Raw genomic sequence first — 45,384 nt, forward strand, 5'->3', positions numbered from 1 at the left:
TACCACCAATTGAATCACCTTCATCGTTCAAGGGTGATAAATTTTTATAATCGAATCCCCTGACAGATTGATCACCACCGGCAAAATACCGATAAGATGCCGGTAATTGATCAAAATCACTGGTGGCGGTGGTGCCTATTTCAGCCCGCATAATCAATCGATCTTGATCTGCAATGGGCAAAATGGTTTTCACCCGGCCGCTGATTTGTACCATGCTCATATCAGAAAACATACTTTCAGTGGCCAATTTAAAGTCCATTTGGGCTTTAAAACCAAAACGCGGATTCAACGGGTCATCAACGTGTTGATAGGTCCAGGCAGTACCGGGCACCAAAAGACGGGTGCTGCCCTTTTTATCGCCAAAAATATAGTCTTCCTGTAACACATCGATAAAGTTGATGTTTTGCCATCTGTCCGATTGTAAGCGGGTTTGGGAAAGACCAATTTTCGTGGTGTCAGCTTCATACACATCATTGTTCTCTTGTCGATAGCCGAGTTCAGATTGGTACCACTTTTCATCTGGGTTGCTTAAGGACGGAAATTTCATGCGGGCGGTGAATTCATTATTGACCTCGGCCAATTGTAACTTGGCACTCAATTGAAAACCGCGATCATTTAAACGGTGATGCTGGTATTCAAAGGTCGAACGGGCGCCGGTATCGGTGGTATAACCCAGGCCGACCGAGTAATCAATGCGGTAACCCGGCGTCAGTTTGACCAACACCGGCACAGTGGCCGTCTGCTTATCTTTCTCACCAAAAGTGACACTGATGTTACCAAAATATTGACTACCAACCAGGCGTTTTCTCACATCAATTAAGGTTTGATTATTGAGGTATTGACCAGTCTCTAAACCGACCAAGCCTTGCAGAAAGCGAGGTCGCATAAAATTCGGGTCTTGCTCAATCACCACCTTATCCAATCGGTAACGTGGGCCGGTGTCAAATGTGAGTTTAATATCCGCTGCCAGCTGTGCAGGATAAACATCGACTTTTTGTTGACTAAAATCGGCATCTAAAAACCCATAATCATTGGCCCATTGCCGCAGTTGTTGTTTTAATTGCTGATACTCCGGATCAACAAAGACACGCCCACTCTCAATGTACTTACTGACCTTAATGTTTTTAATTTTGGGGTGTTCAGAACCCGGGCCGGTCACTGAGAAATCGATGTCGCGAACCACAACCGGTTCACCGGCAGTTACCTTAATCTCAGTTTGCCAACATCCGTTCGCGGCATTAATATGAATGTCATCAACAGTGGCTTGGTAATAACCAAAGGGTTGCAGCGCCAACTGTACTTGTTCAGGAATTTTTTCTTTAACCGCTTGGCGCATGCTTTCAGATGTGTCACAAGAAAGGGTTAAATTATTAAGAAATATCAGAATATTATCGGCTAAGGGTTTATCCACGCCGGATACAATAAAACGATATGCAGGCTCGTCTTCAGCCGCATAGACAGTCAATGTCATAAATAACAGCCAGGCAATGAGGCTGTATTTTGCCAGAACAATCGTGGATTTCATGGCCTTATTATATCAACACCAAGCTGAATATAAGTTATCAACTTAGGCTGTTCTGACGCTGTATTTATGCACGTTGATTTTAGACACCAATCCAATTTTTCCCGGTGTCGGCATACACCAGAAAATGGGGATTGAGCAGAGATTCTTTTTGGTTATAGCGCAAAGGCTCACCATCCAGGGTGACCACCCGGCCACCGGCCTGTTCAACGATACATTGGGCAGCCGCGGTATCCCATTCTGACGTAGGGCCTAAGCGCGGATACAAATCAGCTTTGCCCTCTGCCACCAGGCAAAACTTCAGTGAACTGCCCATCGGCACCAGTTCATGCTGACCCAATCGATCTAAATAGTCCTTTAATTCATCACTGGGATGTGAACGGCTGCCGACCACAGTGGGTTTGAAGCGGCTGTTTTTCATCACCTTAATGGTTTGCTTCTGGCCGTTATCGCGTTTAAAAACACCCACACCTTTTGCCGCCGAATAACACAAAGCCTGAGCCGGCACGTAGACCACCGATAAAATCGGCCCGCCGTCATCAATCAATGCAATGTTGACGGTAAATTCGCCATTTTTTTTGATAAATTCTTTGGTCCCATCCAACGGATCCACCAGCCAATAACGTTGCCATTGTCTGCGCTCATTAAAATCGATATCCGCCGATTCTTCCGATAAAATCGGATAAGACTGCTCCAGATTTTGCAACCCCTCCACAATACAATGATGCGACGCCATATCGGCGCGGGTTAACGGAGAATCATCAGACTTATGTTCTACCGAGAAATCGTCTGATTGATAAATTTCCATAATGGCGTCACCGGCTTTAACCGCCAGTTGTTCCACTGAACTTAATAAACTTTTCATGATAAATAATCCATTGCCATGGCATGGGTTTTCTGATTACCGGCCACCACCTCCGTGGTATCCAATCCAATTTGTTGCCCTTTGAAATCAGTGATCAGGCCACCGGCTTCACGGACAATCACCGTTAACGCGGCGATGTCGAGAATATTGACATCACTTTCAATCACCAAATCAATCTGCCCCCCTGCCAGCAAATGATAATGGTAAAAATCTCCATAGCCGCGTATTTTGCTGAATTTTAGCAAAAGCTGACCCAATTGGGCCCAATTATTTTTGATCAGGGACTGAATATTTCCGGTGGAGACACAAGAGCTGTGTTCAAGCCATTGCGACTGCAGTTGCAAGGGTTCACCATTTAAAAAAGCCCCGCCACCTTTAAAACCATAAGCCTGCTCGTCCATCAGCGGCGCGTGGGACACCCCCAACACCAGTTCACCCCGGTGCATGAGCGCAATTTGGGTGGAGAAAAACGGGTAACCGCGGACAAAGCTTTTGGTGCCGTCAATGGGATCAATCAACCACAAGTAATCACTGTCTTCACTGTCTCGACCATATTCTTCGCCATAAAAATTATGCGCCGGATAGGCCTCTTTAATGATTCTGATAATGGTTTTTTCCGCCTCTTTATCAGCCACGGTTACCGGACTGTTGTCAGCTTTGATTTCCGTGACATTATCTTTGTTCATGTAGTACGAACGAATACCGCCGGCGGCCTGGGCGGCGGCGTAACGGGCCACTTCGGTGGCTTTTTCTAAGTCTGCTTTATCCATTATTGGGCTTTTTGGTCTTTGACACGGCCATAGATGTCTTCATAACGGACGATGTCATCTTCCCCGAAGTAACTGCCGCATTGCACTTCGATTAAGGCGATGTCTGTGTCGGTGGTGTTTTCCAGTCGGTGCAATGTTTCCACCGGAATGTGCACCGATTCATTTTCGTTGAGCATAAATTCATCATCGCCGACCCGGACTTTCGCAGTACCGGTGACCACCGTCCAGTGCTCACTGCGTTTGTAATGTTTTTGTAAGGATAAAACTTGCCCCGGCTTCACCACCAGACGTTTGACTTTGCAATCATCTTCGTCTTCCAATATGGTGTAACTGCCCCAGGGTCGGTGAACCGTGGTGTGGTAAATGGCGGCATCGTGGGCTTTGGCTTTTAAAAACTGCACCACATCTTTAACCCCTTGCGATTTGTTTTTATGCGCAATCAACACCGCATCGGTGGTGTCCACCACCATCAGGTCATCCACACCAACCACCGCCACCAGCCGATCACCGGCGCGAATGTAGTTATTTCTGGCATCCACCGTCACCGCTTTGCCTTCAATGCGGTTACCACTTTCATCACTGTCCAATAAACCGGCCATGGCATTCCATGAACCAATGTCATTCCAATCAAAACGCGAATCAACCACCGCCCGCTTTTTGGCTTTTTCCATAATGGCATAATCAATGGAAATATCCGGTAACTGAGTGAATAAATCGGCATTAAACTCAATTTGCTGTTGATTGCTATCAACCGCGTCAAAACAGTTTTTAGCCGCAGCCAACACATCCGGCGCTGTGTCTTCAAATGCCTGCAGCAAAGCACCCACCTGGAAGCAGAACATGCCTGAATTCCAACTATATTCGCCGGAAGCCAGGTATTTTTTAGCAGTGGCTAAATCAGGCTTTTCAACAAACTCTGCGATTTCCGAAACCCCCTCTGCTGTCAATGATTGACCGGCTTTGATATAACCATAACCGGTTTCAGGCGCGGTCGGATAAATACCAAAAGTGGTTAAGAAACCTTGCGAAGCTTGTTGCGCAGCTGTTTTAACTGTATCAATGAACAATTCCTCATCTTTAATGAGATGATCTGATGGCATCACCACCATTATCGCTTCATTTCCATACAACTGTTGGGTTTGTAGTGCCGCCAATGCAATCGCCGGGGCGGTATTTCGACCGCTGGGTTCTAACAAGAAGTACTGCTTACGCATATCAGCTTGTGGGTTGGCTTGATAAATGTCTTTGCACAAAAAATAATAATCACGAGAAGTCACAGTCAAAACCGTGTTATCTGTGGCCACTTTTAATGCCCGACCAAAGGTTAAGGCAGCCAGACTTTGTCCATCTGACAATTGCATAAAAGGTTTCGGGTAAGCTTGGCGAGATACCGGCCATAATCGAGTACCGGCACCGCCTGATAAAATAACTGGAATAATGTTCATGGAGTCATCCTTTGCATACAAAGTTGTAAAGTTGATTGCCAATGTGGCAGTTTAACATTAAAGGTACCTGAAAATTTTTGGCAATCAAGTACGGAATATTTTGGTCGGGTGGCCGCAGTGGGAAATTCATCACTTGTAACAGGGGTTAATTTTGGCATCTTTTGCAGTAATCCAATGCGCACCGCCTGCTCAAAAATACGTTTTGCAAAACCATACCACGTTGTATGGCCGGCGGCAGTTAAGTGATAAACACCGGTTTCGGGAATATTTAAAGCCAGCATGGTCGCCAAAGCGATGGTATTAGCCCATGTCGGAGTGCCTTGCTGGTCATTCACAATGTTTAACGCATCACGTGTTTGTGCCAGTTTTAGCATGGTTTTTAAAAAATTATGCCGACGGCTGGCATACACCCATGCGGTACGAAAAATCATATATTCACAGCCACTACTCATTAAAGCCTGCTCGCCGTCCGCTTTACTCTGGCCATACACTGATTGTGGATTAATCGGATCTTGTTCACGCCAAGGAAAACGATGTTCGCCAGAAAACACATAGTCGGTTGAATAGTGCAACATAAGTAATTTTTTTTGACAACAAAATTCAGCCATTTGTGCCACTGCTTCAGAATTAATCCGATGCGCAATGGCCACATCAGTTTCGGCTTGATCAACGGCGGTATAAGCAGCGGCATTACAAATGACATCAGGTGCAATGGCCTCTAATTTCTTAGCCACATCATCGGCATCATTTAGATCAAATTTAATGGTACTCATACCATTCACATCACGGCCGTTTGATGTGGTTGGAATTACTTCTCGATTAAATTGCAGCATTCGCCACAATTCAAATCCCACTTGTCCATCGGCACCGGTGAGTAAAATTTTCATGGTTGATAAGTTGGTAATTTATTGAGTGGATAATCTGATAGATGGTTAGCGGCTTGGTCTTTGGCAGATAATTTAGGCTCATCGATCGGCCAATCTATACCAATGTTTTTATCGTTCCAGGCAATCGATGCTTCAGATTCTGCATGGTAATAATCAGTACACATATAGTTGAAAATGGCGTTCTCTGAAGTCACACAAAAACCATGGGCAAAACCCTCCGGAACATAGAATTGGCGGTGATTTTCAGCACTTAAGGTGACACCCACGTACTGACCGAAAGTCGGCGAACCGTGACGAATATCCACCGCTACATCGTACACTTCACCCACCAGAACCGACACCAATTTGCCTTGGGGGTTTGGGTTTTGAAAATGTAAACCCCGTAACACACCGTACGCTGATTTTGAGACATTTGACTGTACAAAATCTCGCTCAATGCCAATATCCCGGTAACGTTGTTGTTGCCAAGATTCCATGAAATACCCACGTTCATCGCCAAATACTTTTGGCTCAATAATCAACACGCCCGGCAACGCTGTTTCAATAATCTTCATTGCTTATATTTGATCAGAGAGATTAGGTATTGACCGTAACCATTTTTCTTAATGGGTTCGGCCAGTTTTAACACCTGTTCAGCATCAATCCAGCCTTGGTTGTAGGCAATTTCTTCAGGGCAAGCAATTTTAATACCTTGGCGTCGTTCAATGGTGGAAATAAAGTTGGTGGCTTCAGCCAGAGAATCATGGGTGCCGGTATCTAACCAGGCAAAACCACGTCCCATTAATTCAACTTGTAGATTCTGTTGTTGTAAATAGACTTTATTTAAGTCAGTAATTTCTAATTCTCCGCGGGGTGATGGTTTTAAAGCTTTAGCGATTTCAACCACTTGATTATCATAAAAATATAACCCCGTAACCGCAAAATTTGATTTTGGATTCTTAGGTTTTTCTTCTAAATCAATGACTTGGCCGGCTTCGTTAAAAGCCGCCACACCATAGCGCTCAGGATCATGTACCCGATAACCAAACACCGTGGCACCGCTTTCACGCTCTCCGGCATTGCGCATTAACTGACGCATTCCGGCACCATGAAAAATATTATCACCCAAGATTAAACAACATGGATTATCACCGATAAAATCCTCACCTATTAAAAATGCCTGTGCCAATCCACCGGGCTCCGGCTGCACCGCATAATGTAAAGTCATACCCCATTGGGAACCATCACCTAATAGCGCTTTAAACAGTGGTTGTTCATGGGGTGTATTAATAATCAGCACCTCTCTTATACCGGCACCCATTAAAGTGCTTAACGGGTAGTAAATCATCGGCTTATCGTAAACCGGCAACAGTTGCTTACTGATAGAATGGGTTAAAGGATACAATCGGGTGCCCGATCCACCGGCCAAAATAATGCCTTTACGATTCATGCTGTCTCCTGTGATTGCTTAACGTCTTCACCCAATCTTTGTCCCTGATAACTACCATCTTTAACACGCTCTACCCAGTTTTGATTATCTAAATACCATTGGATGGTTTTTTCTAAGCCTGACTCAAATGTTTCTTTAGGTTTCCAGTTAAGTTCATTCTGTAACTTACTGGAATCTATGGCATATCTTTTATCATGACCCGGACGATCTTTGACGAAAGTAATTTGTTCTTTATAAGAATTCGAGGTCGGCTTTAGTCGATCCAAACATTCACAAACAGCATGCACAATATCGATATTTTGCCATTCTTCATTACCACCAACATTATACACTTCGCCTAATCTTCCCTGTTCGATAACTGTTTCGATGGCGCGACAATGGTCTTCCACATACAACCAATCCCGAACATTTTTACCATCACCATAAATCGGCAAAGCCTGACCGGTTAATGCTTTATCTATCATTAACGGAATCAGCTTTTCCGGAAATTGATAAGGCCCATAGTTATTGGAGCAATTGGTGGTTAGCACCGGTAAACCGTAAGTATGGTGATAGGCGCGTACTAAGTGATCGGAAGCGGCTTTTGATGCAGAGTATGGAGAATTAGGTGCATACGCAGTGGATTCGGTAAATAAGCCGGTATCACCCAAAGAGCCATAAACCTCATCAGTGGAAACATGCAAAAATCTAAAAATCTGTTGTTGCTTATCCGTTAAACTTTGATAATAAGCCAAAACCGTTTGTAACAAATGAAAAGTACCCATTATATTGGTATCAATGAATGCCTGTGGCCCTTCAATGGAACGATCTACATGGGATTCGGCGGCAAAATGAACCACAACTTCCGGCTTGTGTTGTTTTAGTAATTGAGTCACCAATGATTGATCTTGTATATCACCCTGCACCCAATGATGGCGTGGATCATCAGCCACGGCAGCCAAAGTATCCAAATTCCCTGCATAAGTAAGCTTATCAAGATTAACAATAAATCGGTTATGTTGTAAGACTTGTCGCAACACAAAATTACCGCCGATAAAGCCGGCACCACCGGTGACTAACCATTTTTCCTGCATCGTTTGAAGAATCCGTCAAAACCGGCAATTATAGCAGAACCCGCCCCAACGGTCAGCCCCGTCAAGCCAATCGAAATTAGTTTATAATGCCGCTTTTATCTACTGAATGACCCATGAGCGCTGATCTGTCCATAGTTATTGTAAACTACAACAGCTGGCAGGTTTTGGCAAAGCTGCTTGACAGCCTTGCCAGCCAACAAATCAATCCGGTACTGATAAAATCATTCAAAGTGATTATTGTGGATAACGACTCCACTGTACAAAAACCCGATTTCAGCGCGCTCATCAAATCCTTAAACGCCGCTGCCATCGAGGTTGACTGGATTCAGTCACCAAACAACCGGGGTTTTGCCGCAGGATGCAATTTAGGCGCCAAACAGGTCAAAGACGGACTGTTGCTTTTTTGTAACCCCGACATCGAAATCCCCGCCGACGGGCTTAATCATTTAATCGCTGTATATCAAAACCACAAGGTCGATTTATTGGCCCCCAATCAAGTAAGCTTGCAGGGCAAGCCACAGAACATTTCGGGCCGGTTTCCTAATCTATGGCGCTATCTGCCTTTAATGGGCGGCTTATTCAAAGGCAGCCACCCAACATCTGAAACCAAACCCGTATTTTTTTGTGATTGGATTTCCGGTGCCGTGATTTTAATGCGTCTCAATGATTTTAAGCATTTGGGCGGCTGGGACGAAGCCTTTTTTATGTTTATGGAAGATGTTGATTTATGTTTCCGAGCCAGCCAAAAAGCCCTCAAAGTGGGCGTCACCAACCAAACAACCTGGCTCCATCACCACGGTGTCTCCAGCAAACACCGAACAGCCGATCGGGTGCGCAGCAAAAGTGCTGCTTTGGCCGCCAAACACATTTACATCAATAAACACTTTATCAGCTGGCGCAAACCGCTGGCGCATTTATTTGTTTTTTTGAAATACAGCCCTGAACTGATGCTGGGCTGGCTGTTATCCTGGCCTTTTCCCAAACCGGTTTTCTTAACCCGAAGATATATTTTAAAAACTTATTTAAAGGATTTAAAAAATGGTTTTAATTATTCAGCATAAAGCCTAAAACAGATGACACCGGCTGATGAATTTTTAAGTCGTAAGTGCTATAATTCAGCGCCTTTTACAAAGCACTCAATTTATGAAAATACTTGTCGCCATTAAACGCGTTGTGGATTACAACGTTCGCGTCCAGGTTAAACCGGACGGCTCAGGCGTCGCCACCGACGGCGTCAAAATGAGCATAAACCCATTTGATGAAATTGCGGTTGAAGAAGCCCTGCGTATTAAAGAGCAAGGCAAAGCCGATGAAGTGGTGGTGGTCACCATCGGTGGTGATGAATCGCAACAACAACTCAGAACAGCCATGGCCATGGGTGCCGACCGGGCCATTTTGGTCAACACCGATCAGGCCGTTCAACCGTTGCAGGCAGCTCAGGTATTGCTCAAAGTCATTGAAAAAGAACAGCCCGGTCTGGTTATCACCGGCAAGCAAGCCATTGATGATGACAATAACCAAACCCCGCAAATGTTGGCCACTTTATGGAACCGGCCACAAGCCACGTTTGTGTCAGAAATCGAATTTACCGATAAAGGATTGCAGGCCACCCGTGAAGTGGATGCCGGATTAGAAACCATTGAAGTGGCATTACCCGCGGTGATTTCCACCGACTTGCGACTCAATCAGCCGCGTTTTGTAAAACTACCGGATATTATGAAAGCCAAGAAAAAACCACTGGAAACCCTGGCTATTGATGAGTTGGCACCACAGCGCAGCGGCCATCGCATTAAAGCGACCCAATACGAACCACCCCAACCACGCCAAAAAGGTGTGATGGTTGAATCGGTGGATGAATTAGTGACCATGTTAAAAGACAAGGGGTTATTATCATGAGCAAAGTTTTAATTCTCGCAGAGCACAATGGTGACAGCATTAACCAATCCACCGCCAAAGTATTAACGGCAGCCAAACAATTAAAGACAGACAGCATCGACATGGTGTTATTTGCACCCAATGCCGAAATGGCTCAAGAGCTGGCACAATTTGAAGGTGTTGGCAATGTGCAGGTGGTGACCTGTGATAACCACCACGATCAACTGGCGGCTTCGATTGCCCCCACGATTGCTGAATTAGGAAAGAATTACAGTCACATCTGGGGCCCGTCCACCACCTTTGGTAAAGATGTGATGCCACGGGTGGCGGCCTTAATGGAGGTCAACCAAATCAGTGATATCATGGAAGTGATTGACAACAACACTTACAAGCGTCCTATTTATGCAGGCAATGCCATTTTGACCGTCACCACGGACAGCAATCATCAGGTCGCCACAGTGCGCACCGCCTCTTATGAAGCTGATAAAACCGATGGTGGTTCAGCTGAAATAAAGGAATGCAGCTTAGAAACCGCCGCTGAACACACCTCATTTGTGAAATTAGCCACTGGTGATTCTGATCGACCTGATCTGCAAACCGCCGCTAAAGTGATTTCAGGTGGCCGTGGTGTTGGTTCCAAAGAAAACTTTGACATGGTGTTTGAATTGGCGGATAAAATCGGTGCCGCCACCGGCGCCTCTCGGGCAGCCGTGGACGCCGGTTACGTGCCCAATGATATGCAAGTGGGTCAGACCGGTAAAATCATTGCCCCGGATTTATACATGTGTTTTGGTATCTCAGGCGCCATTCAGCACCTCACCGGTATTAAGGATGCCGGCACCATTGTCGCCATCAACAAGGATGCCGACGCCCCCATTTTTGAAGTGGCCGATATTGGCCTGGTGGGTGATTTATTTAAGGTTATCCCCGAAATGATTGAAAAAGTATAACGGAGTTATCAATGAAATTTTTACAAGAATTAGGTCTGAAAGACATTAACCCCGGCACTTACACCGGCGATGCGTGGTCAAGCGATGAATCGGCCGGTTTAATTGAATCCCATAACCCGGCCACCGGTGAATTATTGGGCAGCGTATATTCTGCCAGCGAATCCGATTATGAACAGATCATTAAAACCGCACAAGCGGCGGCCAAAGAATGGCGCCGGGTTCCTGCCCCCCAACGGGGCGAAGCGGTGCGCCTGGTGGCCGATGCCCTGCGCAAACACAAAGATGCACTGGGCTCTTTGGTGTCCGCTGAAATGGGCAAAATCAAATCAGAAGGTGACGGTGAAGTACAGGAAATGATTGATATGGCAGATTTTGCCGTGGGTCAATCTCGTATGTTATACGGTAACACCATGCATTCTGAGCGTCCCGGTCACCGCATGTATGATCAATGGCATCCCTTAGGTGTGGTGGGTATTATTTCAGCCTTTAACTTCCCGGTGGCGGTGTGGTCCTGGAATGCTTTTATTGCTGCCATTTGCGGTAATATTTCGGTGTGGAAACCCAGCCCGAAAACACCTTTATGTGGTGTTGCGGTGCAAAATATTTGTAACAAAGCCTTAAAAGACCACGGTTATCCGCCCATCTTTATGCTGTTTAACGACGGTGGTAATGAACTGGCGAAAACCTTTGTCGATGACACACGCGTCGATTTATTGTCGTTCACCGGTTCCACCCAGGTGGGCAAACAGGTGGGCGTCCAGGTGGCCAAACGCATGGGTCGTTCACTGCTTGAACTGGGCGGTAACAACGGTTTAATTGTGGACAAATCAGCAGACTTAAAATTAGCGGTGCCGGCCATTGTTTTTGGCGCCGTGGGTACCGCCGGCCAACGTTGCACCACCACCCGACGTTTATTTGTGCATGAAGACATTGCCGATGAATTGATTGACAAAGTGGTGAACGCCTACCAACAGGTTAAAATCGGTAATCCGCTGGACAAAGACACGCTCATGGGGCCACTTATTGACGGTGTGTCAGTGCAAAACTTTCTCAATACCGTTAACCGTGCCAAAGAAGCCGGCGGCGAAGTGTTGACCGGCGGTAAACCCCATGGTGACGGCCCCGGCTTCTTTGTTGAACCCTGTATTATTAAAGCCGAATCTGACTGGGAAGTGGTACAGACCGAAACTTTTGCCCCGATTTTGTATGTGATGACCTATTCAGATTTAGATGAAGTCATTGAGCAACATAACAGTGTGGCCCACGGTCTGTCATCGGCCCTGTTCACCAACGACATTCGCCAGGCCGAGCAGTTTTTGTCCGCCGGCGGCAGTGATTGCGGTATTGCCAATGTTAATATCGGCACCTCCGGTGCTGAAATTGGTGGTGCTTTTGGCGGTGAGAAAGAAACCGGCGGCGGCCGTGAAGCCGGCTCAGATGCCTGGAAAGCCTATATGCGCCGTCAAACCAACACCATTAATTATTCAACGGATTTACCTTTGGCCCAAGGTATTAAGTTCGATATTTAATGACTTTGCTTGATTCCATTATAGCCTCATCAAGCACACCGTTTGGTGAGGCTTTTTTATAATGCTTATCTCCAAACTTTACAGCCGGTTTTTACAACAACTGCCGGCCGAAACCGCCCATGATTTGGCGATACGCTCATTGGGCAGCCCCTTGGCTAAAATAACACCTGTCAAACAGCCGGATTCACCGATTGAACTAATGGGCATCCACTTTCCAGGCCGGGTGGGACTGGCTGCCGGCTTTGATAAAAATGCCGATGCCATCAGCGGATTAAACCGTCTGGGTTTTGGTTTCCTTGAAGTTGGTACCGTAACCCCAAAACCACAAACCGGCAACCCCAAACCCCGGTTGTTTCGCCTTGCCAAAGACCGGGCCATTATCAATCGCATGGGCTTTAATAACAAAGGTGTGGATTATCTGGTTAACCAGGTTCAAAAAAGCCATTATTCAGGTATTTTAGGCATCAATATCGGCAAAAACAAAAACACGGACAACGACAAGGCACTGGATGATTATCTGATCTGTTTTCAGAAAACCCATTTTTTGGCTGATTACATCACCATCAACATTTCCTCACCCAACACCCCGAACTTAAGGGCTTTACAAAGCAAAGACAGTCTGAATCACCTGCTGTCGGGTCTGAAACAGGCCCAGTTTGACGCCCAAAAGAAAAGTGGTCATTACACCCCTCTTGTGGTCAAAATTTCACCGGATGAAAACCCCGAGCAATTAAAAGCCATTGCCGAAGTGTTACTGGAAACCCGCATCGACGGTCTGATCTGTACCAACACCACGATTTCAAGACCGGATCATCTCAACAGCGCTGCCGATTTAATCAATCAAACCGGCGGACTCAGCGGTGCACCACTCAAAACGAAAGCCACCGAAACCCTCAAAAGCATGCGGGAACACTTAGGCACCGATTTCCCAATTATCGCAGTCGGTGGTATTATGAATATGGCAGACGCCCGACAACGTTTTGAATGTGGCGCTGATTTAATACAAATTTACAGCGGTTTTGTTTATCATGGTCCGCAGCTGATTGATGACATAAACCACGGCTTAACACAACCCCATGGATTCACAACACAAGCTTAAACCATTCAATACCTTAAGACTTGACAGTGTCTGCGAACGCTATGTGCCAATTAATTCATTGAGCGACCTGGAAAGTCTGCCCAGAGACCTGAAAGTTTCAGACATGCTGATTCTGGCCGGCGGTAGCAATGTTTTGCTCAGTCCTGTAATTAATCGCCTTGTCGCCCACATACAACCCCGCAACCACATTCAAATCGTGGATAATCTGGTGGTCGCCTGGGCCGGCACCTCCTGGCACGAACTGGTGGTGTGGGCGGTCAGCAAACAACTGGGCGGCATAGAAAACCTGGCCCTGATTCCGGGCACCGTGGGCGCCGCACCGATTCAAAATATCGGCGCTTACGGCGTCGAAATAAAAGACGTGCTGGCGTGGGTCGAAATCTATAACTGGCACACCGGCGGTTATCACCGACTGAGCAACGAAGACTGCCATTTCAGCTACCGCCACAGTCTGTTTAGATACCATGACCAGCCCTGGATTATCAGCCGCGTCGGACTTGACTTACGCCCCAACCGACCGGTTAACCTCAGTTACCCGGCCTTAAACCAGTATCTGAGTGACAACAAAAATCCAAGCTACGCCGATGTTGCCAAAGCGGTTACTGAAATTCGACAATCGAAATTACCCAACCCCACCCAATTACCGAACGCCGGCAGTTTTTTTAAAAACCCCGTCATCGACCGCCATCAAGCCGAAAAACTGGCTGCAAAACACAAAAAAATACCTCTTTACCCGGTCCCAAACAAACCCGACATTAAAAAAACCAGCGCCGCCTGGCTGTTAGAAAAATGCCATTTCAAAGGCAAACGCCACGGCGATGCCGGTTTCTACGACAAACACGCCCTGATTCTGGTCAACCACGGCCGGGCCACCCACCAGGATATATTCACCCTCATTCAATCCGCCAAAAAAGCCGTCAAATCCAAATTCGGCATCACCCTGGAAGAAGAAGTTCGAATTGTTTAGCCCTGGTTTTGAGCAAAAAAAATCCCGGGAGTGACCCGGGATTTTGTTGGTTTATATGGTTAAACCTTATTCGATGATAAATTGACCTTTCATCACACCCCAGTGACCGGGGAAGCTGCAGAAGAAAGAATAATTCACGTCTTTGGATAATTCAGACACATCAAAAGTAACGGATGTGCTTTCACCACCACCGATGATTTCAGTGTGGGCGATAACTTTAGACATGTCAGCAGGCATATAATCGTTGTCCAAACCTGTGGACATACCGGCTGTTGCCACTGACTGCATGTCGTCGGTTTGGGTCAACACCCAGTTGTGACCCATCACGTTGGCAGCCATGGTGCCTGAATGGGTTAAAGTCAATTTGACTTCGGTGCAATCTGCACCCACAGTCAATTCTGACTTGTTAAACTGCATCTGGTCGTTGCTGTCAATTTCCAACTCGCAGGTTTTGGCGTTGACCGCAGAAACCAAACCAAATGACAATAATAAAGTTGTTAATGTAATCAATTTTTTCATAATAGTACCTTTTAAAAAAGTAAAATAAATATGGTTGTTTATGACCTGAAATTCAAGTGATAACAACCGGGAAAACCCTGTAAATCATCTAAATTTTTCAATGCGCACATTATAACGCACTAAAATTAACAGCGCGTTAATGAAACGTCAAATAAACAGATATTTTTATGGCAAAGCAATTGAGTCGCCTGTCATTCCTGCTTATAATGGCCTTTTTATTTTCATTGGTTTATCATGCAGAAAATTATTGTGTTGTGTCTGTTGTTTTCTTTCGGTCCGGCAATGGCCGAAGGTGACCCGGTTCGCGGTGAACAAATTGCTTATACCTGTACCGGCTGTCACGGTATCCCGAAATATAAAAATTCCTATCCCAATTACCATGTGCCGAAAATTGGCGGCCAAAATGCAGCCTATCTGGAAACCGCCCTTAAAGATTACCGTGACGGCGCCCGCCGCCATGGCACCATGCAAGCGCAAGCAGGCAGTCTGAGCGATCAGGACATTAGTGATATCGCCGCTTATTTTTCTCAACTTGGCCAAAATCAGCAGGACAAACCATGAACAATTTTAAAAAACCACAAATCATCTCTGTCGCACTGTGTGTGTTCGCTCTTTTAGTGGGAAGCAATGCGCTGGCCTTTGATGCCGAAGCGGGTAAAAAGAAAGCCGAACAAGTCTGTGCTTCATGTCATGGTTTAGATGGTGTGGGCATCATCCCCACCTACCCAAATCTTGCCGGCCAGTATGTGGATTATCTGACCAAAGCCCTCAAAGACTACCGTTCCGGTCAACGCAGCAATGCCATTATGGCGGGTTTTGCCGCCACCTTAAGTGACGAAGAAATTCAAAACCTGGCGTACTACTACGCCACCTTAAAAGAAAATCGTTTACCTGTCTTAGACCTGAAATAAGACTGTGTCAAAACCCCAATACGCCCTGATAACCGGTGCTTCCGCCGGTTTGGGTTTGGCCTTTGCCGAACAACTGGCGGCTAAAAAAACAGCATTAATTCTGGTGGCCAGGCGTGCACAGCGCTTGCAAAAAATAACCCAAGAACTGACCGATCAACACGGTATAAAAGCCCATTACCTGGTCGCAGATTTGGCCCATCCCGATGCACCGGATAAAATTTTTGAGCAATGCCAAAACAATCAATGGCCGGTGCATACCCTGATTAACAATGCCGGTTATGGTGTGCCCGGCGATTTTGATCATGTGGATTGGGCCACCCATCAGGCACAGTTGAATGTGATGCTCAACAATCTGGTGAAACTCAGTTATTTATTTTATCCGGCCATGAAAAAAGCCGGTTGCGGCGGCATTTTACAGGTGGCGTCACTGGCCGGTCTGGCGCCGCCGACCGCCGGACACACTCTGTACGGGCCGATGAAAGCTTTTGTGATTAAGTTTGCCCATTCTTTGCATTTAGAAGCCAAAGACTTTGGCGTCCATGTGACTGCCGTCTGTCCGGGCTTTACCTACACCGAGTTTCATGATGTCAATGGCACCCGCAAGCGCATGAACAGCCTGTCTAAATCCCTGTGGATGAATGCCGATGATGTGGTGCGCCAAAGCCTACAAGCACTGGCAGACAATAAACCGGTCAAAATAAATGGCTGGCGCAACCGCTTGATTGCCTTAATGACCCGCTTATTTCCGGACAAACTGATTCGTGCCTTGTTCCAAAGCAATATTCAAAAATACCGTCAACGCAGCTCAGATTAGAACATAAAAAAAGCAGCATGTGATATCACAGACTGCTTTTTTTGCGTACACAAATTGCTTAGCGGGTGGCTGACACCAAATTACTCAAGGAATTAACCGCCACCATAACGGTGGCATAGTCAGCCTGTTTGTCGCTTTTAATGTTGGTCATGAGTTGCTTCATGTTATTGACCATTTTTTGCTGATCATGCAGCCACTGATCCATCACCGTTTGTGCTGATTTTTTGGTGCCATAGCGACGTATCAGCGCGGCAGTCAATTGCGCATGGTGTTCACTCAGATCGTCGCGCAAATCACCGCGGGCATGCACATGCCAATGGCTGTCCACCGGCAATTTTTCCACCATGCTGTTAAGCCACACTAAATTCAGGTATTGGCCCAGCGGGAAAAACATGTCAGCGGCACTTTTCACCGTCACCTGTTCGTCATTGGCCACTTTCACCACATCCAGCGCGGCTTTGATATAGGGCAATGCGGCCAATTGCTGCGCGATGTTTTTATGAAAGCCGTTGTCCGTTAAATTTTTCTTCTCACGCTGATACAACTGCACATCCGCAGGGGTGATATGTTGATCAAAATTTGTCACAAATTGATTCACACCTGATTGCAGTTGTTCTAACTGAGCTTGTAAATCCAGACTGTGACCGATGTTATTCAATACCCAACGAACTGACTGCCGAACAAATGACCAGATGGCTTTCAGGGCTTTTAACTGCTCTTCTGCGCTGACCACACTGTCATGATCATCAAGCGCTTGCCAAAGATTATTTAAATCAAACAATTCCACCACCAAAAAGTAAGCCAACGCAATGGCACTGACATCCGCCCCGGTGTCTTCATTCATGCGCATCATAAATGTGGCACCCATGCGATCAATGATTTGACTGGTTAAAACAGTGCCGATGATTTCTCGTTTCAGCTGGTGGTTTTGCAGGTATTTGGCATCCACTGATTGTAATTGTTTGGGAAAATAATGCACCATCACATCAGCCAACCAGGGATCATCCAGAACCTCAGATGCCAACAATTGCTTGTATAAATCAATTTTGGAATAGGATAACACCACACACAATTCAGGACTGTACAGACCTTCGCCATTTTGCTGGCGGGTCTTTAACGCCGCTTCTGAAGGTAAATATTCAATTTCCCGGTCTAAAAGACCTTTATTTTCCAGGGTCTTAATCAGGTGGGCTTTGGCCCCGATGCGCTCGGCACTGACATGCAGCATGAAAGACAGGATTTTGTTCTGCCGATAATTATTGGTGAGCACCAAACGGGACACTTCATCGGTCATGTCTTTCAAAAGATCATTGCGCGCCGCCAGGTCCATGCCGCCATCTTTCATAATCTGTTGCAATAAAATCTTGATGTTGACCTCATGGTCAGAGCAATCCACGCCGGCAGAATTATCGATAAAGTCGGCATTGCAACGGCCACCGGTTTTGGCATATTCAATCCGACCGCGCTGGGTCATGCCAAGATTGCCACCTTCACCAAACACCCGACATCGCAATTCAGCACCATTCACCCGTAAAATGTTGTTGGCACTGTCACCCACATCAGCATGGGTCTCTTCACTGCTTTTCACATAGGTGCCGATGCCGCCGTTCCAGATAAGATCCACCTCTGATTGCAACAGTTTTTTAATCAACTCCTGCGGCGCGATATCATCTTGTTTTAACTTAAGCCATTCTTTGACTTCAGTGGACAAAGGAATCGCTTTATCAAACCGCGAATAAACACCGCCGCCTTTGGAAATCAGTTTTTTATCATAATCATCCCAGGTGGAGCGCGGCATTTCAAACAAGCGTTTACGCTCTTTCCAGGAACTGGCTGAATCGGGGTTGGGGTCAAGGAATATATGCATGTGGTTGAAAGCCGCTTTCAGACAAATGTGTTTTGATAACAACATACCGTTACCAAACACATCACCACCCATATCGCCGATACCGACCACTGAAAAGTCCTGCTTTTGGGAATCGATGCCCATTTCTCTAAAATGACGTTTCACCGATTCCCAGGCACCGCGTGCAGTTATGCCCATGCCTTTGTGGTCATAACCGGCTGAGCCGCCTGAGGCAAAGGCATCGCCCAGCCAAAAACCACGTTCCGTGGAAATGGCGTTGGCGATATCCGAAAAGGTGGCCGTGCCTTTGTCCGCCGCCACCACCAAATACGGATCATCACCGTCATAACGCACCACATTATCCGGATGGGCCACTTTCTCGTTGACAATGTTATCGGTGATGTCCAGCATCGAGCCGATAAAAATCTGGTAACAGCGCTTCACTTCTGCCATCACGGTGTCCCGGTCACCCTGCGGCAGGTTTTTCACCACAAAACCGCCTTTCGAGCCCACCGGTACAATAATCGAATTTTTAACATGTTGTGCTTTGGTCAACCCCAACACTTCGGTTCTGAAATCTTCATAGCGATCAGACCAGCGCAAACCACCGCGAGCCACTTCACCCATCCGCAAATGAATGGCTTCCACATCCGGAGAATAAACAAAGATTTCACGGAACGGTACCGGTTTGGGTAAGAAAGAAATGGCGGCAGAATTTATTTTGATACTCATCGCCGGCTTAAACTGATCCGTGTCATCTTTTTGGAAAAAATTGGTGCGCAAAATGGCCCGAATGGTCTCCATGACATAGCGAATAATCCGGTCTTCATCCTGAGATTTAACACTCACCAACAACGCGTTAATGGCTTTTTCCACCTTATCGGCAAGACTCTCACGGTCTAATTTTCGGCTGCGGAAATATTTATCCACACAGGCCTGCTGGTTGTCATTTAATTTAATATTCAGATGATTTAATTGATCACCGAATTTTTGTTTAAAGACCTTAAAATATTCCCGGATTTCGGCAGCATCCAGCTGATCCAGCGCAGGACTTAATCGAATCGTGAACAACTCCACCAGCCAGCGACTGATGTGCGGCTGATTAACCAACGCTTTGACAATGTAATCTCGACTGTATGGTAAGCCGGTTTGTAACAAGTATTTAACCAGCCCATTAATAAAATAGATTTGACGCCAGTTTAGGCCACCCAAGATAACCAATTTATTCAACGGATTAGAACTCAGTTGATTGCGTGACACTTTAGCAAAGGTGCTGTGAAAGCGTTCCCGCACCAGCTCTAATTTTAAAGCGGCGCCGGAAGCCAGGTTTAAGTCAAAATCCTGCACCCAAATGACACGGCCATCAGCAAGACGCCACTCATAAGGCCGTTCACTGACCACCTGCAAACCTAAATTTTCAAGATCAGGCAACACTTCACTTAAGGGCATGGTTTTATTAAAGCGAAACACCTTAAACCGAAATTCACCCTGATGTTTAACCCGGGGCATATAGAGGCTGACACGCAAATCCTCATCATTCTCCAGTTTATTGGCATGTTCAACATCGTATGAGGCCACCCGTGGGCTGACATCTTCCGTGTAAGCCACGGGAAATGCGCCTTTAAATTTACTGATTAAATTTTGGGCCTGCTCCATCCCAAACCGTTCAATCAATACCATGCGCAGTTGATCTTCCCAGGTTTTGACTTCTTCGATAACATCCTGTTTTAATTGAGCCAGCAAAGTATCGTCAAATTGTTGAACATCTCGAATCACCAGATACAGGCGGGCATAATGGGAATCATCAATCGAAACAGCATATTCCACTTCAACGCCGTCCACCGCACGCGTCACCAGATCCTGAATTTTATGCCGCACTTTGGTGTTAAACAAATCCCGCGGCACATAAATCATAAAAGAAGCGTATCGACCAAATTTATCCACCCGGGCAATCACCTGGGTGGTCACCTTTTCCTGTATAGCCAGCGACTGATAAATGGCATAGAACAATTCTTTGGTATTACTTTGCATCACCTCATCCCGTGGAAAGCTGTCAATGATATGTATCAACATTTTTTCGGAATGGGAATTGGCTTCAAAATCAAATTGCTTAATCAGTTGTTTGATTTTGGTTTTGATGTAAGGAATTTCAGCGGGGCTGGTATTGGTGGCTTGTGAAGTGAACAAACCTATAAAACGGTGCTCGGCCACCACATCGCCGTCGGCATTGGTTTCCAGCACGCCAATATAGTCCAGGTTACCTTTGCGGTGAATTTTTGATAGTTTATTGACTTTGGTTAATACCACCAGGTCAGATTGTTTTTTGACTTTATAATCACTGACTTTTATTTGACTGGCATCATTCTTATCGGCATCCAGTTCAGGCCGCAACAGACCCAAACCGGATTGTTTATCAGCCACCAAATAATCTTTTTTCTTTTCATAGTGGCGGTAGCCGAGAAAGGTGAAATTATCAGCCGCCAACCATGCGATAAATTTTTGCTGGGCTTTGCGGGTACCGCTATCTCCCAAATCACCGAGTTTTGATTGCGCAGTTTCCAATTGTGACAGCATCGGCTTCCAATCCGCCACTGCACAGCGAATTTGACCAAAAACCCGGTTGAGATAATCCTGCAACTGCTGTCTTTCATTGTCATCATCAATTCTTGAAACCTCAATATAAATTAATGATTTAAGCTGTACATTTTTATTTTTAGGTTTATCAATCAATACCCGGTCTTTATCCCGACCTTCGATTTGAATAATCGGGTGTGAAATCAATTTTACCTCAAGTCCAAACTCTGCACAGGCCATGGTCGCTGAATCCACCAGGAATGGAATGTTGTCATTGACCAAAAATATATGCGAAACCGTCGGGTCATCGGCCAGATGGGTGACTTCAATCACCGGTTTTTTCAGGCTTGATTCGCTCATAATGCCAATCATGCGGGTCATCACTTCAACCCAATAGTCAATATCATGTGAAGTGACTTCTTCCATGGTCATGTGGGTAAACAATTGTTTCGCCAGTTGCTCAGCACTTTGGGCGTAGGGGTATTTGTTTTTTCTGATGTGGGCGGCAAATTTCTTGATGAATTTTTTATGCTCAGAAGTCAATAAAGAATGCATATATATCTTTCCTGTGTCCGAATATAGTGAATAGTCGGCATCACGTTTAATTAAAAAAATCAACGATTCAGTCTGCGTAACAGGACTGAAATAACTTACCGAATTGTAACTTTTTAACCAATGAAAAGGTAGGTTGAAAAGCGCTATTTAATGGTTGTTTGATATCCGACAAACCACGCGGATTAACCATTGACAGAAAATCACCAAAATTTAGGCTTGTAATTTAAACAAATCCCACTAAAATCCATCATATCCCTTTATTCGTATATAAAGATATATGGAACTCAACGAATTATTTAAACTACTGTCCGATGAATCACGGATTCGCTTGTTATTGCTGTTGCAGGACAACGAACTGACTGTGGCAGAAATGGCAGAAATAACGCAAATGCCGCAGCCAAGGGTATCCACCCATTTATCTTTATTGCGTCAGAGTGATTTGGTGATTGTGCGTAAACAAGGTGTGTTCGCCTATTACCGCATAAACAACGGCACTTTTGATGCGCGTCACCCCGATTTTTTAAACTTACTGATCGCTCATTACCGTGACCATGCTTTAATCAAACAAGATTTAAGACGACTCGATCAGGTTTTAAACCAGAAAGCCAAAAGCAATCAATGGGTGGACAGTGTCGCCGGTGACATGGAGCGACATTATTCTCCGGGCCGCACCTGGGAAGCCACCACCCGCTTAATTGCCCGCATGATTCAGCTGAATAAAGTACTGGACATTGGTTCCGGTGACGGTGTGCTGGCTGAACTCATGGCACCGCAGTGCCAAGAATACACCTGTGTTGATAATAACCACAAAGCCATGCAGGCGGCACAAAACCGCTTACAACATTTAAACAATGTTCAATTTTCAGAAGCCGACATGCATGATCTGCCGTTTCAGGACAATCAATTTGATTGTGTGTTGCTGTTACAGGTATTGACTTATGCCGAAGACCCCAAAAAAACCATATCTGAAGCGGTTCGGGTCACCCAACCCGGCGGTCGCATTATACTGGCTACCTTAAATAAACACGCTCACCGTCATGTTAAAAAGGAATACGGCCACATTCATATGGGGTTCAAACCAAGCACCATAGAAAACTACTTTTTAAAGCAAAATTGTCAGTCAGCAGAAGCCCGCATTACTTCACAGGAACAACGTTTACCCCATTTTGAAATCATCACCGCCGAGGCCGTTAAATGAGCAGCATTCGTCAAGCCCTCACCAAAGCCGTTAATGAACGAATTCTGTTACTGGATTCCGCCATGGGCACCATGATTCAGCAATTAAAACTCACTGAATCTGATTTTCGCGGGACCCTGTTTAAAGAGCACAGCACTGATTTAAAAGGTAACAACGATATTTTATCCCTGACCCAAGGCGATTTAATCCGTAATTTGCACGAGCAAAATCTGGCGGCCGGCAGTGATTTAATTGAAACAAACACCTTTAACGCCACTCGCATCGCACAAGCCGATTACGGTACTGAAGATTACAGCTATGCCATTAACAAGGCCGCCGCCGAGTTGGCTAAACAAGCCTGTGATCAATACAGCACAGCAGACAAACCACGTTGGGTGGTGGGTGTTCTTGGCCCCACCAACCGCACCGCATCCATTTCACCGGATATTAATCGGCCTGAATTTCGTAATGTGACTTTTCAAGAGCTCACCGATGCCTATAGTGAAGCGGTGAATGGTCTGTTAGATGGTGGTGCAGACATTTTGATGGTAGAAACCATTTTCGACACGCTGAATGCCAAAGCCTGTTTGTTTGCCATCCAAACCCGATTAGATGAGCGCCAGATTGACGTACCACTGATGATTTCAGGCACCATTGTTGATGCCAGTGGCCGGACTTTATCCGGTCAAACCCTGACCGCCTTTTACCATGCCATACGCCACGCCAAACCGTTCAGTATCGGCCTGAACTGTGCGCTGGGCGCGGATGATCTGATTCCCTATATCAAAGAACTGAATGATATCTGCGAATGTTATGTCAGCGTCCACCCGAATGCCGGTCTGCCCAATGAACTGGGTGAGTATGACCAGAGTCCTGAGCAGATGGCCACGATTTTAAAGCACATGATTGACCGCCGACATATCAATATCATGGGCGGCTGTTGTGGCACAACACCTGAGCACATTGCGGCCATGGTAGCGTTACCACTTAAAAATAATGGCCGTCCCCTCCCCCAATTTAAACCAATGTGTCGCTTATCAGGTTTAGAACCACTCACCATCACACCCAATATTAATTTTATCAATGTTGGTGAACGCACCAATGTCACCGGTTCAGCCAAATTTAAACGCCTGATTAAAGAGGATAAACTCAGCGAAGCGGTGGAGGTGGCCCAACAACAGGTGGATAACGGTGCCCAGATTATTGATATCAATATGGATGAGGGACTACTGGATTCTGAAGAAGTGATGGCGACATTTTTGAAATTGATCGCCTCAGAACCCAACATTTCAAAAGTCCCCATTATGCTCGATTCTTCAAAATGGAGCGTACTGGAAACCGGCTTACAACTGATTCAGGGCAAAGGCGTTATCAATTCCATCAGCCTCAAAGAAGGCGAAGAAGAGTTTTTACAGCATGCCCGCCTGGCCATGAAATATGGCGCAGCGGTGATTGTCATGGCGTTTGATGAACAAGGTCAAGCCGATAATCTGCAGCGGCGCATAGAAATTTGTCAGCGTTGTTATGATTTACTGACACAAGAAATTAATTTCCCGCCGGAAGACATTATTTTTGACCCCAATATCTTTGCCATCGGCACCGGGATTGCCGAGCACAATAATTATGGTGTGGATTTTATCGAAGCCACCCGCTGGATTAAAAAAAACCTGCCGCATGTGCATGTTTCCGGCGGTGTGTCCAATATTTCTTTTTCTTTCCGGGGCAATAATCCGCTGCGTGAAGCGATTCATTCGGTGTTTTTATACCATGCCATCAAGGCCGGCATGGACATGGGCATTGTTAATGCGGGGCAACTGACCGTTTACGATGATATTCCGACACATATTCGGGATAAAATTGAAGACCTGTTGTTTAACCGTGACCCTGATGCCACCGAAGATTTGATGGTGTTGGCGGAAGAATTGCAAAAAAGCCAAACCGATGACAGTGACAAAAATGCCTGGCGTGATTTACCGATTAATGAACGCATCAGTCATTCCCTGGTACACGGTATCAGTGATTATATTGAACAGGATGCGGAGCAAGCCAGGAAAGCGCTGGATGAACCGCTGGAGGTGATTGAGGGGCCGCTGATGGATGGTATGAATGTGGTCGGTGATTTATTTGGTGCCGGCAAAATGTTTCTGCCACAAGTGGTGAAATCCGCGCGGGTAATGAAAAAAGCGGTGGCTTATCTGACACCTTTTATCGAAGCCAAAAAAGGCCGCCAACAAACCAAAGGCAAAGTGGTGTTGGCCACGGTCAAAGGCGATGTCCATGACATCGGAAAAAATATTGTCGGCGTGGTGCTGGGCTGTAATAACTACGAAATCATTGATCTTGGTGTGATGGTGCCGGCCCAGAAAATCCTCGACACCGCGATTGAACAGAATGCCGACATTGTGGGCCTTTCCGGCCTGATCACACCCTCATTGGATGAAATGTGCTATGTGGCTGAACTGATGCAGGAACGCGGCATGAGCTTACCCCTGATGATTGGCGGTGCCACCACCTCACGCACCCACACCGCGATAAAAATCGAACCGGGTTATGAGCACGCCACGGTGTGGGTCAAAGACGCTTCCCGCGCAGTTAATGTGGTCCAAAAATTATTGTCTGAAAAAGACCGAAATGATTTCTGTCAGGACATAAAAAACCAGTACGAAGAACTCAGGGAACGACGTAAAAACCGGGATCAACATAAAAAACTGATTTCTTTACAAGCCGCCCGTGATAATGCCTTACAACTGGATTGGACTCACTACCAACCACCGAAACCGAGCTTCACCGGCATTAAAGTCATCAAAAACACGCCCATCGAGGATTTAAAACCCTTTATTGACTGGACACCGTTTTTTCAGGCCTGGGAATTACACGGCAAATACCCGGCCATTTTAGACGATGAACTGGTGGGTGAAAGTGCCCGTGAGTTGTTCCGGGACGCACAAACCATGCTGCAACAAATCATCGATCACAAGTGGCTGTCTTTAGAAGCCGTGATTGGTTTTTTCCCGGCGTACCGAGACGGTGATGATGTTATCATCGAACATCAAAAACAAAGCCATCGGCTTTTGAACCTGCGCCAACAAGCCGACAAACCCAAAGCCAACTTGTGCTTAAGCGATTTTATCGCCCCCAAAGACAGTGGCGTGCAAGATTATATCGGCGCCTTTGCAGTCACCGCCGGAGTCGGCATTGAACCGCATATTGAGCGTTTTAAAGCCGATAATGACGACTATAAAGCCATCTTACTGAAAGCCCTGGCCGATCGTCTGGCTGAAAGTTACGCTGAATACATGCATCATCAGGTACGCACCCGCTATTGGGGCTACGCCGCCGATGAGGATTTAGACAACCAAGACCTGATAGATGAAAAGTACCGGGGCATCCGACCGGCACCGGGTTATCCCGCCTGCCCCAATCATCCACAAAAAGATGTGCTTTTTGATTTGCTCGAAGTCAGCCAACACACCGCCATCGAACTTACTGAAGGCTATGCCATGTATCCGGCCTCCTCGGTCAGTGGTTTTTATTACGCGCACCCGGATTCACAATACTTCGTGGTCGGCAAAATTGACGATGACCAAGCCCGGGATTATGCGCAAAGAGCCGGGATTTCTGAGGACAAAGCCCGTAAAATACTGAGAGCCAATTTATCAAGATAAAGGTGATTATATGAGTTTTTACGAAATTGACGGTGTTAGACCGATTATCGATGACAGTAGTTTTGTACACCCAACGGCGTCCATTATCGGCCATGTCATTATCGGCAAGAATTGTTACATCGGCCCCCATGCCAGTTTGCGTGGAGATTACGGTCGCATTGTGCTTGAAGATGGTGTCAACGTGCAAGACGGCTGCATTGCCCATTCCTTTCCGGGCGGTGAAACCCGTATCTGCAAAAACGGCCACATCAGCCACGGTGCGGTGTTACACGGCTGTGTCATTGGTGAAAACACCATGGTCGGTATTCAAACCGTGATTATGGATAACGCCGAAATCGGCGCTGAATGTATTATCGGTGCATTAAGTTATGTTAAACCCGGTTTCAAAGCCCCCGACCGCAGCATCATCCACGGCTCCCCGGCTGAAGTCAAACGCGCTGTTAAAGACCATGAACTCGAATGGAAAACCCGCGGCACCCAAGTCTACCAAAACCTCACCGAACGCTGCCTCAAAAGCTTCCGCGCCTGCCAACCCCTGAACGATGAAAACCAGCAAAAGCAAGATCTCGATGCGCCAAGCTTTAAACCCATAAAAAAATAAAATGCTCTCACACTAGAATCACAGTAAACACAGCGAATATCTATTTGGCGCTGAATCTTACAAATAATACTACTGACATGGATTAACCATTAATTCGAAACCATGCTTGAAAATAATATCAGTTATCAAATTACTTTGACTTGCACTATTGTCACTTGGGTCAACGTCTGTAATACCTGTTGGCATGGCTATAGATGCTGAGTGGTTAATCACCTCACCGACCTGGGCGTTTATGTCTGTTAATAATAAATACACAAGTGATGAACCGATGGGTAAATCAACATTGGTATTTATATTGCCACTGCCGGTGGCTGAAGCGCAGCTGGCACCGTTAATGGCGCTACATTCCCATGATTGAACGTTCAGATGACTTGAGGTGGTGCTTGTTAAAGCCGCAGCATTTATATCCAAATCACCGATGTTACTCACTTCGAGCTGATAAACCACTGATTGAACCGGTTGAATATTTTGTTCACAGACATTAATCGATACCGCTAAATTGGGGCCTACACTGACACCACCATTATCGGTGTTATCGGTATTATTACTTTCATCCGCATCATCTTCTGCTGCAAATGCTGAGGCCTCATTATCAAAGGTACCGGCTGCTGATAGTTGGGTGGTGACATTGAGTGTGACAGACTGGCCATTGGCCAAATCATCAATGGTACATGGAAAGCTATCAGCCGGCAGACAGCTGGCGCCTGAGGTACTGACCAGCGTTAAGTTTGTCATGGTGTCGCTGACAACGATACCGGTGGCATCATTGGGGCCATGATTGGAGATAATAAGCTCGTACTGGATTTGGTTACCGACCTGGAAAGGTGATGAGCTTAATAAATTCTTTTGCAACTCGATATCAACCACAGGGGTGAACACACCATCGCCGATATTGGTTAATTCGATGGCATCAAGAGTAAAGCCATGGTAATGGGGATCAGCTGATTCAACGTTATCGAAAACCACCTGATAAGCCACATCACCGTCATAAATACCATCGTCAATACCCTGCACAACAAAGTCTTGCGGTGTTTGCCAATTAGTCGGTGTAAAAATCAATTCTGCTGGCAGAATTTCTGCTTCACTGATATCCGAGACCTGTGCTTTAACACGAACATAGTCTGTCGGCTGTTTATTGAGTGTGACCGATAATGTTGCGACATCACCTGATTCCGTTGTAATCAGCGTATCTGCCTGGTAAGACACCTGATAATAAGTCAGTGTCAGCGGATTCAGTGAGTACCTTGTCACACTTTGACCATTGGCGCTGATGGTGGCATATAAATAATAATTGCCCTCCCCGACACCCATTAAATCCCAATTATATGAATCATTAAAATCATCCTCAGAAAGACCTGATGCAATCAGAATACCAGCTTCACCTTGGTTATCCGTGTCATAAAACAATTCGATATCAGCATTACCGCCATCATAACTATCAACCCACTCTATGGTGTAGTTAAGACCTTGGTTTTGTTCAGCTTGTTGTAAGGATAAAAACTCAAATTCAGGGATATGAATTACGCCACTGTTAATGGTGTAAAAACGACTCAATTGTGATGGTGTGCCTTGAGAACTGTCTTCATAAACCGAAGTAACTCTCCAGTAATAATAGTTTCTGTCTGTTAATTCCGGCACAACGACTTCAGTATGATCCGTCGTTAGGCTGTGTAATAATTGAGTGGCTGCCTCATCGGTAAATACTTCCACCAGATAGTGACTAACTTTTTTAACGCCGGTATCGGCTTGAAAAGACAGTACAGGTCGTAAATGATCAACCCAGCTTAAGTTACTTGGATTTAACTGCACTAATACCGGGCTTGAGGTATCTGTTCTAACCGTTAAACGACCATACACCCAGTCACCCGATAATGTATTGATTCGTGCTTTGGCTCGCCAATAATAGACACTGTTTTCGTCTAAATTGCTTAGTTGCCATTTAATCTGCTGATTGCTGTCAGCGACCTGATCCGTTATATCCTGAAAATCAGTTGAGCTAAAATCGAGGGTTTTATCAATTTGAATGTCATAGAGATAATCCTGCTCTGAAGGCACTGTATTATCATGGTGAATAATAAGCTCAATATCGGTACCGATCACTGCATCCATTAATTGTGAATCTACAGCATAGCCATAAGGCAAGGTTAACGCCGTATCAACGGTAAAGGCCGAGTCACCACAAGCCACTTCAGTGCTATCGTCTTTAACACTGACCTGCCAATAATAAGTATCTAAATTTTCAAATGTGGCATAAGGCTGCCATTGTTTCAGGAAGTCATAGCTTGTATCTAAAACGTCCTCGGATAACCAGCCAGAATCAACTGCTTGCTCCGTCATTAAATCATCGGAGAACACCCGAAAGCGATACTTTAAAGAATCACTGTCATCATCATGAGCTGCCATAACAGATAAGCTCGGTTGTGTGCTGGTCACGACCTGGTTATCCGGGAACGCAAGTGCACAGCCATAGGGTGGTTCATCCGTGGCACTCAAGGTAAATGAATCATAAGACCATAAACCCGGTGTGGCGCCATCGAATGGCCTAACCCGCCAGAAATACGTTGAATTTTCATTTAAAGTCACGCCATGCTGCCAACTGGTTTGCACGGCTGTTTCACTGACCGTTGCTTGTGCTAAGGGCGTTTCTGACAACTCTGATTCATACAATTCAAATTCATAAACAAGGGCCGCATCCACAGCCGCTTGTGCATTGACAATCGTAAACTCGCTCCCCGGACTGCTGATTATGGCACCCCGAACAGGATTCAGAATGGTGGCCGGTAAAGGCCGATCTTCTACGATCGGATTGCCACCATGATCGTGTTCTTCTAAATTAGTGGCGCTGTCTTGATCATAATCACCCTCCGCATCTTGCGACAAATCACCGAAATGATCACGTTCCCAATCATCATCCATACCATCCCCATCGGTATCGATAAAATCAGGTTCCTCAATCACAACAGTCACCGAGGCATCGGTTTGCGCCTGTCCGTCATCGGCACGCAGTATAAATTGGTGTGTGCCAATATCGGCCAATTCCGGAAACCAGGAAAATCGCCAGGTACTACCACTAACAAAGGCTACACTGGATGCCGCCGGCGCACCAATAGAGACTAAAGAAAGAACATCACCTGCATTGGCATCGGTGACTTCTATATCAAAAGATAAAGGCGTACCTGCGACTCCAGTTTGTGGACTGCTGACGTTAATAACCGGCGCTTCATTGGGTTCGCCGCCATTAATAATTAATTGATACGCACCTGTGGTTTCAACATCGAACAATGCAATATAGTACGCATAAACACCTGGATCAGTTTCTTCTTTGTATTGCCAGACATTGCGCTCAGGTAAAACCTTACCATCGGAACGCACGGCTGTAATGACTTGGGGTTGTCCCTGATAAGGATCGGTAACTTGGGTAACGATTGGTCCGGCCGTCGGCGATAGGGTTAAGGCATAGGTTTGTTGACCATTAACGACACCGGTATTGGCGATGCCAGAGGGTAATGAAATAACATCCGCTTGGGTACCGGATGACTCATAAACCCGATATTGACTGCCATCAAGCGCCAAAAAGTCAGATATTGTATCCCGCCCGGGATAATCCACCACCACCCGATGAAACAGATAATGAGTGTTCACCGAATCGATTAAAGACGTGAGGGCACCACCGAGTTCATCGGCATGGACAAAATCCGCCTCAAAACTGATAAACTCACCATTCAGTGAGGTACTCATCAGCCAGCTCACCACAGCCGATTGCCCCGCAGGCAGCAGACCGACATCAGCCAATAAAGAATTGGTCACCGACGCATCATTCAGCGAACTGCCCAATAAAGTAAAATCAATTAATAAGCCCTGCTCGTTTTCGATAATCTCCGGCTGAGCAGATTCAATTTTTAATTGCTTCGCTTCACCAAAACCGGCATTGTAAATCCGCAAACCCAAATCAAAAGGCGTGACCGCCTCGACTTCAGGCGTTAACGGATCGTCTCCAAAGACATCTTTCGGAATAAAATAATCCAGCGTCAATAAAGGCGTTGGTTTAACCTGGATATAATCAGGTGAAACATTTACCACCTGGCTTTCCTCGCCATAGGTATAGCTGACCGTGGCGGCTACACCATAACGCAAACCCTGAGGAAACTCCCCACCGGAACCCGGCGCTGGAATAATCAACCAATGAATTTCCGCCGCTTCACCGGCATTAATCACACCGGTGCCATCCACCGCATTCACACCTTCCATGCGATCTAAGGTAATAAAAAAAGAAGCCTGGGTATTATTCTGATCACTGGACGCCAAAACCGGATTACCATCAGCATCCCGAAACAACACATCAATCGACAAGTTCTCCAAAGCCGCCAGATCCAAACCATTGGTAATCACCATCTTGGCATCAAAAGCTTGCCGCTCCAAAGACAGTTCCTGCCTGATTTCAATTTTGACGATGGCACAGATGGTTTCTGCCATTAGAGTTAATGGAGCCATTAACAACAATATTAGTAATCCTATTCTTTTCATAATAACTCTATTTTTTCTCTATAGTAATAATATACTTACTTAATTTACTTGCCATCAAAAAAACAATCACAGCCATTCTGGCTAATGAAACAATCTTTATAAATTATATAAAAATCACCTATCCTCTGGTCTTACATAGTCAACAAACTTATAGTTCGAATCTGCAAAATTTATTATCAAAACAGGGGCTTTTTGTTTTTGTTCGGACAATTGAATAAGAAAGCAATGCCACATACTTTCCTGAGTGCTAGGTGAACAAAACAGAACCGAATAATGACTATCTAATAATTCCATCGATATAATTTCTGTCGCAATCTTAATCATATGCATAGATGAAATATCACCTTTAAACTCTTCATTTTTTTTTAAAGAACAAGAACTAAGCATACAAATAAAAACAATACAACATATAACTTTCATGGTTGAGTTTGGTGCGTTTTAATTAACCGGAAAGTATTTATTTTATAATTTAAATACAATAACCAATCTCCAGAGCCAGGAGGAAGAACCTGATAAGTTTTACCGTCGAATGATTCAGCAATTTGAGAAATATTACAAACCCACAAACTACTCTTCACATTGTCTGGAGAACAGTGAATACCTACAAAATCCTCATGTCCCGTTTCATCCGCAAATATTTTTCTTGCCATAACCTCAATATATATTCTGTTTATAGATTTGATGTTTTTTGAATTATTAGCATGTGTTACAAATAAAACCCCTTGGAGAATTAGTACACTAATAACTACAATCAGTACCCTACTTTTTTGCATTGTTTTAACCTCTCTTCAACTACTTTTAATTGAGACTTTGCTCGTTCTTTGCACTCACAATCATCCAATAATTTGCGCAAACAATCAGCAGAAACTCTATCAGCTTTGCATTCATTTTCTTGTTTTTCTATGTAATAGTCTGCAAGATCATAACTGTGAAAATTTGGCATGCTTCTTTCTGGCACACCCTTACAATCAGCTCTATTTCCAGTTGCTATAAATTTTTTAAGCCACTTAAGATGAACCTCTTCATGCTTTTGTGTGCAATTACGGGTGCACTCATAATCATCATTAAAAATTTTCAAATTATCTTTACCATCACATGCGGTTATGCCCAAAGTAGATAAACCCAATGGATCAAAATTCACATTTGGATTTAAAAATGCATAAACATACATATTAAATCCACCTTCTATTTTAAGAGGATCTGATTGTATGTACCTTCCAGTATTTGACGAATAATTCCTATTCAAATTATAAAAATATAAGGTTGTATTGTCTAAGTAGTGTCCGGGAAAGCCCATCTCATCATCAATTATACTAACTGTAGTCTGCCAACCCCCAAAGGCTTTCATTTCTTTGGCATTGACCACTTCTCCTTGGTTATTATGAATAATCTGAGGTGTATCCAAATGGTCGTTTTGGTAGTAGTAATAAGTATTATTCTGTTTTTTTAAAATAGGATTCGTTGACCAAGTTCTTTGAGGATGAAAAACATAGCTGATAATTTCACCATCGGTAATTTCAGCACTGTAGCCTTCATCACTGTAATGAAAATAGGTTTTAGTGGTACTTTGATCTGGATTGGTGACTGTTTTAGAAAGCCTTCTCCCAAATGGATCGTAATAATAACTGGCTATGGTTTGGTTACTACCATCTTTGATTTCACCTAATCGGTTTTGTGTGTTGTAAATATATTGCCTGATGATTTGGCCTTGTGGGTCTTTTTCTATGGTTTGGTTGCCATTGGCATCGTACTCGTATTGGCTGCTAACTGAGTTCAACAACTGGTTGTTCTGATTGTACAGCCATTCAGTCACACCGGTGTTTGAATCTGTTTTTCGATTACCCAAGGCATCATAAGTAAATGATTCATCCGTGAGTACTGGGTAATCTGCATTGGTTAATCGATTTAATTCATCATAGCCATATTGATAAGCACCATGTTCAGTGCTTTTGTGGCTGATATTACCTGCTGGTGTATAAGTATATTCATAGGTCATGATGGGCGTATTATCGGGTTTTTTAACAGTAAAGGATTTTAATCGCTGAAGTCCATCGTAAGTATTGGTTCTTTGGCTGCCGCCCGGATAGCTGACAGTTTGTGGTCGAGACCATTTAAAATTCTGATAGGTAATATTGCCTTCATTGGGTATAACAACGTTATTCAATAGACCAAGTTCATTATAAAAATAACTGTAGGTGATACCATCTATGCCGGTAAACGTGGATTTTTCCCCATCAGGATGGTAGGAGTAACTGTGACCAAATGACTGACCATCATACTGAATGGTTTCTGATAACTTCTGCTGAGCAGAGTCATAGGTCATAACACCTTGAGATGTGCCATCATTATAACTTACCAAACTTCCTCTGTTGTTATAGCCATAACTAACCGTTACATCCAATGTACCTGCGTCCGTATGAAACTCAGTTTGGGTATTACGATTAGCATAATCATAGGTGTATTCAATTAATTGACCTTGCGGATTGGTTTTTGTCGCTATATTGCCGTTGGCATCATAGGTATAGATTTCTGTTTGACCCAAAGGCCTTGATTCAGTGAGATTTTGGTTAATTTTACTGTATGTGAAGGTGTGGGTTTGTTGCATTCCATCAGTTAAAGTAAGCATATTTCCACGATTATCGTAAGTAAAAGTAGTTTCTATGCCATAAGGTTCAATTGTTTTTATGAGCTGATTGAGCTCATCATATTCACTTTTAACAGATCGCTGTTCAGCATCAATAATTTCTGTTTTATTACCTGTCATATCAAACTTAAATTTCTTTGTTTCTGATTTTTGCGCACCGCCACTTAGATATGTTGTGGTTTGTTCTGTTGCCCTACCTCTTAAATCAAACGTCATTTGTCTGGAGAAAGTCGGATATTCAATTTTATATGCACGATAAATATTCGAATTGTTTGAACCACTACTATCCGGGTAGTGATACGTGGTAACATTACCCACTGCATCTGTACTTGTAATCAGACGATTCAGTAAGTCATAGGTATTTGTGGTTGTTCTTTGGGCCTTATCAGTCTGCTTTATTTGATTGCCTGCCTGGTCGTATTCATACGTGATAAAGTGACCCAGCTCATCTGTCTGCTTAACCAGACGATTTAACTCATCATACTCATGTAGACTAAAATGAGTATCCGGAAAAGTTGTTTTAACCTGATTCCCTACCTTGTCATAGTCATAACTGGTGGTGTGTGAAAGTGGGTTCGTACTGCTGGTTAGGTTGCCATGGGCATCGTAGGTATAAGTCCACTCTTTATCACGACCATCTATTTTGGTTAATGCATTACCCATGGAATCATGGCTGGTGTATTCAGTTTCATGGCCTTCGGCATTAATGAGTTTAATGAGATTGCCGTAATCGTCATAAAAGTACTGCGTGATGGCGGTTTCTGTGTCCGCATCACCGACCTGGGTTAGGGTTTTAAGTTGGCCATAGACGTCATAGGTATAAGTCGTTGAACGCTCAACATCTGTTCCCAGGGCTTCGGTCAGGGTTTTCAAATGGCCATTTGGGAAGTATTCATATTGAGTCACGGTGCCACGCTCATCGGTGCGGGTCAGGACATTTGAATTAGAAACATCATAGGTGGCGCTGGTGGATGAGCCATCGGGATACGTCGTTTTCAACAAATTTCTAAACTCATCGTATTCTTTAACCGTGGTATGGCCAAAGGTGTTTTTTAAAATGTCTTTGCGTTGGTCTTCGGTGATGGTTGATAAATTTATACCATTGACATCACTGCGCTTAACTTCGCCTTCGCGGTTATACCATTTTTCAGTGACCCGACCGCCGGGGTAACTGACCTTTAAATAGAATTCCTTGCGGGATTTAATGTAATCAAACTGATAGCTTGTGATATGTCCCAGAGCATTGGTGATATTTTTTACGCGGCCCGAACCTGTATAAGCAATTTGCACTTCTCGGCCTTCGGGGTCGGTTTTTTTAATTAAGCTGACATAGCCATCTTTGGCCGGTGTTGTTGCGTAATCATAGAGCCAATCGTAACCCCGCGCATCGGTGACTTTAGTTAATTTATATTTGCTACCCGAACCAATGGCTTCCCAGGTGTATTTTACTTCTCGATTCCCATAGTCTCTTACAGTGTCCAATTGCCCGGTGACCAAGTCGTATTCAATCCACAATACCTGATTATCATGAACATCTTTAACACCTGATAACTTATCATCACCGTTGTACATTAAAGTCATAGAGGTGCCTGCCTGGGTGTGCATACTCAAGGTTTTACCGTTAGCGGCATATTCTGTGCGATGCCCATCCCGGTCTTGCCAGGTCCAGGTCCCATCGGGGTTTTTACGAATACGCATTCTGGGGCCAAATTTAAACAGGGTTCCGGCGCTGTCTAATTTAGTATAAGAATCAGTGCCACGGATAATGCGCTTAACGTCACCGGAGCTGACATCATGTTCAAAAATCAATGATGACCATGATTTATTGAATGTCCACTGCCGATCACGATATTCGCGCTCCCAAACCAAGGGGCCACCAATAATCTGAATTGATAAATCTGTTTCCGTTTCTACATAACGACCTGAAGTAGGTTCAACACTGGCTGAGGCGCTGATCGAAAATATCAGTAATAAAGCGATATATCCAAAATATTTCATTGTTTTTTCCATTAAATTTTAATTTTTATTGTCCAGAGGAATCACAACACTGATCACCTTCACAATCAGGGGTGCATTGAGTCTCAGTTCCAATTCCGGGACAATTACTCTGCCAACAGCGATAATCCCAAGGACCACCACCTTCTCTGCTACTATGAGGTGGAGAATCATTAGATGGACCTGATTCAACACTGCAGCTATTACCCGCTGTATAGCTTATAAATGCCGGTGTAGCTGCTCCTACAATGGTGTCATCAGCACACTGATAATTGCAAGAGCCTGTGACACTGCTACCGTAACCACCGCAACCGCCACCACCTGCATCGCCACTGGCACCGGGCACCACGGATTTCTTATTAATTAGTTTGAACGGCACATAAACGGTTTGCTGGGCCTCAATGACGCTCGGCACTTCATTCAATATCTGGTACTCAAAATACTCGTCATCCGCCGGGATATTTAAAATAAAATCATCGGCTCTGACTAAGCCTTCGTTTTTAATTTCCCAGACGCCCGAATACACATCGCCGGGGTACATATCGGGTAGGTTCGTAACAACCGGGCGAATGACGACAACGGCGGCCGGGACGTTAGTTTCAAAGGTTAGGTTCATCACCACTTCGTAACGATCAATGATACTGGTTTCTGTAACGGACCATTCAATGGTAATAAAATCCTGGGTTAAGAAGGCGTATTCTGATTCGGTGTTACCGGGTTTAATCTGAATGCGGCCGTTTAAGTCATTATGCCTTGGGGCACTGGCACGGTAGGTGTACCAACCCACCGGGATATCTTCAAACAGGTAATCACCAAAGGCATCGGTGGTGCCGGTGAACTCTTGACCCTGCACCACTTCATTGATGAGCTTAATGCGCGCACCGGCTAAACCCGGAATGAGGCTGCCCAATTCATCGGGGGTGTTGGTATAAACATCTGCGGCTTTAAACTGGACACTGCCGGTGCCGGAACCTGTTACCGTGACCATCACCGGCACATCTAAGGTATTGGCATTATCGGCGCTGATTCTCAGCTTAAATTCGTAATTACCGTCAGCCAGTAAATTCGGCGGGTTAAAGGACATGGCAATATCGACGGCCTCGCCAATGGTTAACCGAGAATATTGATGGTCTGTGACCAATGAACCCCAATTGGGTGCCGGGTTACCAAGAGTATCAAGTAAGCTGATATTGACATTTAAGGCGTCACTAAAGCCCTCATTACTTAATGTTAGCGCTTCATTGACGTAGTTGCCCTGATTAACACCGGTGAAAATAATTTGCGGCGACGCCCTGAAGACCGGTTCAGCGGTAGAAAGCTGGTAATCAAAACTAAAATAACCCGGAATCAGCGCACCGGTATCTTGACTTAACACCCGCAAAACAATACGCCCGGCGGTCGGGGCACTGTTATCGGCGGTCATATCAAAGTGAATGGCTTGCCAATCGGACTGGTGATTCAGGTAGTCAACGGTGGTGATATTATTGATTTGAATACCCGGTAAAAAGCTGCTGCCGGGTTGATCTGAAGCCACATAGGCTAAGGTCACCTGATTAAAATCAAGAGACCGTGGTGCCTTAACATAGGCTTTTTGGGGTCGGCTGACATTAAAGGGTAATTTAACGGCTTCTGTGGGTTTCGATACATAGAGCTTAGCCACCTCAAACTGACCATCAATGGGTCGATCTAGAATATCGGGATGGGTGACCGACACATGATAAATACCGGCTTCGGTGTCTGTGGGCTCATGGCTGTATGCAAACTCACCATTAATATCCGTATAGACTTCAATCGTTTGTTCAAAACCATCGACTCGGAGCGAAATACTCAAGGGTACTTCAGCCACGGTTGCACCACTGCTGCGATCAATGGCTCGCCCTGTAAGCGTAATGACGCCATCACCCACCACAAGTGCCGGTGATACAGCCGTTAATTCTCCCCGATAACTGGTTTCTGCCAGCGTGATGTTCTGTCGGGATGAAATACCTTGTAATTGTCGCTGTTGCGGCAGGCCAAAATTATGATAAGACCAGTCTAACTGGGCAATAACAATTAATTCCGACGGTGCATTGGCAGGAATATTAATACCTTGGGGTTCAGACAAAAAATTCTCACCGGCCGCAATTCGGCTGATGGTGGTGCCATTGGCCATGGTGATGACATCTGTACCCAGGGATTGTTTAAAGGTGCTGGTGCTTAATACATTGCCGGCCAAATCTTCCAGGCGGAAACGGATATCTGAGGATACATTTTTACCGGTTTGGGTGGCGGTGATAATATCAATGGGCTCTTCACCGGGGTTGGCGATGTTTAACTGAATTAAACCTTCGGTGCCTTTAAGAAATTCGTCGGTGGTGATGCTCATGATTAAGCCACCATCTTCAACCGTTTGTGGCTGTGTTTTATGGAAATTAACCGATTCACCGGCATTGGGCTGGTAATAGGTCACCAACTGTGAAGTTAACTGATCGCCCCAGGTGGGTTTACCCGGAATAACGATGGAGATATCCACGGTGCCTTGCACCGGAACTGTTATAGCATTTGACCTGAATTCTTCACCGTCCACGGTCAGACCAATCGAAACACCCTGTAACTCGACATCTTCATAGCTGTTAACAGTGAATGTCACACGATTCATTAGTCCGCGTTTTATTGACTGGTTTTGAAGCACCTGGGTACTTAATTGCGGTAATCGCAAGGAATGCGGCAGCGATTGTTGATTTTGATCATCCACGGCAATAACAGAATACACTGTTTGAGTGCCGGCATAATGATCATCAATGAATTGAGCTGATGTCAGCAGGCTGTTATTGAGTTTTACATTATTGCCACTCTGGGTTTTATAAATATCAAATCCGGCAATGGTCGCTGAATCATGTGCCCATGTGATATTAGGTGACTGGTCCGGATAAACATCAATGTTTAAATTCTTAACCGGCAATAAACCTGCATTCAAATATTCAGAATTAGAAGGCAGTGACTCATTACCTGCCGCGTCCACGGCTGTTACGGCGTAGGCGTGGTCTGTTTCAGAAGGGGCACTGTCTAAGGCAAGCGCACCATGAATTTTCTCGATAATGGGTGTCAATCCGGTAACATCCGTGATTTCAGGACTGTTGTCTCTATACAGTCGATACGTCAAACGATCATCCAAAGGATGGGTGGGCACAGACGCTTGCCATTCGGCTTTAATGCCATTGCCGTGAAGTTGCAATAATAAACCAGTGGGGGCTTCCGGCGACACAGAGTCGGCATAAACAGATACGGATTGACTGATACCGCTCACTGCTTCAAGCCCGTTTTCTTGACGCACACTGGCAATGGCATAATCATAATAACCATCCACCGGCGGCGTATCATCTATCTCTAACACATTACCGATGGTACGACTTATGGGTAAAAACTGGGTATCGGTATCAAGTTTGCGCCACAGTTCATATTCGGCTGCATCAGGTACGTTATACCAGGTCAATTTAACCAAACCATCAGGATGGGCTTGTGCGGTGAGACCAATCGGTGCGTCTAAAGGCGGCAAGCTGCCTTGATAGACCTGAAATTGATTCTCCAGGTTAATCACACCGGCTTCATTACCGAGAGAATCTATGGCTAAATAACTGAAACTAAGTGTTTCCGCTTCACTTAAACCGGCATCTGCAGGTAAGGTAAACGTTGCCTGCCATTGTCTGTTAGCAATTTCACTGAGACCGGTTATTTCAACTTCAGTTCGTCCTATTCCCGATAGTTGATAAAATAACTGGGGTGCACCTTGACTGTCATCGTCCAAAGTAAAGTCAACCGTAATGCTGGGGTTTAAGCTGTTGTCGATGGGTGTTAAAACCGACAGATTTAAATCAGTCATCTGCGGTCCTAAGGTATCAACATTAAATGAGCTGCCCGAGGTGACTTCGGTACCGCGGTTATTGGCTTTGTCATAGGCAGACATAACGGCATAAGCGACGGCATCAATTTTTTGCACGCCCAGTTCAAAATAGCCGGTATAAAGCGTATCGGACTGTTTATTTAAGGTCACCGGAATAGGTACCCCACCGTCAGGCACGATACTCACATAGGGTGTCGTTAATAAGGGTTCAGTAAATGTTATGTCAACTTGAACCACGCCCGCACCATAGGTATTACTGGGTTGATCATAGACACCTTGTGCCTCATAGCTGATATCGGCTTTGGGTGGCAGACTGTCTGAAATTTCACTGACCACCTCTGACGGTGCACCAAAAATTCCGGTCTGGCTCACACCTACGATTTGATAATAGAAAACACCATCTGGAATGGCCAAGTCTTCATAATGCGCTGATGTCACCAGCGCACTATTAATTTGAGTCACACCCGGATCGGTGTAATGATTAAACAGATTCTGAGAACGGTAGATATGATAACCTGCTGTGGTGCCTTCAGAGTCCGGGTTCCAGTTTATTCTGATAACGCCATCGGCTTTGGCTTTAGTAATCAAACCAATGGGTTGCACAGGCACTGACTGATCGACAGTGATGGTGATGGGATTACTGTAGTTTCCGGCATCACCCCGGTTATTAACGGCACGCGCACGCAAGCTATTGGCACCATTGACTAAATTAACAACTGTTTGGAATTGACCATTAATATCCGTATTCAAGCTGGCTTGATCCACACCGTTGACTTGTAACTCAATGGTAGACAGTGAACTGTTCTGTAGCGTACCCAAGACTTGGGTTGTTAATTCACTGGTTACGGCATTGTTAATCGGAAATTGAATGGATGGTACAGGAGGGGCAGCTAAATCCACAGTTAAATCGAAAGACTCGGTTGCCTGATTACCAAACACATCTTCAGCAGTAATAACGACCGTCACCGCACCGTCAGCTTCTTGTTCAAGGCTCCAGTTGGCTTTATAGTTATTGGAACCATTGCCATCCGTGACATTCAAATGACCGGTAGAACCGGCAAAGTGAACATAAGCCAAACCGGAATCGTCTGTGGCATTGACTTCTATCAGGCCGCTGTGGGTAACGATCATGCCATCTGTAAGTGGGCTGCCATTAAAGTTTACTTGATTGATGGTGGGTGGCTGGATATCAGCAACCGGTGTGGCACTGATGGTTTGAACCATCGGGTCAAAATCGCCGTGTACGTTTTTCGCCACGACCGTAAAGTAATAGGTTTGGCCATTATTTAAGTTCTCAATATCACGGCTTAAAGGTTCTCCACTACTACCACCGCCATGACCTATACCAGTCATTTGACTGACATCGGTAAAATCGACGGTATCAGAGTAAATGTAATAAACTTGAACCACATCTTTGGGTGTTGCGTGGTTCCAGACGAGAGTAATTTTACTGTCGTGAATTTCGGCTTGAATGTTGGTGGGATGATTTGGCCAGGTCACGATGGTTTGTTCATAACCGGTGGATTCATTATCGAATTGATCGATTGCTGTCACTTTTACGGTATAGGCTGTGGCCCGATCCAGAGAAATGACTTGATAGGTATTAACAGATGGAGCAACGTCTACTAAAAAGACATCATCTAAATACACTTTATAGCCGGTTAAATCACCCAATGTATTCGATGAATGCGTCCATCTAATGTCAACCGAGTCGGCATAAGAATCATCCACATAGGCACGACCCGGTGGTTCTGGCGCCTGTACATCCACAAATTCAGCTTCAATTGATGTGACATTAGGATCACTTAATCCCAATAAGTCGGTTGCCACAACGGCATAATATAATGTTATCGGTGGTGTTTTATTTGTGATTGAGTACTGTTGAGTACCGGCAGGCACTGTGGCAATTTGGGTGGCGTTAGCCACATCATTAAATGCCGTATTTGATTCATATACAGTATAAAAGTCTATGTTTCCGCCATTGGATAATTCATCATACGCCTGCCAATCCAGCAAGGCCTGATGTCCGTTTGGATCAATGGTTATTAGCGGAGAAACCGGTCCGGGAACTTCATTATTAAATTCTATTTGAACTGTTTCGGCTGGACTTTCGTTTCCGGCGCAATCTTGACTAGTAAAAGACAGGTTGTTGATACCTTCTGATAAAGCCACTGAAGCTTGCCAGTTTGTTTGACCATCCAAAGCAACCACCTCAGCACCATTTAGCCACACTGACGTATTAGCTTCTTTGCTACCACTAATGAGTTGAATGCTATTACCTGTCGGAGTGGTCACCGGATCAATAACGACCTCGGCCGGTGCAGTTAAATCTAGACTAAAACCGGCATTAAATACAGCACTATCCACGCCATCATTATCTTGTACCTGAGCAGAAACCTGATAACCACCCTCTAGTAAAGACGAATCCGGCGTAAAGGTGAAAATATCATTGGCAATTTGGGTCACACCAGTTGCTAAGTTGGTACCATCAGATAGTTCAAAGCTCGACTCGGCTAAATTAAAACCATTTCCTGAATAATCAAATAACGATAAGCTGATGACGGCTGGACTCTGTGCTAAACATGCGCCATCCGGCGGTGTCATGGCGACAATGGCCGGTTGATCACTGGCATAGAAAAAAGTGACATCAACGGCTTGTGATGTATTACCAGCTCGATCAATAGTTCTAATAGACCAAGTCGATGTACCTGCCGGTAACTCTAAGACGGCCGACCAATCACTGTCACCAAAGTCAGTAACAACTTGAGTACCCACCATAATGGCAGAATCGGCCGGTCTAGTGCCTATTAATATCCAATGATCAACATTGACGGTATTACTGGCCGGCGCCACATCTGCATTAGTAACAATCGGTGTATCGGGCGCTGTAATATCATAGACAATTGAGTGACTGTAATCATCATCAACGGGCTCGCCGGGAATGCCGTTTCCATTTTGATCAAGTGCTAATGACTGGACTAATAGCTGATAGACGCCCTCAGTATCCATGTCTTTGTCTAACAGCAAATCAATAACGCCGGGGCTAATTAACTCTAATGAATTAACATTTACGGTATCAGATGGATGCGTAATGGTAAATTCAGATGTTAAGAAATCAGTGGTATTCACAGCTTGATTAAATCTAACCCGAATACGATTACCGGCTTGATTAATAAATTTATGGTCGATATCTACAATTTGAGTGTTTAGCAGTGTTTGTTCCAGGTAAACGGTTCCATCTTGTCCACTTTGTCCGCCTGAGGTTTCTTGGACTTCGCCACCGGATGCCAGGGTTCTTAAACTGAGATTTGATCCTTGATTAACACCATAATATACAGCCACACGGCCACCACCACCGCCCCAGCCATATCGATTGGGAGCGAATGCACCGCCATTGGCATGAATTTGACCATTGCCTGATAAAGCCCCAACTTCTAACCAGATTGAACCGCCACTGCCGTAGGCATTATAGGCTTGATAAGCGCGGCCATCTGATTCCACATTTCCTTCTAGCGATAAATAATCAGTGACAATTTTAATGGCACCACCACCATACATAGCCGAACCGGATCCGCCGACACCAACTAAACTCGGCGCTGTTTCGCTTCCATATATGGCATTAGTAACGTCACTGTTCCTAACACCGCCCAGTCCACCATGTGATCCGGCGGCTGTGCCCTGAATATCAACTGATTTTGGTAGGCCTAAACCATTTAAATCAACATGTGAATTATCGTCAATATATAACTGGCCTACATTAAGTTGAATGGCATCAGTAAGATTTTGTGCCTGTTCTTGGGTTAAAATTCCGCCATTGATAAGACTTAGTTTTTCCCAAGCTTGATTGAAATTAGGAATGTATGACCAATTATTGACAATAAGCTCGTCACTGGGCAAATTGAGTTGCGCATTTTGAACCCATAAGAAATCCTGGCCATGAATGGCGTCGAGTGTAAGTTCGGCATTTTGATAAATTTGGCTCTTATAAGCTGTTAAGTGAGCAATCGAATCAATGTCATTAAAGTGAACTTCCGCATTTTTTATGGTTATGGGTTCATTATTTACAAGGGTGTATGCATCACCAAGCGGCGTCGCAGCCCCCACATTCCAATCGGTGTCATTGGCGATAATAATTTCACCCAAAGAAGCTGCATTGTCTTTGAGGTAAATCGTTCCGGCTCCACCGTTATGATGGTTTTTGTTGGGAGGAACTCTTATATAACCCCCAAAGGCTTGAACCTGACTAGTTAAATTAAAACCATTTAAAGTGTCATAATAAACGGCTACTCGGCCGCCGCCACCTGATCCACTGTATGTATTTGTCCCATTGGAACTAATTTCACCTGAGCCGCTGAGCTCATTGACTTCAAGCCAGATAGAACCACCACTGCCACCACTATAATTATTATTTTCTTTAACACCATCCGCTTTAATGCTGCCGGCTAAATCCAAAGTGTTGTTTACTGTTAATCGTAACGAACCACCTCCTCTGTTGCTATTTCCGCTAGTACCCAAATCTATCGGCTGTCTTAAATCGCCATAAATTGAATTAGTGGAGTCACCAGAATTGTATAGACCACCCAACCCACCATGACTGGCTCCAGAACGCCAACTCATTGTATTAGCATCATAATCCAAACCTTTACCACTGACATCAATTGATGAATCGGCACTTACTGTCACATCCGTGACTGTTAGGTGAACGCCTGAAACGCCTTGACCATGCGTTAGTATGGCACCATTAGTTAAATTTAAGTTGGTTAAGGTTTGTGGCACATTAATCTCAACTTCAGCTGAATCAATACTTAAATCACTGAGTTGCGGTTGATTAACATTAATCTGTAAATGTGCCCCGCTTTCAACCCGAATCTCAGTCCAGGCCGGATGCACGGCATTAAGGACTTCTCGTGCGCCATTGCTAATAACATAAGGCGTGACTTCAGGAATGGTGAAGTTGGCTTGGTGATCAATGCTTGAGTTTTGGATATCGTAAGTGGTATTAACCGTGAGTTCACCACCTTGCACCCAATGACTGTCATTGGTCAATATCAGACTATCAATAATTAGATCATGAGGCTGATTAATTAAGCTGTCTTCTGCTGTGATTGACAGTAAATTACTTACAGAAGAACCAATATCAACCCGGGCATGTTTAATCGTTATCGGTTCAACTATCGCACCTGAAGCCGGGGTTTCAAGTGGCGTCGCTGCCCCCACATTCCAATCGCTGTCATTGGCGATAATAATCTCACCCAAGGATGCGGCGTT

Annotated in this window: 26 protein-coding genes (1 of these 26 cut by a window edge); 12 read left to right on the forward strand and 14 right to left on the reverse strand. The window is 45.0% G+C overall.

Annotated elements, in window-relative coordinates; translation table 11 throughout:
* The 8 genes from IEV16_RS09800 to rfbB form a co-directional block, all read right to left on the reverse strand.
* A protein-coding gene (locus IEV16_RS09800; RefSeq protein WP_188365525.1) for an autotransporter assembly complex protein TamA crosses the window boundary here: on the reverse strand, positions 1-1,525 show its 5' portion. 236 nt of this gene lie to the left of the window's left edge; 1,525 of the gene's 1,761 nt are visible here — the first part of the coding sequence; its start codon is at positions 1,523-1,525; its stop codon lies beyond the left edge, outside the window.
* Positions 1,526-1,604: 79 nt separating this feature from the next.
* On the reverse strand, positions 1,605-2,387 hold the full coding sequence (cysQ, locus tag IEV16_RS09805) for a 3'(2'),5'-bisphosphate nucleotidase CysQ (protein WP_188365526.1): 783 nt from the start codon (positions 2,385-2,387) through the stop codon (positions 1,605-1,607).
* A complete protein-coding gene (locus IEV16_RS09810) occupies positions 2,384-3,157 on the reverse strand; it encodes an inositol monophosphatase family protein (protein WP_188365527.1) in 774 nt (257 codons plus the stop codon). The genes cysQ and IEV16_RS09810 overlap by 4 nt, the downstream gene beginning before the upstream one ends.
* On the reverse strand, positions 3,157-4,602 hold the full coding sequence (locus tag IEV16_RS09815; protein ID WP_188365528.1) for a mannose-1-phosphate guanylyltransferase/mannose-6-phosphate isomerase: 1,446 nt from the start codon (positions 4,600-4,602) through the stop codon (positions 3,157-3,159). The genes IEV16_RS09810 and IEV16_RS09815 overlap by 1 nt, the downstream gene beginning before the upstream one ends.
* Complete coding sequence (rfbD, locus tag IEV16_RS09820; RefSeq protein WP_188365529.1) at positions 4,599-5,489, reverse strand: dTDP-4-dehydrorhamnose reductase; 891 nt, start codon at positions 5,487-5,489, stop codon at positions 4,599-4,601. Before rfbD ends, IEV16_RS09815 begins: the two co-directional genes overlap by 4 nt.
* Positions 5,486-6,043, reverse strand: a complete 558-nt coding sequence (rfbC, locus tag IEV16_RS09825; protein ID WP_188365530.1) for a dTDP-4-dehydrorhamnose 3,5-epimerase — start codon at positions 6,041-6,043, stop codon at positions 5,486-5,488. The genes rfbD and rfbC overlap by 4 nt, the downstream gene beginning before the upstream one ends.
* Positions 6,040-6,918 carry a glucose-1-phosphate thymidylyltransferase RfbA gene (gene rfbA, locus IEV16_RS09830; RefSeq protein WP_188365531.1) on the reverse strand — a complete coding sequence of 293 codons (879 nt, stop codon included), beginning with the start codon at positions 6,916-6,918 and terminating at the stop codon, positions 6,040-6,042. Before rfbA ends, rfbC begins: the two co-directional genes overlap by 4 nt.
* On the reverse strand, positions 6,915-7,991 hold the full coding sequence (rfbB, locus tag IEV16_RS09835; RefSeq protein ID WP_188365532.1) for a dTDP-glucose 4,6-dehydratase: 1,077 nt from the start codon (positions 7,989-7,991) through the stop codon (positions 6,915-6,917). The genes rfbA and rfbB overlap by 4 nt, the downstream gene beginning before the upstream one ends.
* 113 nt (positions 7,992-8,104) lie before the next feature.
* On the opposite strand from rfbB, the gene IEV16_RS09840 reads away from it, so the two are divergent.
* From IEV16_RS09840 to murB, 6 genes are all read left to right on the forward strand, one after another.
* On the forward strand, positions 8,105-9,052 hold the full coding sequence (locus IEV16_RS09840; RefSeq protein WP_188365533.1) for a glycosyltransferase family 2 protein: 948 nt from the start codon (positions 8,105-8,107) through the stop codon (positions 9,050-9,052).
* Positions 9,053-9,134: 82 nt separating this feature from the next.
* Complete coding sequence (locus IEV16_RS09845) at positions 9,135-9,887, forward strand: electron transfer flavoprotein subunit beta/FixA family protein (RefSeq protein WP_188365534.1); 753 nt, start codon at positions 9,135-9,137, stop codon at positions 9,885-9,887.
* On the forward strand, positions 9,884-10,816 hold the full coding sequence (locus tag IEV16_RS09850; protein ID WP_188365535.1) for an electron transfer flavoprotein subunit alpha/FixB family protein: 933 nt from the start codon (positions 9,884-9,886) through the stop codon (positions 10,814-10,816). Before IEV16_RS09845 ends, IEV16_RS09850 begins: the two co-directional genes overlap by 4 nt.
* A gap of 11 nt (positions 10,817-10,827) precedes the next feature.
* Positions 10,828-12,345, forward strand: a complete 1,518-nt coding sequence (amaB, locus tag IEV16_RS09855) for an L-piperidine-6-carboxylate dehydrogenase (protein WP_188365536.1) — start codon at positions 10,828-10,830, stop codon at positions 12,343-12,345.
* A 61-nt stretch (positions 12,346-12,406) separates the two neighbouring features.
* Positions 12,407-13,444: a quinone-dependent dihydroorotate dehydrogenase gene (locus IEV16_RS09860; protein WP_188365537.1), complete on the forward strand. Its 1,038-nt coding sequence runs from the start codon at positions 12,407-12,409 to the stop codon at positions 13,442-13,444.
* Positions 13,422-14,411 carry a UDP-N-acetylmuramate dehydrogenase gene (gene murB, locus IEV16_RS09865; RefSeq protein WP_188365538.1) on the forward strand — a complete coding sequence of 330 codons (990 nt, stop codon included), beginning with the start codon at positions 13,422-13,424 and terminating at the stop codon, positions 14,409-14,411. Before IEV16_RS09860 ends, murB begins: the two co-directional genes overlap by 23 nt.
* 66 nt (positions 14,412-14,477) lie before the next feature.
* Here murB and azu read toward each other — a convergent pair whose 3' ends face one another.
* Positions 14,478-14,930, reverse strand: a complete 453-nt coding sequence (azu, locus tag IEV16_RS09870) for an azurin (RefSeq protein ID WP_188365539.1) — start codon at positions 14,928-14,930, stop codon at positions 14,478-14,480.
* A 234-nt stretch (positions 14,931-15,164) separates the two neighbouring features.
* Here azu and IEV16_RS09875 point away from each other — a divergent pair, with 234 nt between their 5' ends.
* Genes IEV16_RS09875 through IEV16_RS09885 form a run of 3 tightly spaced genes read left to right on the forward strand, consistent with a single transcriptional unit; the run spans position 15,165 to position 16,655 of the window.
* Positions 15,165-15,491 carry a c-type cytochrome gene (locus IEV16_RS09875; RefSeq protein ID WP_188365540.1) on the forward strand — a complete coding sequence of 109 codons (327 nt, stop codon included), beginning with the start codon at positions 15,165-15,167 and terminating at the stop codon, positions 15,489-15,491.
* Positions 15,488-15,841 (forward strand): c-type cytochrome, encoded by a 354-nt coding sequence (locus IEV16_RS09880; protein WP_188365541.1) that lies wholly within the window; start codon positions 15,488-15,490, stop codon positions 15,839-15,841. Before IEV16_RS09875 ends, IEV16_RS09880 begins: the two co-directional genes overlap by 4 nt.
* 4 nt (positions 15,842-15,845) lie before the next feature.
* Positions 15,846-16,655, forward strand: coding sequence for an SDR family NAD(P)-dependent oxidoreductase (locus IEV16_RS09885; RefSeq protein WP_188365542.1), 810 nt, complete (start codon positions 15,846-15,848; stop codon positions 16,653-16,655).
* A gap of 58 nt (positions 16,656-16,713) precedes the next feature.
* On the opposite strand, the gene IEV16_RS09890 is transcribed toward IEV16_RS09885, so the two are convergent.
* Positions 16,714-21,630, reverse strand: coding sequence for an NAD-glutamate dehydrogenase (locus tag IEV16_RS09890; RefSeq protein WP_188365543.1), 4,917 nt, complete (start codon positions 21,628-21,630; stop codon positions 16,714-16,716).
* Positions 21,631-21,907: 277 nt separating this feature from the next.
* Here IEV16_RS09890 and IEV16_RS09895 point away from each other — a divergent pair, with 277 nt between their 5' ends.
* From IEV16_RS09895 to IEV16_RS09905, 3 genes are read left to right on the forward strand one after another with little or no spacing between them, the layout of a single operon-like run.
* Positions 21,908-22,828, forward strand: coding sequence for an ArsR/SmtB family transcription factor (locus tag IEV16_RS09895; protein ID WP_188365544.1), 921 nt, complete (start codon positions 21,908-21,910; stop codon positions 22,826-22,828).
* Positions 22,825-26,472 carry a methionine synthase gene (gene metH, locus IEV16_RS09900; RefSeq protein ID WP_188365545.1) on the forward strand — a complete coding sequence of 1,216 codons (3,648 nt, stop codon included), beginning with the start codon at positions 22,825-22,827 and terminating at the stop codon, positions 26,470-26,472. The genes IEV16_RS09895 and metH overlap by 4 nt, the downstream gene beginning before the upstream one ends.
* Positions 26,473-26,482: 10 nt before the next feature.
* Complete coding sequence (locus tag IEV16_RS09905) at positions 26,483-27,073, forward strand: acyltransferase (protein ID WP_188365546.1); 591 nt, start codon at positions 26,483-26,485, stop codon at positions 27,071-27,073.
* Positions 27,074-27,142: 69 nt separating this feature from the next.
* On the opposite strand, the gene IEV16_RS09910 is transcribed toward IEV16_RS09905, so the two are convergent.
* The 4 genes from IEV16_RS09910 to IEV16_RS09925 all read right to left on the reverse strand — a co-directional run bounded on the left by IEV16_RS09910 (position 27,143) and on the right by IEV16_RS09925 (position 45,372).
* Positions 27,143-31,597: a DUF11 domain-containing protein gene (locus tag IEV16_RS09910; protein WP_188365547.1), complete on the reverse strand. Its 4,455-nt coding sequence runs from the start codon at positions 31,595-31,597 to the stop codon at positions 27,143-27,145.
* Between the two features lie 416 nt (positions 31,598-32,013).
* Complete coding sequence (locus tag IEV16_RS09915) at positions 32,014-32,370, reverse strand: hypothetical protein (RefSeq protein WP_188365548.1); 357 nt, start codon at positions 32,368-32,370, stop codon at positions 32,014-32,016.
* Positions 32,349-36,239: an RHS repeat-associated core domain-containing protein gene (locus tag IEV16_RS09920; RefSeq protein ID WP_188365549.1), complete on the reverse strand. Its 3,891-nt coding sequence runs from the start codon at positions 36,237-36,239 to the stop codon at positions 32,349-32,351. The genes IEV16_RS09915 and IEV16_RS09920 overlap by 22 nt, the downstream gene beginning before the upstream one ends.
* Positions 36,240-36,264: 25 nt before the next feature.
* Positions 36,265-45,372: a hypothetical protein gene (locus tag IEV16_RS09925; RefSeq protein WP_229728314.1), complete on the reverse strand. Its 9,108-nt coding sequence runs from the start codon at positions 45,370-45,372 to the stop codon at positions 36,265-36,267.
* Positions 45,373-45,384: the final 12 nt, after the last annotated feature.

The sequence above is a fragment of the Marinicella pacifica genome (assembly GCF_014636635.1).
Lineage (GTDB): Bacteria > Pseudomonadota > Gammaproteobacteria > Xanthomonadales > Marinicellaceae > Marinicella > Marinicella pacifica.

What these genes read in the sequence shown, in the direction of transcription:
- cysQ (WP_188365526.1), bottom strand. Translation starts at nt 2,387, where the DNA reads ATGAAAAGTTTATTAAGTTCAGTGGAACAACTGGCGGTTAAAGCCGGT.
- IEV16_RS09810 (WP_188365527.1), bottom strand. Translation starts at nt 3,157, where the DNA reads ATGGATAAAGCAGACTTAGAAAAAGCCACCGAAGTGGCCCGTTACGCC.
- IEV16_RS09815 (WP_188365528.1), bottom strand. Translation starts at nt 4,602, where the DNA reads ATGAACATTATTCCAGTTATTTTATCAGGCGGTGCCGGTACTCGATTA.
- rfbD (WP_188365529.1), bottom strand. Translation starts at nt 5,489, where the DNA reads ATGAAAATTTTACTCACCGGTGCCGATGGACAAGTGGGATTTGAATTG.
- rfbC (WP_188365530.1), bottom strand. Translation starts at nt 6,043, where the DNA reads ATGAAGATTATTGAAACAGCGTTGCCGGGCGTGTTGATTATTGAGCCA.
- rfbA (WP_188365531.1), bottom strand. Translation starts at nt 6,918, where the DNA reads ATGAATCGTAAAGGCATTATTTTGGCCGGTGGATCGGGCACCCGATTG.
- rfbB (WP_188365532.1), bottom strand. Translation starts at nt 7,991, where the DNA reads ATGCAGGAAAAATGGTTAGTCACCGGTGGTGCCGGCTTTATCGGCGGT.
- IEV16_RS09840 (WP_188365533.1), top strand. Translation starts at nt 8,105, where the DNA reads ATGAGCGCTGATCTGTCCATAGTTATTGTAAACTACAACAGCTGGCAG.
- IEV16_RS09845 (WP_188365534.1), top strand. Translation starts at nt 9,135, where the DNA reads ATGAAAATACTTGTCGCCATTAAACGCGTTGTGGATTACAACGTTCGC.
- IEV16_RS09850 (WP_188365535.1), top strand. Translation starts at nt 9,884, where the DNA reads ATGAGCAAAGTTTTAATTCTCGCAGAGCACAATGGTGACAGCATTAAC.
- amaB (WP_188365536.1), top strand. Translation starts at nt 10,828, where the DNA reads ATGAAATTTTTACAAGAATTAGGTCTGAAAGACATTAACCCCGGCACT.
- IEV16_RS09860 (WP_188365537.1), top strand. Translation starts at nt 12,407, where the DNA reads ATGCTTATCTCCAAACTTTACAGCCGGTTTTTACAACAACTGCCGGCC.
- murB (WP_188365538.1), top strand. Translation starts at nt 13,422, where the DNA reads ATGGATTCACAACACAAGCTTAAACCATTCAATACCTTAAGACTTGAC.
- azu (WP_188365539.1), bottom strand. Translation starts at nt 14,930, where the DNA reads ATGAAAAAATTGATTACATTAACAACTTTATTATTGTCATTTGGTTTG.
- IEV16_RS09875 (WP_188365540.1), top strand. Translation starts at nt 15,165, where the DNA reads ATGCAGAAAATTATTGTGTTGTGTCTGTTGTTTTCTTTCGGTCCGGCA.
- IEV16_RS09880 (WP_188365541.1), top strand. Translation starts at nt 15,488, where the DNA reads ATGAACAATTTTAAAAAACCACAAATCATCTCTGTCGCACTGTGTGTG.
- IEV16_RS09890 (WP_188365543.1), bottom strand. Translation starts at nt 21,630, where the DNA reads ATGCATTCTTTATTGACTTCTGAGCATAAAAAATTCATCAAGAAATTT.
- IEV16_RS09895 (WP_188365544.1), top strand. Translation starts at nt 21,908, where the DNA reads ATGGAACTCAACGAATTATTTAAACTACTGTCCGATGAATCACGGATT.
- metH (WP_188365545.1), top strand. Translation starts at nt 22,825, where the DNA reads ATGAGCAGCATTCGTCAAGCCCTCACCAAAGCCGTTAATGAACGAATT.
- IEV16_RS09905 (WP_188365546.1), top strand. Translation starts at nt 26,483, where the DNA reads ATGAGTTTTTACGAAATTGACGGTGTTAGACCGATTATCGATGACAGT.
- IEV16_RS09910 (WP_188365547.1), bottom strand. Translation starts at nt 31,597, where the DNA reads ATGAAAAGAATAGGATTACTAATATTGTTGTTAATGGCTCCATTAACT.
- IEV16_RS09915 (WP_188365548.1), bottom strand. Translation starts at nt 32,370, where the DNA reads ATGCAAAAAAGTAGGGTACTGATTGTAGTTATTAGTGTACTAATTCTC.
- IEV16_RS09920 (WP_188365549.1), bottom strand. Translation starts at nt 36,239, where the DNA reads ATGAAATATTTTGGATATATCGCTTTATTACTGATATTTTCGATCAGC.